Here is a 55,979-nt window from a genome sequence, read left to right on the forward strand (position 1 = left end):
GCAAAAGCCGCCCGGCCGGTGGTCCGGCGGGCGGCTCCTCGCTCACGGCGTGGCGGGCCACGTCATGGCGCGGAGCCGGGAATGCCCGACAGGTGCATGCATTCGGCGCGGTGCGGCATTCCGTGGTTCCTTTCGTGGCTGGACGGCTTTATCATTGCCGCCCCGCGCGCCTGCGTCAACGGAAAATGATCGTCCCGGTTTTCAAGATCCACAATGGACTTAGCGCGGGCGCGCGGAAGGGCTTTGCCGTTTCGGCGGCGTCCGGTACAGCTCGCCGAGCAGGGCCACCGCGGCATGCGTGGCCGGATGCGGGTCGTGCGCGCGCCAGGCGAGCTGGACCGGCACCGGCGGGGCGTCGCGGACCCGGCGGTACACAATGCCGTCGCGGCGATACTGCGTCGCCGTCGAATGCGGGGTGACGCCGACGCAGCGGCCGGTGGTGATGGCGGCGAGCCAGTCGTCGACGTCGTGCGTCAGCTCGACCCGCGGGCGCGACTCCGGCGGCCACAGTTCAGCGGAAGTGGTGCCAGTGCGCGGATCGACCACCAGCAGCCGCGACGCCAGATCGGCGAGCGCGACGGTGCGGCGGCGCACGAGCGCGTCGTCGACGGCCATGGCGCAGTAGCGGTCCTCGTGGCCGACCGTGGCGTGCGCGAACTTGCCCGAGGGCACCTGATGGCGCACCACGGCGAGATCGACCAGCCCTTCCGCCAGCCCGGCAGTCGCGGTGTTGGCGCGCACGAGCAGCAGTTCGACGTCCGGGTATCGCGCGGCCCAGCGGCGCTGGAATTCCGCGGTGTGCTTGCCCATCGCCGACCACGCGTGGCCGATGCGGAGCCGCGTGTGCCCGGTGGTCGCTTCGCGGACGAGATCGTCGGCCTCCGCGAGCAGGTGCCGGGCGCGGGCGAGCACCTGGACGCCCGCCGTCGTCGGCTCGAGGCTCCGGCTGGTGCGATGCAGCAGCTGCACGCCGAGAACCCGTTCCAGCGAAGCCAGATTCCGGGATACGGCCGCCTGTGAGACGCCGAGTTCGAGCGCGGCGTCGGTGAACGTCCCGGCGTCGACGATCGTCACGAGGCAGCGCAGCTGACGCAGCTCCAGATCCATGCGTCCAGCGTATCGCTGATGCGGTCAATGCATTTTGCGCATGGATCCGCCGGACCCATGCTCGACCGCATGGCGACTACGGAACTGGCTCCGCGAACGCGCGGCAACACCCGGGCGGCCGGTGCCGCGATGCTGCTCGGCAGCGCGCTGTCCAACCAGGTCGGCGCGGCGACGGCGGCGCTCGCGTTCCCGGTGCTCGGCCCGCCGGGAGTGGTGGCGGTCCGGCAATGGGTGGCGGCAGTGGTGCTGCTGGCGGTCGGACGGCCCCGCTTGCGGACGTTCACCGCGCGGCAATGGTGGCCGGTGCTCGGCTTGGCCGCTGTGTTCGCCACGATGAATCTGACGCTGTACACGGCGGTCGACCGGATCGGCCTCGGACTGGCCGTGACGCTCGAATTCCTCGGCCCGCTGGCGATCGCGCTGGCCGGCTCCCGGCACCGGACGGACCTCGCGTGCGCGGTGGCCGCCGCGGTCGCGGTCGGGGCGCTGATGCGGCCGCAGCCGACCACCGACTACCTCGGGATCGGGCTCGCGCTGATCGCCGCGTCGTGCTGGGCCTGCTACATCCTGCTGAACCGGACCGTCGGCCGTCGCCTTCCCGGAGCCGAGGGTTCGGCTGCCGCGGCCGGGGTGTCCGGGCTGCTTTACGTGCCTATCGGGGTGTTCGCGATGCTGCACCACCCGCCGACGCCGGGCGCGCTCGCGGCGGCGCTCACCGCCGGGCTGCTGTCGTCGGCGCTGCCGTTTCTCGTCGACCTGGTGGCGCTGCGGCGGGTGCCGGCGCAGTTCTTCGGGGCGTTCATGAGCGTCAACCCGGTGATCGCCGCGCTCGTCGGGCTCGTGCTGCTGGACCAGCGGCTGGACGCCGTCGCGTGGGCCTCGATCGGGGTGATCGTGGCGGTGAACACGGTGGCGGTGCTGCGGCGGGCCGGGTAATTGTCGGTGCGGCGGGCTAACGTAGGCGTCGCCGGCAAGGGAGGTGTGGCGCGGTGCGGATCGCGGATCAGGAGTGGCCGTCGACGGTCGTGCCCGCCGACGCGCGCGAACGCGCCCAGGCGACGGGCGTGCTCGTCCGCCGGATGGGCTGGGTGTCCGAACGGCTGACGCGGGAGGAACGCGACGACGTCGAGCGGCAGCTGGAATTCTGGTACTCCAACGGATACTGCCCGGACGCGCTGCTGATCGCGATGAGCGCGCTGCCGGACGGGACGCGCCAGCGGCCGCGCCGGGGCAGCGAAAAGCCGGGCGACTTCCTGCGCTCGCGGATGAAGGGCTGGTTCGTTGACGAGTCCGCCGCCGCGGACCTGACCGAGGTGCGCGAGCCGCCTCGGCGCGGGCAGACCTTCGAGGCGTGGCTCGCGAACCGGCGCAAGCAGGCCGCGGACGAGGGCACGTACCAACGGCGCTCGCGCCTGACCGACGCGGGGGAGCGGGCTCGGGCGGACGCTCGCGCGATCGCGTCGTCCCGGCGGAAGGATCCGCTCGCGCGCGTGCGCGAGAGCGAACGTCGGCGTGCTGCGGCGTTGGAGAGTCTGCGGGTGGTCGGCGAGGCGGTCGAGGTGCCACCGCCTCCGGCCTCGGCGAGTGCGACGCCGCGAATGGTCGCGTCGTTCGCCGGGCGGCAGTCGTTGGCCGCGCATTCGCCGCAGGTGCTCCGGATCGTCGAGCGGTTGCGGGCGGAGAAGCGGGGGCCGTCGGCGGCGGAGCTGGCGGTGCTGCGGAATGCGGTTCGGGACGCGCACCACAATGCCGGGCTCGGGACGTTGGAGGCGGCCAGCGCGGAGGTCAACGACGTCGAATCGTTGACGCCGGACGGGCAGCGGATCAAGGACTTTCTCGCGCGCGCCGCGGACGATCGGCTGCCGCTGGACGCGACGGTGCGGTTGCTTCACTCGATGCGGTGAGCCTTGCGTGTCGGGTCACCCGTCGCGGGGATGGGGCTTCCAGACTCGCCCGGTGATGAACACGTCGATGGACGATGCCGGGCGCTGTTTGCTTTCGGTGGCGTGGAATATCCGGACTGGCGGGCCGAGGGCGGATCCGCGGGCGGACGAGGTGCGGGAGCGGTTGCGGACTGTGTGCCGGGGGCTGGGGCACGCGGCTTGCCGGTTCGCCGCCGGGGGTGTCGGCGGGGATCCGGTGCCGTTGCTGCGGTTGGCTGATCGGGCTTTCGAGATCGATACGTTGCTGTTGCTGGTGGGGACGGCGTTGATTTCGGATCCTGGGCGGGATGTGCGGCGGTGGGGGGAGATTGAGGGGTTGGTGGCTGAGGTGGACGGGATGGTGGGGGAGGCTTCGGCTGTGCTGGGCGGGGTTTTTGTGTGACGGGGTTCGCGGGTGGCTCGTCGCCTGGCGGCGACATCGGCCCTTGGTTGCGTGGGGCACCCCGAAGTTTGATTGTGCTGACGGTCTGGGGGTGCTTGTCAAGGCGGGAAAGATGCCTTGACAAGCACCCCCAGACCGCAGGGAGGCTTCGTATCGGGGTGCGGGGGGAGGGGCTGGGTGCCTCGAACGTTGGGTGCAGCGGTGCGGTTTGGGGGCTGGGTGCCTCGAGCGTTGGGTGCATCGGCTGCGGTTTGGTGGGTGGGGCTAGCGCCCCAATGTGGCATTGGGTGCGTCAGATGCACCCAATGTGGCGTTCGGTGCGTCGCATGCACCCAATGCCACATTGGGGCGCATCGCGGCCGCGGGCGGGCGGGTCGTGAGGGGAACCCTGAGGGAATCAGAGTCCGTGAGGGGAACCTTCACTGCACGGGGCGCGGCCACGCCATGAAGGGGCGAATTCGCGCTAAGGCGCGGGCCTGTGTAGCGGCTCTTGCGACGCCGGGGTTCCACAGGCTGTGAAGGGGCCCCACGGCACGAGTTGAGGTGAATTCGGCGCGCGGAAATTGGTGTCCGCGGAGGGCATAACGGATCGGTGCCGTCGGTCGTGAGAGGCCATGCTGGGAAACGGAGTCAGGGGCGCTGCCGCACTCCGGCCAGTACTGCGCTCACGCTCGGCAGCCAGCGGTGCCTCGGGTCGGGGGCGGTCAGCCATTCCGGGCCCGTTCCGGGTGCCTGCTGTCCGATCGGCAGGGGCAGGAGCGCGCCGCTGTCCAGGACGGTTACGTCGGCGGGCAGGGTGCCGCGCAGGAGGAGTTCGCCGTCGGTTTCGGCGAGGATTGCCAGGCGCGGGCCGTGTTGGGTGGGGAGGATCAGGGACGGGCTGTCGCAGCCCAGTGCGGACAGGTGAGCGAGCACGGGGGCCGCGGTGAGTTTCGGCAGGGTGACTGCGCACAGGCCGTTTTCCAGGGCCAGAAACAGGCGCGCGCCCTGTCGTCGGACGGACCAGCCGAACACCCCGCCGTAGTACGCGTCCGCTGGGTCCGGGCCGGTGTGGTGGTCGGGCCGCAGTTGCTGGTCGAGTGTCATCGTCGACGCCTTCCGCTCGCATGGGGTGCGCGACCCATGCTAACGGCACTGAGTGCCACTAGCAACCCGGGCTGCTACCGTTCGGGGATGACGGAGACGCCGCGCACCAGGGTCGGGGCCACGCCGGCCGGGCGGCGGCAGTTGCGTCGTGCGCTTGCCACGGCGGCTGTGGATCTCTTCGCGGCCAACGGGTACGAGGCGACGACCATCGACGACATCGCCGCGGCCGCGGGCGTCGGGCGGCGGACCTTTTTCCGGTACTTCGACAGCAAAGACGACGTCCTCTTCGCCAACCACGACGAGATCGTCGCCGAGATGGAGCAGGTCTTCGAGACCGCCGACCCGGCGCGCGATCCGATCGAGGTGGCGACCGCCGCGGTGTCGCTCGTGCTGGAGTCTTACGCGGCGGAACTGGACGTCTCGCTCAAGCGGTTCAGCCTCACCCGCACGGTGCCGTCGTTGCGGGACAAGGAAGTCGCGACGGTCGACCGGTACCAGCGTGTCCTCGCCCGTTACCTTCAGGACCGGTTCGCCGCCGCTGGGGACGAGGCCGCGACTCTCCGCGCGGCGGTGGCCGCGGCGGCGATCGCGGCGGCGAACAACCACGTCTTGCGGCGTTGGCTGCGCAGCGGCGGGCGGGACGACATCGAGGCTGCGGCGACGGAGGCGTTCACCCTGGTCGCGGACGCATTCCGGACGTCCGGCGAGAAGCCGTCGGGCGAGCCGGGGACAGTGGTGGCGGTGCTCAGCACTGCGACGCCGTTGCACGAGGTGGTGACCCGGATCGGCGCCGCGTTGCGCGAGGCCGAGTCTGGATGACGTGCTTGCCGGGCGGCTAGCCAAGTGCACTGAGTGCCATTGAAGGCCGCAGTGTTGCTCAGGGGGCGGGAAGAAGGCGCGCAGGGCGAGCTCCGCGCCTTGGTGTTGCGGCATCCGTGGCTTGCTGTATTGCCCGCCGCTCGGGTCGAACAGCTGGACGCGGCGTACGCGACGGTGGACGTGCTGGACCTGGCGGCGGACAAAAGCCGGCACCGTGCTGACCTTTGTCCGCGGCCGCGTCCTCGATGAATTGGCCGGATAGGAAACGGCGCGCCGGTCCGGAGTGGACATGCCGAAGTGGCTGGCAGTACGGCGAATCGGTCGTCGGTAGCGGAGACTATCCGCGTCTGAGCCGGATCGTGGTCGAAGCGGAAACGCCGCACGCTGAAGGAGTGCTCCGCTCAGGACCACATTCTGACCGGACGGGCCCACAGCGGCCGATAGGCTCAGGCCTTGTCTACCGCGGGCTTGAGGACCTCTTCGCACCACTGCCGGAAAGTCGTCGGGGTCTCGACGGCATGCCGCGGGGTGCGGACGACGCCCTCGTCCAGGTGGTTCAGCTTCGCGGTCATCATGTCCATCATGGACTGTGCCATCGCTTCGGAGTGACCGCTCGCGCGGACCTGCTCGCCCAGCGCCGGGACCGGAACCTGCTGGTACTTAACCGAAATCCCCAACACGTCACTCATGATTTCGGCTTCTTGGTTCAGCGACAGGTCTTCCGGGCCGAGGATCGGGACCTCTTCGCGGCCAGTCCACAAAGGATCGATCAACAGCCGGGACGCGACCGTGGCGATGTCCCGGGTGCAGGCGGTCGGTGCGGCGTAGTCCGGCGGCAGGATGTCGTAGAACGTGCCTTGTTCTTTGATCACCGCGGTTTGGCGCAGCAGATTGTCCATAAAGGTCGGATTCGCCAGCGCGCGGAAGGCGACGCCGGTGTCGGCGATGAGGTCGTCCATGGCCAGGGTGGCGGTCACATGGCCGGCCCGTTCGCCGAAGGCGGTGCCGCGGCCGAGCGCGCTGACCGACACGACGCGGCGGACGCCATGGGTGCGGATCGCCTCGACGGCGGGGCGGGCGAAGCCGGAGTAGGCCTCGTCGACGCCGGCGGCCTGCCGGTCGGGCGGGACGAGCCAGAACACGGTGTCCGTGCCGTCGAAGGCGCGGGCGAGGACCTTCGGATCGCTGTGCGAACCCTGGTGTACTTCGACGCGTTCCCGCAGTTCAGCGGGCAGTTTCGCGGGATCGCGGACGATCGCGCGGACGGGGCGCGAGCCGTCGGCGATCTCGGCGAGGACGCGGCTGCCGATGTTGCCGGTGGGGGCGGTGACGACGATCATGCGGGCACTCCAGGAGACTGTCGAAGAGGCGGAGGAGGAAGTAAACTCCACCGTACCGTTTACTTTTGACGGAGGCAAGATGGCGCGTGAAGGCGGTTCGCAGCTGCGGGGTGCGGAGTTGCGCAGGCACATCCTGCTGGCGGCGAAGAACGTGTTCCTCGAGACCGGGTTCGAGCGCGCGTCGATGGACGCGGTCGCGGCCAGCGCGGGGACCTCCAAGCGGTCGCTGTACGCGCACTTCGAGAGCAAGGACAAGCTGTTCCTCGCGGTGCTCGACCTGGTCCGCGAGCTCTACCTCGGCAAGCTGATGACGCCGGACGTCTACGCGGCCGACCCGGTCGAGGCGGTCGCGCTCTTCTGCGGCCGGTTCCAGCAGCTGCTGACCTGGGAGCCGCAGGCGCGGACGTGCCGTCTTTGCATTTCGGCCGCCGAGCGGTTGCCGGACAGCGCGAAGGCGTATTACGAGGCGATGTTCGCGGTGATGTACGCGCGGCTCGCCGGCTATCTTGCTGCGCAGTACAAAATAGCCAGTCCGGAGGCGGCGGCGCTCGCGGAGGATCTGGTCGGTCGGACGGTGTTGCCGCGGGTGTTTCGGGTCTTGTTGAAGGCCGAGCCGGCGATCGAGGAAATGCCCGGGGCCGAGGCGACGGTGGAAAACGTTGAGCTGGAGCCGATTCGGCGGGTCGTGTCGGCGGCGCTGGGGTCGCGGGCATGAAGATCGCCGAGGTCGACGTCTGGGTCGTGAATCTGCCGTTGACGAATCCGTTCACCAGTTCGTTCGAGACCAAAACCGGCGAAACCCGGACCGTGGTGCGGCTGCGCACGGACACCGGAGCCGAGGGCTGGGGCGAGACGATGTGGGGGCGTCCGGTCGCGGAGCTGATCCGGAAACTGGGCGCGGAAATGATCGGGACGAGCCCGTTCGCGCTCGAAGCGTTTCATCGGCGGCAGCACATGGTGCCGTTTTTCCACGGCTACCTGGGTTACGCGGCGCTGGCCGGGCTGGACGTGGCGTGCTGGGACCTGATCGGACGGGTCGCTGGCCAGTCCGTGACCGATCTGCTCGGCGGGGCGGTGCGGACCGAGGTGCCGATCACCGCGTTGATCACGCGTGCGGACGCGCCCGATGCGGAAGGCGAGGAACTCGCGCAGGGATTGGCCGACCACGCGGCGAGAGTGGTGGCCGAGGGCGGATTCTCGGCGGTGAAGCTGAAAGGCACCCGGGACGTTCGCGGCGATGTCCGGATCATGCGGGCGCTGCGGGACGCGCTGCCGGAGGTCGAGCTGCGGGTCGACCCTAACGCCGCGTGGTCGGTGCCCGATTCGATTCGCGCTGGAATCGCGTTGGAGGAGCTGGATCTCGAGTATCTCGAAGACCCGTGTGCGGGGATCGAGGGCATGAGCCAGGTTCGCGCGAAGGTGCGGATTCCGTTGTGCACCAACATGTGCGTGGTCCGGTTCGAGGAGTTCGCTCCGGCGGTGCGGCTCGGCGCGGTCGACGTGATCCACGGTGACGTCTACAAATGGGGCGGCATCGCGGCGACCAAGGCCCTCGCCGCGCATTGCGAGACGTTCGGGCTTGGGATGAATCTGCACAGCGGCGGCGAACTCGGCATTGCCACCGCCGCGCATCTGGCGGTGGTGGCGAGCACGCCGGTGCTGTCGAGGGCGATCGACAGCATGTATTACCTGCACGCTGACGACATTGTCGCGCCGCTGCGGCTTTCCGGCGGCCGGTTGCAGGTGCCGGCCGGGCCAGGGCTCGGGGTGGAAGTCGACGAGGAGAAGCTGGCCTTTTACGCGGCTAAGAACGAGCGGGAAGGCGATCTCACCGGATGACGGTGCCGCGGTCCGCAAAGGACCGCGGCACGTCTTTGGTTCAGCGCAGGGCGTTTACTGTGATGGTGAGGGTGTCCGGATCGCCCGCTTGCACTGCGCCGCTGAAATCGGGGCCGGGGGAGACGTCGTCGTACGGGAACGCGTAACCCCGATTGTCCGGGAGTTTGCTGTGCACGATTCGCGCGTAGTGGTTGGTTTCCGCGTTCTGGTAGAACTTCGCGGGGTCCTCGCCGGTCGGCTGCTTCGGGTTATCGCGCAGGGTGGTGCGGTTCAACGCCGCCGCTAGCCGCGGGATGATCGCCTTGCGGGCGTCGCTGTCGCCTTGTTTGATGGCGAACGGCCCGCTGTCGCAGCTCCACACGTCCGGCGTGGCGGGTTTGTCGAATCGTTCGCCGTTGTTGAAGGCGAGCACTCCGTCCGCGCCGACCTGGCCGGTGAACGCGCCGAGGCCGGGCACCTGGGTGTCGACGGTGAGCGTCTCGCTGGTGTACTTCTTCCATACCTCGTCGATGTAGCCGTCGAGGTATCCGCCGAATTGATCGGCGCGGTAATGCGCGGACAGGGCGCGCAGCGGTTTGCCGTCGCCGCCGGTTTCGATGAGTGTGCCCCATTTGCCGCCCTGGGCGTTGAGCGCGTCGCAGATCGGGTCGAGCGAGCGCGCCGGAAGCCCGGGCACGGTCTGGTCACCGGAGCCGGTCGTGGTGAGGTGCAGGCCGATCGGGATCGCGACGAAGTCGACGTAGCTGATGTTGGCGAACAGCACGTCGTTGTTGAAGGTGAATTCGCAGAACGACCAGTTCCGGCCGTAATTCGGATCGTCGGAGGCGAGGAAGCTCGGATGCACGAGCGCCGGGCCCTGGTTGACGAAGAAGTCCAGCTTGCTGTCCAGGGCGACATAGATCCGGGCCGCGTACATTTTCGGGACGGTGACCTGGGAAAGCGACTTCAGCGGGATCGCGCAGTCCTCGCCGAGCGGCGTGTGGTCGCTGCCCGGGGACGGCGGATAATAAGGCGTGCCATCGGCTTTCAGGATGACGAGCCGGTTGTCCAGTGTCGTGCCGGTGATATACGCGTAGGCCTCGTTGGCGCCGGATTGGTCGTTGAACGCGACCTTCGCGGTGTCGGGAGTGGTCGCGGAGGCGAACGCGGCGTTCCAGAGTGGAAATGTCGCGGCTGCCGCGGATGCGCCGAGGAATGCCCGCCGGGAAATCAAGGAAAACCGCCTCCTGGAGTCGTGCCCTTTTCCGGTGACCGGCACGCTAGCCACGGCCGGGAGACGGGGTCAACGAATGCGGGGAAACTGGCCGGTTTTGTCATTCCCGGAAAACGCCGCGGACGCGCACTGAGGCACGGGCCGCCGCCACGGCCCGCGCCTCAGTGTCTGTTGTGGACCGTCCGGGTCAGCTGACCTGCAGATCGATGCAGGCGTAGAAGGCGTTCGCGGTGTCCGCGATGTTCCAGACGGCGAGCACCGTCTGCCTTCCGGTGTGCCCCTTGAGGTTCACGTTGTGGGTGACCGTCGCCGGGGGCTGCTGGCCGCCGCCGTCCACCGTCGCGATCTTGTCGTTGCCGATCCAGTATTCGTAGTTGGAGGTGCGGTGCCGGGCGGTGAACTTCCAGGTGAAGGCCACCGAGGAACCGACCGGCGACGCCTTCCAGCCCTTGTTGTTGTCGTTCAGTTCGGCGAACTGGGCGTTGCCGCCGCTGCAGCTGTGCAGCCCTTTCGGCCCTTCGACGCTCTGCGGTTCGTACTTGATCTGGCCGCAGGACACGACTCCCTGCGCGCACTGGGCCTGCCGGCTGGCCGGCGCGTTGACGTACCCGTGCGCGCTGGCGATGCCTGCCGGGCTGATCAGCACGAGCACCGGGGCGATCGCCGTGCCGACCGCGGCGGCGACGAGTTTCCGGTTCGCTTTCATGGACAGCTCCTTCGGGGAATGCTCGTTTCCTTGTGCGGGTACGACAAAGCGACGCACCGGCTTTCCGGGAGCCGGCCCGCGGGAGGTTCGAGCGAAGGGGGTGGGCTTCTTGGTCTAGACCATACGCCCGGGCTGCCAGAAAGGTCAACAGCTGGCAAAGAAAGGCGGAGCGGCCGTTATCCGTCAACGTTGTCAGGCAAGACCACTGTCTCTTGTGGTGCTTGCCGGACGGGTTTTCCGGAGATTGCGCCGGACGGGTGGCGAGAGAGCGGATCGCGGACACCCAGCGTGTTTCCCTCTGTCTATAGTGGACAGTGGGAAACTGCGCGGGCGCACGGAAGACCGCGGATCGGGGCGGTCCGGTGCAGCGATTCTGCCCGGTCTTCGGAATCACCGACTTCCGGAGGGTTGAACAAATTCGACCGGCAATGCTGAACTGGGCGGTTAGGCGTTCGCTCAGGCTGGGGTGGTTTCGTATTCGCGGCCGCGGCATTTCGCGCAGCCGGCAATAGGACGGTCAGCCCCTACCGCCGTGCGCAAGCGATAGGGGCTGCCGCCGGTCAGTGCCGCTCTTCGATGGTCAAGTCGCCCCGCGTCGCCGTGCGGAGGTGGTCGCTGGCGAGCTGGTCGTGCGGGATGCCGAGCCGGATCGCGCTGGCTTCGGCGAGCCGGGCCAGCTGCGGCTCAGCGAACTCGACGGTCAGCGCGGCCAGGTTGTCTTCCAGCTGCTCAGGGGTGCGGGCCCCGATGATCGGCGCGGTCACGGCGGGGTTCCGCAGCGTCCAGGCGAGCCCGGCCTGGGCGGGGGTGCAGCCGATCTCCTTCGCGACGCCGGCCAGGACGTCGGCGATCTCCAGATTGCGTTCGGTGACCGCGCCGACGGCGAGATTGAAGCTCTTGCGGGTGCTCTCGCCCGGGGCCGGGTCGGCGGCGGTCAAGTCGGCGCGGGTGTACTTGCCGGTCAGGACGCCGCCGCCCAGCGGGGAGAACGGAACCACGCCGAGACCCATCTCGCGGGCCATCGGGAGCAGGTCTCGCTCGCCGGTGCGCTCGACGAGGCTGTACTCGACCTGCAACGCGACCAGCGGCGCCCATCCGCGCAGGTCGGCGACCGTTTGCATGCGCGAGACCTGCCAGGCGGGCGCGCTGGACATCGCGACGTAGTGGATTTTGCCCTGGCGGACGAGGTCGTCCATGCCGCGCAGGATTTCCTCGACCGGCGTCGTGAAATCCCAGACGTGCAGGTAGAGCAGGTCGAGGTAGTCCGTGTCCAGCTGCCGCAGGCTGGCCTCCACCGACGCGAACAGGTTCTTGCGGTGCGGTCCGCCGGAGTTCGGGTCGCCGGGGCGGCGCAGGGTGGTGTACTTCGTCGCCAGGACAAGGCGTTCGCGGCGGCCGCGGGCGAACTTGCCGAGCAAGCGCTCGGCGGTGCCGTCGGTGTAGGTCGGCGCGGTGTCGATGAAGTTGCCGCCGAGTTCGACGTAGCGGTCGAACAGCCGGCGCGCGCCCTCCTCGGCGACGCCCCAGCCCCATTCGGTGCCGAAGGTCGCCGTGCCGAGCGCCAGCGGCGAGACCCGCAGCCCCGAACGGCCCAGCAGCCGGTAGGTGTCGAGAGTGAGCGGCATGGGTCCTCCTGTGCTTGTGCTCCAGTGCCGCTGACCAGCCTGTTCTCGTCGCGCGTGCGGGGTAAGGGAGGGATTTGCCTGGGAAGGCGAGTCCTACCCTCGGGTAGAGTCGGCGGCGATGACTCGCGCTGTGGACCGAACTCAAGAGCTGGCCGCGTTCCTGCGGACCCGCCGCGAACGCCTCGACCCGGACGAGTTCGGCCTTCCCGCGCGCCGCCAGGCCCGCCGCACGCCCGGCTTGCGCCGCGAAGAGGTCGCCGAGCTGGCCGGCGTGAGCATCGACTACATCGTGCGGCTGGAACAGGCGCGCGGGCTGCGTCCGTCGGCGGAGGTCGTGGAGGCGCTGGCCGGAGCGTTGCGGCTGAGCCCTGGCGAGCGCGCTTACCTCTACGGGTTGGCTCAGCAGCAGCCTCGGTCAGCGGACAAACCGGTTGCCGTCGCGGCGGAACCGCTGGCGCAGCTGATCGCCGATCTTTCCCCGCTCCCGGCCATGCTGCTGAACCATCGCTACGACATCCTGGCCTGGAACCGCGAGATGACGCGCCTGCTGGTGGACTTCGAGACCCTGCCGCCTGCTCAGCGCAACGCGATGTGGCTGTGCCTGCGTCATCCGGAACTGCAGACGTTCTACACCGACCGGGAAACCGTGGTGCGGCAAGGCATCGCGCACCTGCGGGCGGCCTGGGCGACGCATCCGGACGACGCGGAGTTGAGCGACCTGATCGCGGAGTTCCTTGCCCAGGACGAGGAATTCGCGCGGTGGTGGGCGGAACGAGACGTCGCGATCAACGGCCGGGGGCTCAAGGTGCTGCGGCATCCCGAAGCCGGAGAGCTGACGGTGCGGTTCGAAGTGCTTGCCCCGCTGGAGAATCCGGACCAGCGCGTGCTGATCTACCGCGCGGCGGGCGACGAAAGCCGGACTGCGCTGACTCGATTGTTCGCCGGCTGAAGGCCGCCTCGGTCAGGATTGCCGAGACGGCGTCAGCGGCGGATTTCCCCGTTGCCGCGCTCGATAAGCCGCCGCCTTCATTTTGTTTCCGCAGGTCGCCATCGCGCACCATTCCCGCCTGGACCCGCGCGAATGGTCCAGGTACACCTGCGTGCACTCCGGCCGTCCGCATTCCTTCAGCAGGTCCGCGTCCGGCCCGCCCAGGATCGTCACCGCGGCCCGGGCCACGGTCGACAACGCTTGCCCCGCCGTCGCCCGGACCTGCCGTCCGGTCCGGCTCAGCTGCGGGACCGCGTCCGGCTGCGCGGCCGCCTCGTTGAGCAGCGTCAACGCGCCGGGGTCGTACTCGTGGCCGACGAGCCGGGCCGCGACCAGCGCGTAGATCGCCTCCCGGACCGCGATCGCCCCGGCCAGGTCCGCGGCCGTGCTCGCCGGGTCGGTGCCGGTGACCCCGGACTCGCGGAACCAGGCGTCCAGGCTGCGCGGCGACCCCAGCATCTCGGCCGGCTCCTCGTTGCGACGGGCTCGCAGCGTGCCGACGAAGTCCAGTGCCGGGTTTCCGCAGGGGAAGGCGTGCTCCATGCGCACCAGTCTGACAGGTGACGAATCACGAGGCAAGGACCTCTAACCGGTCTGGGTGGTTATGAGTAGCGGGTCACAGAAATACGTAACCGTCTTGACCGGTGACGAATCTGTGTGCGAAGGTTCTCTCGTCGCCGAGACCGGAGGACAGCGCCCCGGTCGCCTACCGAAAGGCCACGTCCGATGGACCCGATCACCCAGGCGTTCCGCGAAATCCTCGGCGCACTGGCGGCGCTCACCGGCACCGTCCTCGGCGGATTCTGAAAACCCTTGGAAAGGAAAGTCATGTCTGAAACCACTTACACCGCCGTCGTCACCACCACCGGCGAAGGCCGCAACGGGGGGCGCGCGGTTTCGTCCGACGGTGCGCTCGACCTGAAATTCGCCATCCCGAAGGAGTTGGGAGGCAACGGCGGCGCGACGAACCCGGAGCAGTTGCTCGCGGCTGGTTGGTCATCGTGTTTCATGGGCGCGGTGCGGATTGCCGCCGCGCAGCGGAAGGTGAAGCTGGCGGACCTGGCGGTCGTCGCGGATGTGACGCTGCATCACGACGAGGCGAACTTCTGGCTCAGCGCTGCCTTGCACCTGGAGTTGACGGGTGTCGATCAGGAGACCGCCGACGCGCTGGCCGCGGCCGCGCACCAGACCTGCCCGTATTCGAAGGCACTTGGCGGGAGCATCGAGGTCACCGTGGATGCGACGGTGGCCTGATCGGGGCGAAGGGTCGAGGGCGCGGAGCGGTGCCCTCGATCTGGTGGTGCCGGGGTGCGCGATTCCGGGGCCGGGCTGGCTTGCCGGGGCAGCTCGCGGGTGACTTCGTCGGTTCGGCGGTGATCTCAAGGCTGTCCGGCAGCGGAGCAGGTCACGGCCGAGCTGCCGGGGACTGCTGAGCCAGCTCGCGGGCCACTTCCACGGCGACCTCGACCGCCCGCGCCGCGAGCGGGGACTGGTCGCCGCGGCCGGGCGGCCAGTGCAGGTAGATCGCCCGCGCCGGGGCGGGATCGAGTTCGTGGACCTGCAGATCCGGCCATCCCTCCGGTCCGTGGATCGCGCCGCAGTCTCGGCAGACGACCTGGTGGATCGCCAGCCACGGCAGCACGGCCAGCCCCATTCCGGCGCGCACCATCGACAGGATCGTTTCGCTGCCCGCGGACCGGAAGACGATGCGCGGCCGTGCGCCGGCGTCCGAGAGGGACTGTTCCAGTCTGGGCTGGTCGCAGGTCGCGGGCCAGGCCACCATCGCCTTGCCGTCCAGCTTTCGTGCGGACACCGGGCCGGACGGCAAGGCCCCGGGCGGCGCGACGACCAGGTACGGGTCTTCCAGCAGCAGGACGTGTTCCGTGTCGTCGCCGAGAAGCCCGTCGTAGAACAGCAGGTCGAGATCGCCGAGCTGGGGCTCGTCCGGTTCCGAGAGCCGGATTTCGCAGCGGGGGTGTTCTTCCCGGAGCAGGCGCAGCACTGTCGGCAGGATCGCGTGGGAGACGCTTTGCAGGGTGCCGACGTCGATCCTGCCGTCACCGGCCTTGAATCGGTCTATCGCTTGGCTCAACGCATCGGCTTTGGCCAGCACCTCCCGGCCGTGTTCGAGGACCACGGCGCCTAGGGGAGTGATCCGCACCGGACGCGGGCCGCCTGGGCGGTCGAAAACTGCGCCGCCGACGGCTCGCTCCAGGGCGGCGATGTGCTGGCTCACGCTCGATTGCGTGTAGCCGAGCCGGTTCGCGGCTCGGGAGAACGTTCCCTCCTCGGCGATCGCGAGCATCGTCGTCAGTTGCCGCAGGTCCAGGTCGGCCATGCCCCAATGTATCGCAAAACACGATGAATATGATCGTGAACAATCGCTTTTCTTAATCTCCCGGCGCTCCTAGCGTCGATGCCATGACAGTCACAGCGATCACCGCCGAGAGAACCCCCGCGCGTCGGCTGCCGTCGCTTGCGTGGGCGCTCGGTGCGTGTCATCTCGTCGCTCGCGGCGGCTCTTTCGTGCAGCCGATGCTGGTGCTGTACCTGACGCAGGAACACCGGATGACCCCGGCGGCGGCGGGTGCCGTGGTGGCGGCGGTCGGCATCGGAGACTTCGGGTCGCAGCTGCTCGGAGGCTGGCTCGGGAACCGGATCGGACGGCGGAGGACGATGCTCCTCGGGTTCCTCGGGACGGCGATCGCGTTGGCCGCCTTGGGATCCGCCGGGGCGGCACCGGGAATCTGGGCCGCGGCGGCCGGTTACGGCGTCGCTGCCGGGCTCTTTCGTCCGGCGGGGTCGGCTGCGGTAGCGGACCTTCCGCCGGAACAGCGGGTGCGCGCTTACAGCCTTCTCTATTGGGCCGCGAATCTCGGATACGCTGTCGCGGCAACAGTTTCCGGCGTGTTGGCGAGTCGCGGGTACGGTCTGTTGTTCTGGTTGAACGCCGTCGCGATGCTGGCGGCCGCGTTGATTGTGGTGGCCGCGGTGCCGGAGACCCGTTCCACCGCGCAGCGCTCGAGCCGTCGGTTGCTGCCGGCGTTGTCTGCCGATCGTCTGATGATCACCATGACGCTGATCCACGTCGGCTGCTTCACGTTGCTGATGCAGGCCTTCGCGACCTTGCCGTTGCTGATGACTGGGCGGCAGTTCAGCTCCGCGACGTATGGCGCCGTGCTCGCGCTCAACGGGTTCGCCATTATCGTTCTTCAACCGTTGGCCGTCGCGGCGCTGGCGAATCGCGACCGCGGGACGGTGCTCGCGACCGCGATGTTGTTGGTGGGGCTGGGCGGCGGCCTGGCTGCCATGGCACAGAGCATTTCCGGCTACGCCATCGCGGTTCTCCTTCTCAGCCTCGGACAGATCGGCTTGGCGGTCCAGTTCGGCGCGACGTTCGCCGCGCTCGCGCCGCCTGATCTGCGCAGCGGCTACCTGGGCGTCGCGTCGAGTGCGTGGAGTCTCGGCGCGGTCCTCGGCCCGATGATCGGGACGGCGTTGCTGGAGGAATCCGGACGGATGGAGCTGGGTGCGGTGGCTTTCGCCGCCGGGGTCCTGCTTTTCGTGGCACAGCAGGCTGTCGCTGGACGTCTTCGTGCGCGACAGGCTGATCAGTCGACCGAGAAAGGAACACAGCGATGACCACCATGACCGACAGCGAATGGCGCGCCTTCCTCGCGGAGGGAACGAGGCTTGCCCACCTGGCCCTCGCCCGCGCCGACGGACGGCCGCACGTCACGCCGATCTGCTTCGTTCTCGACGGTGACGAACTCGCCTTCGCCCTGTCGCCGGGGAGCGTCAAAGGCAAAAGCCTGGCCGGGGACGGTCGTGTCGCGGTCTGTGTCAGCGATGAGCGACAGCCCTACAGTTTCGTGACGATAGAAGGACAAGCGCGGATCTCCGCCGAGCCGGACCAGATCAAGCGCGTCGCGGTGGGGATCGCTGAGCGGTACTACCCCGATCAGTCCGCAGTGGACCTTGCCGAGTCATTCGTCCACAGTGGATTCACCGCGGTTCGGATCAGCATCGCGAACGTCATCGCTCGATCTGGTCTCGGCTGAGTTTCACCGCAACCGCGCCCCCGCCCGCTCCAGTGCAGCCAGCACTTCGGAGCGGGCGGTGGCGATTTCGCCCGCGGTCAGGGTCGCGGCCTGCGGGCGGAGGGTGATCCGCAGGGTGAGCGACCGGTGGCCGGCCGGAATCCGCGAACCTCGGTATTCGCCGAGGTAGGCCACCCGCCGCACCAAGGCGTTGGCCTGGGTCGCGGTGTCGGCGACCTGGGACCACGGCACCGTGTCGGCGGCGAGGACGGACAGGTCGAAGTCCGACTCCGGCAGGTCGCCGACCGGGGCGTAGCGGTTCTCTCGCGACGGGTGCGTGCGCAGTGCGTCGAGGTCGAGTTCGACGCAGGCGACCGCGCCTCGGTCGATCCCCGCTGCCCGGAGCACCGACGGCCGGACCAGCGCTAACGCACCGCCTGGCTGGATCGCCAGCCGCGCCGAGGGGTCAGCCCAGGTCCTCTCGGGTGTGCCGGCCAGGTCCAGTGCGGTGAGATGGCAGTACCGGCGGATCAGGTCGGCCAGCCCCTTGGCCCGGCGGAACAGGTCGATCCCGTCCGGTCCAGCGAGCAGGATTCCGGCGGAGGTCCGCTCGGTCGCGGCGAAGACGGCGCCGACCTCGAAGATGCTGAACTCGTCGTGATAGCGCAGGTTGGCGGCCGCGGCTTCGAGGAGGTTCGGGACCAGCGACGGACGCAGCCGGCCGCGCTCGGGGGCTGGCGGGTGATCGATCGCGACGGCGGCGTCGAGTCCGCATGCGGTGAGCAGGTGGTCCGCGGACCACGGATAGGTCAGCACCTCCGTCGCCCCGCCGCGTGCGGCGAGCACCTCCCGGACTTGGCGGCTCAAGGGGAGCCGAGAACGCGGGGCGAGCTCCACGACCGGCCGTCGCGCGGGCAGTGCGTCGTAGCCGTGGATCCGGGCCAGTTCCTCGACAATGTCCACGGGCAGCGAAAGGTCGCCGGTGGAGCGCCACGTCGGGGCGACGACCCGCAGCAGGTCACCGGTGATCTCGGCGGTGCAGCCGAGGGCGCGGAGGATGCGGAGGATCTTGTCCGGCGGAAGCCGGAGGCCGATCCGCTGTTCGATCTCCGTCAGGCTTACCTCGATTTCGGCGCGGCGAGTGGGGGCCAGGACGAGGTCTTCCTCGCCGAGCGCCGCGGCCGACGGGTCGGTTTCGGCCAGGAGACGGAGGAACAGGTCGGCGGCTTGGTCGGCGCGTTGCGTGTCCAGGCCTTTCTCTTGCCGCACCGAAGCTTCGGTACGAGCGCCGCGGCGGGCTCGGCTCGGGATCAGCGTGGGTATCTCCAGCACGATTGAGTCGCCGGAAGTGCGGACATCGCTGGGCTGTCCGACGGAGAACATCACGTAGGCGCTCAGGTCGGCACACAAGTCGAGGCTTGGTTCGCCGATTCTCCGGAGCCGGTCGCGTAGCCAAGGCGGGGTCGGAACGGAACTGTCCACTGTGCACTGCAGAGCCAGAATCCGCCGGTGCAGGGCGGGGTCGGCCAGGTTGACGAGGCCGGTGGCGCTCGGCGGTCGGGCGACGCGGGGGACAGGAGCGAGTGGGAGTCCATAAAGGACAGACAGCTCGCGCGCGATTCCGTAGTGTCCCCACAGATCGGGGCGGTTGGTGAGCGATTTGTTGTCGATCTCGAACACGACGTCGCTGTCGACGATCTCGTACCCTTCCACTTCGACGGTCTTCAAAGTCAGATCGTGCGCCAGCTGCTCCGGCGAACAGTCGGGCAGCGGCACGTAGTCGGTCAGCCAGTCCCGGGAAATCTTCACGACGGCGGGCCTTTCAGGAGAATTGGGAGAGGAAGCGGAGGTCGGCGCCGTGCATCAGCCGGACGTCGTCGATGCCGTACCGCATCATCGCGAGCCGGTCCAGGCCGACGTTCAGATAGCAGCCGGACCAGCGCGCCGGGTCGAGTCCGGCGGCGCGCAGTACGTGCGGGTGCGGGCTGCCGCCGGGCATGAGTTCGAGCCAGCCGGTCCGTCCGCAGGTGCGGCAGCCGCGTCCCGCGCACACGCGGCAGGCCATGTCGATCTCGAAACCTGGCTCCACGAACGGGAAGTAGCCGGCGCGCATCCGCGTGCGCACTGGTTCGCCGAACACCGTGCCGAGAATGGTGTCGACGAGGAACCGGGCGGTGGCGAGCGGGACGGCCTCGTCCACCACCAGCACCTCGTACTGGAAAAACGCCCGTTCGTGCCGCGCGTCGGTGCTTTCGTTGCGGTAAACCCGGCCGGGGTAAGCGATCCGGATCGGCGGTTCGTGCGTGCTCAGATACCGGACGCTCGTGCCGGTCAGGTGCGGGCGCAGGCAGCGGCCGTCGGTCAGCCAGTAGGTGTCCATGCTTTCGCGCGCCGGATGGTCGGGCGGGAAGTTCAGCCGGTCGAATTCCACGTCAACGGAGCTGATTTCCGGGCCGTCGACGATCTCGAAGTTGAGTGCGCGAAAGGCGTCGTCGAGGTCGTATCTCAGCTGCGTTACCGGGTGCAGTCCGGCGGTCGGCGGCGGGAGGCCGGGAATGGTGGGGTCGAGCGGGTGCTCCAGCGCCGGTTCGGCGGCTCGCTGATCGTCGAGAGCAGTGGTAATGCGTTGGTGCGCCTCGGAAAGCGCGAGGCCGAGCTGTTTGCGGGACGCCGGGTCGTAACGGCCGAGTTCGCGGCGCACGGCGGCGAGCGGACTGGATTTGCCGAGCACGGAACGGCGCACGGCGGCGACCTCGGCCGGAGTGCTGGCCTGGGCGAGATCGGCGAGTGCGGCCTCGGTCAGCTCAGCGATCCGGAGCAGCGTCGAGGCTGGATCAAAGGTGTCCACGATAAGGGGTTCCTCACTTCGGAGCGTGAAGTTCTGGACTTCACCCCCGGGCAGTGAGGGGAGACGCGGACGTCAGCGGGCGGAACCCGGCGCGCACGTGCAGCCCCCGGGCACTCCCCGGGGGCGAAGAAATCGCTGCGTACGCATGCCGCCATCATGGCACGCCCACCCTGAGCAGGCAAACCCCTTCGCGCGGGACGTGAGGGGAACCCTGAGGGACTCAGAGTCCGTGAAGGTTCCCCTCACGTACCGCGGGTCAGTGTCCGACGGCGGCCCGGACGGATTCCTTGAGCGAGCCGAGCGTCGCGATCACCGCGGTGGGCTCGTAGCCGCAGTGCGCCATGCAGTTGGCGCAGCGCGGGTCCTTGCCGCGGCCGAAGTTCTCCCATTCGGTGGTTTCGATGAGCTCCCGGTAGGTCTTCGCGTAGCCGTCGTCGAGCAGGTAGCACGGGCGCTGCCAGCCGAGCAGGGAATACGACGGGATGCCCCACGGCGTGCATTCCAGGTCGCGTTTGCCCTCGAGGAAATCGAGGAACACCGGCGAATGGTTGAGCCGCCAGCGTTTCCGGTTTCCGCCGCCGAAGGCCTTGGCGAACAGTTCCCGGGTCTGCTGCACGCCGAGCCAGTGGTCCTGGTCCGGGGCCTTTTCGTACGCGTACCCCGGCGAGATCTGCATGTTGTCGACGCCGAGGTCGTTGAGGTAGTCGAGCACGTCGATGACGTCCTGCGGGGTGTCGCCGGTGAAGAACGTCGTGTTCGTCATCACCCGGAAGCCCTTTTCCTTGGCGAGCTTGATCGCGTCGACCGCCGCCTGGAATCCGCCCTCCTTCCGCACCGACGCGTCGTGCCGTTCTTCGAGGCCGTCGATGTGCACCATCCACGCGAAATTGCGGTGCGGCTTGAACTTGTGGATGTGCTTGGGCAGCAGCAGCGCGTTGGTGCACAGGAAAATGATCTTGTTGCGGGCGAGCAGCTGCCGGGTGATCTCGTCGATCTGCGGATGCATCAGCGGTTCGCCGCCCGCGATCGACACCATCGGCGCGCCGCTTTCCTCGATCGCCCCGACCGCCTGCTCCACCGGCATCCGCTGTTTCAGCAGAGTGTGCGGCTGTGCGATCTTGCCGCAGCCGCCGCATTTGAGGTTGCACGCGAACAGCGGTTCCAGCTCGACCAGGAGCGGGAACTTCTCCTTGCGCAGCAGCTTCTGCTTCATCAGATAACCGCCCAGCCGAAGAGACTGGCGCAACGGCATGGCCATCGCTCAGAGCACCTCCCGAGGTAGGGTGAACGTCATTTCTTCCTCCGTCAGCGGGTTTTCCGCGACGCTGACCGGTCCCAGTCCGCGCAAGGCTTCGACCGTTTCGGTGACGAGATGCGGCGGCGCCGACGCACCCGCGGTGAGCCCGATCCGCCCGGCTCCGGCGAGCCGGCGAAGGTCGATGTCGGCGCAGCCGTCCACGAGTACCGCCGGGGTTCCCGCGCGTTCGGAGACTTCCACCAGGCGACGCGAGTTGGACGAATTCCCGGAACCCGCCACCAGGACCAGGTCCACTTCGCGTGCGATCGCGCGCAGGGCTTGTTGCCGGTTGGTGGTGGCGTAACAGATGTCGTCCTTGCGCGGCGCGGAAAGGCCGGGGAATCGCTCGCGCAGCACGGACGCGATCTCCTCGGCTTCGTCGAGCGCAAGGGTGGTCTGCATGGTGTAGGCGGTCCGTGACGGGTCGCGCGCGGTGACCGTCCGCGCGGCCGCGACATCGCCGACCACCACGACGTTGTCCGGCGCTTCTCCAACGGTGCCTTCGACTTCCTCGTGCTCAGCGTGTCCAATGAGGAAGACCGTCTCGCCGCGTCCGGTGTAGCGCCGAACTTCGTTGTGCACCTTGGTCACCAACGGACACGTCGCATCCACAACGGACAGTCCGCGATCGACTGCGGCACGCCGAACCGCCGGGGAGACTCCGTGCGCGGCGAAGACCAGCGTCGAGCCTTCCGGAACTTCCTCCACCTCGTCTACGAACACCGCGCCGCGTCCCTGCAGCTGGTGCACGACGTGGGTGTTGTGCACGATCTGGCGGCGCACGTACACCGGCGCACCGTGCTTCTCCAACGCCCGCTCGACGATCTCGATCGCCCGCTCCACTCCGGCACAGAACGATCGCGGGCTGGCTAGGACAACCGTTCGCGGACCCACCGCGTCAGCCCACGCGGTGAGCGCGGGAGCGGCCCGATGCAGACTTCGCAACCCGGCGAGTCCATTCGCGACCGTCGAGGGATGAAGCAGCGGCGCACCGACAGTGTCCACAATGGCCCGAACAACGGCGAACGGTTCACGGCTGGCAGCAAGCCACGCAGACTCCATATCAACTGCCAGCGCACCGCTAGCCGCTAACGAAGCCCGTTCCCGCTCCCGCACCACCTGAGAACTGCCGACCACCGGTCCGAGATGGACGGTGAGCCCAAGCCGCCGCAACGCGCCCGCCAGCAACGGCGCGGACGGCACCGGCACCGCACCGGAAGGGCCGCGCACCTCCGTGGCGACCACGACATCCCCCGGCCGTACCTCCGGCGCGAGCCCGCCGCCGACCCCCGCCACGATCCGCGGCCCGGACGGGAGCCGGGCCGCAGCGGCGGCGGCCCGGCGAGGCCCGAGTCCGATGTGGACCGTCCGCAGGCCGCGCAACGCGGCCTGCTCGATCCGCAACGGAGTGCAGACGATCGGTGTCATGACCCGTCCCGGACGTACCGGCCGAGCGCGGACAGCGGGAACACCACGCGGTACAGGTGATATGACAGGTAAAAGTCGCCCGGGAACCCGGTTCCGGTGTGCTTGTCCTCGTCCCAGCCGCCGTCCGGACGCTGCCGTTCGCACAGCCATTCGACGCCCCGAGTGACCACTTCGGACTCCCGTTCCCCGGCGGCGAGCAGCGCCAGCAGCGCCCACGCGGTCTGCGACGGCGTCGAATCACCGCGCCCGGCCCATGCCCGATCGTCGTACGACCGCAGATCCTCGCCCCAGCCGCCGTCGGCGTTCTGGTGCTCCGCCAGCCACTTCACCGCGCGCCGGATCCGCGGTGCGGTCCCGGGAATCCCGGCGGCCACCAACGCGGGCACCACCGCACCCGTGCCGTACACGTAATTCGCGCCCCAGCGGCCGAACCACGAGCCGTCGTCCTCCTGGTTGTCCAGCAGCCACCGCACCCCGCGGCGACATTCGCGAGTGTCGGTTTTCCCTTCCGCAGCCAGCATTTCCACCACATGCGCGGTCACGTCGGCCGACGGCGGGTCGATCACCGCGCCGAAATCGCAGAACGGCAGCCGAGTCGTCAGTACCTGCGTGTTGTCCGCGTCGAACGCACCCCACCCGCCGTCGCTCGACTGCATTCCCTCCAGCCAAGCCACGCTCCGGTCGACCGCCTCGCGGATCCGCAGGTGGTCCGGCTTGCCCATCCGGCGCAGCGCCAGCACGACCTCTGCGGTGTCGTCGGTGTCCGGATAGCCGTCGTTGGCGAACTCGAACGCGAACCCGCCCGGCTGCAGCGAAGGCCGCCGCACCGCCCAGTCGCCGGACACCCGGATTTCCTCGCCCAGCATCCAATCCGCGGCGCGGACCAGGGATTCGTCGCCGGGGGAGACACCCGCGTCGAGCAAGGCGGTCATCGCCAACGCGGTGTCCCACACCGGCGACTGGCACGCTTCGAGCCGCCGCACCCAGCCCTGGTCGGTCTTCTCCCGGATGGTGAACCCGTCCAGCCCGGCGATCCCGGCCTTGAGCGCGGGATGGTCGAGCGGGTAGCCGAGCAGGTGCAGCGCGAGGATCGAGTACACCCACGGCGGCTGGATCCCGCCCCACGAACCGTCGGCCTCCTGCCGCGCCAGGATCCACTCCGCCGCTTGCTTCATGGCGAGCTTGCGCACCGGGTTGAGCGGCAGTTTCGCATACGCGTGCAGCGCGGTGTCGAGGTTCTGGAACACGCCGTCCCACGTCCACGGCGCGCGTGTCTTGGGCGGACGCTTGCCGGTGCGCAGCTCGCTCACGTCGAACGGCAGCTTCCGCACCGGGCGCAGCGTGCCGACGATGGTCAGCGGCACGACCGTCTGCCGGGCCCAGCAGGCGAAGTCGTAGACGTTGAGCGGGAACCACGACGGCAGGAAGATCAGTTCCGGCGGCAGGCTCGGCAGGTCGTCCCACGACCACTGGCCGACCATGGCGAGCCAGATCCGGGTGAACACCCGCGTCGCCTCGATGCCGCCGTGATCGCGGATGTACTCCGCGGCCGAAGCCAGCCACGGCGCGTCCGCCGAGTCGCCGGCCAGCCGGAGCGCGACCCACGCCTCGACGGTGGTGGACAGGTCGGCCGGGCCGTCCGGGAAGTTCGCCCAGGTGCCGTCGGCGCGCTGCTGCGAGCGGATCCAGCGGGCCGATTCCTCGGCGATCCGCGGGGTGAGGATGCCGAGAAAATGCCGGAGCAGCAGGTCTTCGGCGTCCATCGTGACGTTGGTGGCGAGTTCGCCCTTCCACCATCCGGCGCGGTCCTGTTCGCGGCGGAGGAACCCGACCGCCGCGTCGACCGTGCCGGGGGCGGTGCGGGCGGCGGGCGCGGACGTCCGGGGAACGGTCTGGGTCATCACGCTTCCCTTCCGGCGATGAAGCGGGCGATGGAGACGAGGTCGGCGCGCGGGCCGGACGGGACGGCGGCCAGTGCTTGCTCGGCGGTGGCGACGTGCCGAGCCGCCTCGGCGGCGGCCCATTCGCGGCCGCCCGCGTCGTCCACTAGCGCGGCGATCCGCGCGAGGGCGGTGTCGTCGTCCCCGGCCAGCCATTCGGCCAGCCGACGGCCCGCCGCGCCGCCGTGCGTGGTCGCGTAGGTGATCGGCAGCGACTTCTTGCGCGCCCGCAGGTCGGAGTACACCGATTTCCCGGTGACCGCCGGGTCGCCCCAGATCCCGAGCACGTCGTCGACGAGCTGGAACGCCAGGCCGATCTCCTCGCCGAACACGGACAGCGCGTCGACCACCTCGGCGGGCGCGCCGGCGAGCACCGCCCCGATCGCGGCGCTGGCGGACAGCAGCGCCCCGGTTTTCCCGGCGGCCATGGTCACGCATTCGGCGAGCGCGACGTCGTCTCGCTGCTCGAACGCGACGTCCAGAAACTGGCCGTGGATGAGCCGTCGCGTGGTTTCGGTGAGCAATCGACCGGCGGGCACCGCGTGCGGGGAACCGCTGTCCAGCACGACTTCCTGGGCGAGCGCGAGCATCGCGTCCCCGGTCAGGATCGCGCTCGCCGCGCCCCACAGCGCCCACACCGTGGGCCGGTGGCGGCGCTCGGTGTCGCCGTCCATCAGGTCGTCGTGGACGAGCGAGAAGTTGTGCACCAGTTCCACCGCGACCGCGCCGGGCACCCCGACCTCCGCCGGCGCGCCCGCGGCCTGCGCGGACACCACGGCGAGCGCCGAACGCACGGCCTTGCCCCCGTTGCCTTGCACCGGCACGCCGTTCGGATCGGTCCAGCCGAGGTGGTAGGCGCTGATCGCGCGGCTGGTGTCGTCCAGCCGGTCGACGGCGGCGCGCAACGCGGGCTGCACGACGTCGCGCGCGCTGCCGAGCACCGGCGGCGCCGCTGTTGTTGTCCTCTCGGTAGAAAATACCTCGGTTGTCATGCTCCGACTCCCTCCCTCTTGCCGTTGTGCTGAAGAAGGGCGGCGGCCGCAGCTGCACCACTGCGCGCGGCTCCCTCCATCGTCGCGGGCCATCCGGTCGCGGTCCACGCGCCCGCCAGGTACAGCCCGGGCAGGGCGGTGCGCGCGGGCGGGCGCAGCGAGGCGGTGCCGGGGCCGGGCCGGAACGTCGCGTGCCGCTCGCGGGTGACGAAGAAGTCGAGCACCCGCGCGCCGCGTGCTTCGGGGAGCAGGGACAGCAGTTCGGGCAGCAATCGCTCGCGCAGTTTCGCGGTGGGCAGGTCGATTTCCGCGTCGGCGGCGGACAACGACATCGCGAGGTACTGCCCGGAGTCCAAACCGGACTGTCGCGTTCGGTCGAACACCCACTGCACCGGCGTGCGCACGCCCGCGACGAACGGTTCGCCGAGCACCTTCCGGTCGAGCACCACGTGCACGTTCACGATCGGCGAGCTGCCGAGTCCGCCGGACCAGCCCGGCGGCAGCCCGATCGCCCCGGCGGGCGCGAGCTGTTCGGTCACCGGCGGGGGAGTGGCCAGGACGACCTGGCTGAACGTTTCCTCGCCGCGGTCGGTGCTCACCTGCCAGCCCTCGCCGACCGCGCGCACCTTCGTGCCGACCCGGACGTCCGCCCCGGCTTCGATCAACCGGTCGCGCGCCGGATCGCCGTGCAGTTCCCGCAACGGCACCAGCGACCAGCCGATGTCGGCGGCGGCCGGATCGGTGAGCAGCCCCTCCTGGAAGACGGTCGCGGCGAGGCTGAGCGACGCGTCGTCGGCCGTCGCGTTCAGCGTTGCCACGCCGACCAGATCCCACAACGCTTCGATTGCCGCCGCGCTCTGCCCGTGGCGGCGCAGCCATTCCCCGAAGGACTGGCGATCCGTGCGGTCGGACTTCGGATCCACCCGGCGCAACGCGAGCGCGGCGAGCGCGAACCGCGCCCGGTCGAGCGGGCGCAGCGGCTCGTACCGCAGCAGCGAACTGGCCAGGTGCAGCGGCGCGGGCAGGTCGTCGCGCCGCAGCCAGGTCGGCTCGGTCGCGCCCGGCAGGCGGATCGGAATCTCCAGCCGCGGCTGCAGCGTCACCCGATCGGCGACGCCGAGCCGGTCGAGCAGCGCGCGATAAGCCGTGCAGCAGCGGAGGAACACGTGCTGTCCATTGTCGACTCGCAGCTCGCCCCGGGTGAACGAATGCGTGAGCCCGCCCAGCTGCGGCCGCGCCTCGAACAGCGTCACCGGCCGTCCGGCGTCGGCGCAGGCGAGCGCGGCGGAGATGCCCGCGAGCCCGCCGCCGACCACCGCGACCGGGGCGGTCATCGGCCGATCCCGGTCAGCGCCCGGAACGCCACCACCGCCTTTTCCCGGCCGGACAACGAAAGCCGCCGGTCGAACACGCGCGCGGGCTGCTCGTCTATCCGGTCCAGCAGGGTGCGGTAGATGCCGGACATCGCGGTGCAGCACGCGGCGCTGCGACCGTCCAAAGAGGGCACGAGCCGAAGACCGCGGGAGTACCAGCCGCGGGCCCGCTCGGCGCTGTCGCGGATCAACGCGGTGAGCCCGCCTTCGGGGTCGGCCAGCTTCCCGTCCGGGCCGACGGACAGCTCGACGCCGAACCGGTCGAGGTCCTCTTTGGGCAGATACACCCGGCCGTTGAGCAGGTCCTCGCGGATGTCGCGGAGGATATTGGTCTGCTGCAAGGCAATCCCCAGCTCGTCGGCGTACACCGGAGCGTTCGGCTCCGGACGGCTGCCGAACACGCCGAGACACAGCCGCCCGACCGAGCCCGCCACGCACCGGCAGTACTCGACCAGTTCCTCGAACCGCACGTACTCGCGCCCGGTCACGTCCATCTCGACGCCGTCGAGCAGTTCCTCGAACGCGCCCAGCGGAATCGGGTACCGGCGTGCCGCGTCGGCGACCGCGACGTACACCGGATCGGCGGTCGCGGACAGGTCGCCGAGCGATTTCCGCACCCCGGCGAGGCCCTGCAGCTTCGTCTCGGCGGACGCGGCGGTGTCGTCGCCGATGTCGTCGATGATCCGGGCCAGCGCGTACACCGCGCACAGCGCCGCGCGTTTGTCCGGCGGCAGCAACCGGATTCCGTAGTAGAAGTTGCGCGCCTGTTCTTTGGTGACCGTCGCGCAGTGCGCGTAGGCCTCGTCCACTGTGCCCGTCGCCGTCATCCGGACCGCCTCCTCGTGCCGACTTGCAGCCACCCCAGCCAACTCAGCAGTCCGGCCCGGCTCGGCCGGACCGGTGCGGACAGCACGTCGCCGCCGCTCGCGTGCAGCGCGTCGACCGTCGCGAGCCCGCCGGCCAGGAAGCCGCTCACCGCGAACCGCCCCCAGCCGGACAGGCGCCCCAGCAAATCCGCGCCGCCGCCCAGCAGGGCGGCGGCGCGGCCGGTTTCCCACCGCATCAGCGCTTTCATCTCCGGCGACGCGTGCGCGGCGCCCAGTTCTTCCTCGGCCACGCCGAACTCGGCGAGATCTTCCTGCGGCAGGTAGACCCTCCCGTTGCGGTAGTCCTCGCCGACGTCCTGCCAGTGCTCCACGAGCTGGAGCCCGGTGCAGATCCGGTCGGACAGCACCGCCGCCTCCGGATCGTCCACTCCGAGCAGGTCGAGCACGATGCGCCCGACCGGGTCCGCGGAAAGCCGGCAGTACGCCAGCAAGTCCGCGAACACCGGATAACGGCGCACTCGCTGGTCCTGGATGTTCGCCTGGACGAGCCGCTGGAACGGTTCCTCGGTCAGCCGTCCGGCCCGGATCGCCGGGAGAAGTCCACGGACAGCGGGATCTTCCGGTTCCCCGTTGCCGAAAGCCGCGGACAGGTCCGCCGAGAAAACTTTGAGCTGCGCGACCCGGTCGCCCTCGGCCTCGTCGCCCAGATCGTCCACAGTGCGCGCGACGGAATAGACCGTGACAAGGTCGGCGCGCAGCTTTTCCGGCAGCACCCACAGGGCCACCGGGAAGTTTTCCGCGCGCCGTTTCGCTCGCAGGCCGTTTGTGTCCGGAGTGTTACGGACAGCCGAGGTCGATCTCATCCTCGTCAGTGTCGCGCCCCCGGACGGGCGGCTTCTGCCGCCGGAAAGCGAATTTCGCTGGCTTCGACTTGGCACGAGAGGCCAAAGTGGGGACAGGATGTCCCGAGGCGACCCGAGGACCGCTGCCTGCGACGGAAGGACTCCCGGACACATGGGACCAGATCAGGTGACCCGGCTTGACGAACTGGAGACGGTGGTGACCCGCCGGCTGCCCGCCATGCTCAACGAGGTCCGCGACCAGCTCGCGGACGAGCATCCCGACTACGCGGAGTTCCTGACCGAAGAACTGGCCGACCTCGTCGCCGCCAGCGCGGGGTTCGTCCGGCGGCTGATCGACATGGCGGCCGAACCGGAGAAGCGGCTGCCGGAGCTGGGGTCCGGCGTCGAACAGGCGGTGTTCGAGGAAATCGGGCGCACGCAGTATCAGCAGGGAAGGCGCGTCACGAGCCTGTTGTCCGCCTATCGGGTGGGCGCGCGCGTGGCGTGGCGGCACGTTTCGGAAGCGGCGCTCGATCTCGACGTGCCCGCCGAATTGTTCGCCTCGCTCGCCACCACCGTGTTCGCTCTGGTGGACCAGCTTTCGGAATCGTCGCTGCGCGGGTATCTGCAGGAACAATCAGACGCCGTGCGCGCGCGGGAGCGGCTGCGCGACGAACTGACCGCGCTGCTGCTGTCCGATCGCGCGGATAAGGCCGCGGTGCGCGCCGCGGCGTTGCGCGCGGAGTGGCGGCTGCCGAAGCACGCGGCGGTCGTGCTGGTGGAGGACGACAACGAGCTGGGCCGGGAATTGGTGTTCCGCCTGGAAGACAGCTGCCTGCGGCTGCGCCGTCCTGGCGTGGTCGTGGCGATCGTGCCGGACCCCGGCGGTCCCGGCAGGCGGGCGTGGCTGGCTCGCGCGCTGCGCGGCGGGGGCGCGGTGGTCGGCGCGACGGTGCCGCTCGACCGGCTCCCGGCCAGCCTGCGCATCGCCGAGGTGACCGCGCGATTGCGCCGCGACCACCTGCTCAGCGACGATCCGGTGTTCGCCGACGAGCATCTCGACGCGATCATCGTGCACCGCGACGACCGGCTGCTCGACGTGCTGCGAAGACAAGCCCTTGCCCCGCTTGACGAGCTGAACGAATCCGCGCGGGAACGCCTGTCCACCACGCTCACGTCCTGGTTGCTGCATCTGGGCGACCGCAAGGCCGTCGCGGAGGATCTGCACATCCACCCGCAGACGGTGTCCTACCGGCTCGGCCGCCTGCACGACCTGTTCGGGCCCTCGCTGGACGACCCGGCCGTGCGCGCGACGCTCGTGCTCGCGCTGGCCTGGGGGCCGCCTGGGGAAGTGGACGAGAATGCTTGATGGGGGAGATTCCCTGATGCGGCAGGGCAGGGGACGTGCTTGGGTCTCGTGAGTGGCGACACCGGTTAGAACCGGCATCGCCGCTCACGAGGTACGCGGGGGAGGAGGTGTGCGTGTCAGCTTTCGGCGCCGAAGCGTGCCGCGAGCGTGCGGTACAGGCCGGGCGCCGCGCCGCGCAGCGCGACGGGGATGCGCAGCCAGCGCGGCACGTAGTAGTCACCCGGATGCTCGGCGGCGCGGACGACGGCGGCGGCCACGCGTTCGGCGCTCACCGGACGGGGCGTGCTGCGGGTGTACGGACGGCCGCGCCGCTCGAAGAATTCTGTGCGCACCACACCGGGAACTACGATTCCGACCGTTACTCCGGTGCCGTGCAACTCGAATCGGAGACTGTCGGCGAAAGCGTCCACACCGGACTTCGCCGCGGCGTACACCGCTTCTCCGGCGACACCGGTGCGTCCGGCGATCGACGAGACGAAAACGATCTGCCCGCGGTCGCGTTCCAGCATCGCGGGCAGCAGCGCGCGGGTCAGGTCGAGCGGCGCGGTCAGGTTCACCGCGACCAGGTGCCGCAGCCGTTCCGCGGACAGGTCCGGCAGGGGACCGGCCCAGCCGAGGCCCGCGTTGTTGACGAGCAGATCCACCGATCCGGTGATCGCCAGCGCGCGTTCGGCGAGTTCCGCCGCGGCGCCAGGGTTCGCGAGGTCGGCGGCGAGCGCGGTGCCGCCGGTTTCCTTGGCGAGGGCGGCCAGCCGCTCCTCGTTCCGGCCGTGCAGCAGCACGTGGACGCCGGAGCGGGCGAGCTGCCGGGCGGTGGCGGTGCCGATGCCGGACGACGCGCCGGTGACGAGTGCGGTGCGGGCCATCAGGCGGCAGGCAGCGCGGCCGGCCGGTGGCCCATGCGCAGCGTGATGCCCGCCGAGCGCAGCGAACGGCGGAACCACCACAGCGAACCGGCGATGGCCAGCCCGATGAGCGAGTACGAGCCCGCGGTGCTTGCCATGAGGAAGCTGCCGACGGTTTCCCGCGCGAGCATCAGCAGCGTCACGCCGCCGTTCACCGCGAACACGAGCCCCCACAGCACCGAGACGCGCTGGAAGAACCTTCGCATTCCAGGGTGTCCGGACAGCGTTTCGGGGAATGCGCAGAAATCGCCGGCCAGCCGCGCGAGAAGCGGTTTGTTGAACGGCGCGGAGATCAGGAACAGGCCGGCGACGAGGAAATTCTGTAGAGTCGGCTGGAGGAAGTACAGGAAAGCGCTGCCGGTGACCAGGCCCAGCACAGTGCGCGCGACCAGCAGAGCCGTGGTCAGCAGCAGCACGGCGGGAATCTTCTTGCGCAGCGCCAGCCGGGCGCCGATCACGGCGACCGACCAGCAGAGCGCGGCGATGACCCCGCTGTCGAAGCTCACCAGCGTCAGCAGGAGATAGAACAGGCCGGCCGGGACCAGCGTCGACTCGAGCAGGTGCCGGCCCCCGCCCACGACGAGGTTGCGGAACGAGGGGAGGTCGATCGTATGGGGGTGTCGCATGCGGGTTCTGCTGCCTCCGGTGCCAACCGGGCGACTCGGCCTCGGACAAGGCTTGAGCATAAGCACGGCGGATGGGGACGGTGTGAGGTGAAGAGTCCGTGACAGTTACGGGGATGTCGCTGGTCGTGGCTGTCCCCGCCGCCGTCGCCGGCGCGGCGTGCATGGGACTCGCGAGCGCAGCGCAGGCCAGGGCGACCAAAGAAGTGGAAACCGGCAAACCGCTCGACCTGACGCTCTTCAAGCGGCTCGTCGGACGCCCATTGTGGCTCATCGGGATCGCCGCGACCATCCTGGGTCTCGTCCTGCAGCTCGTCGCGCTCGCTTTCGGGCCGTTGCTGCTGGTCCAGCCGCTGCTCGTGACGTCGCTCATGTTCGCCGGGCTCGCGTCCGCGCGGCTGGAACGCCGCCGCCCGGACCGCACGATGAGTGTCGGCGGCTTGCTGTGCGTGGCCGGGCTTGCCGCGTTCCTCGTCGTCGCCCGGCCCAGCGGCAACAGCGAGACGCTCGTGAGCGGGGGCGCGCTGCTGCCGCTCGGCATCGCGCTCGCGGCGGTGACGCTGGTCTCGCTTGTTGTTGCCGCGTCAACGAATTCCGGATCTTGGCGGGTGCCCGGGCTCGCGGTCGCCACCGGCGTGCTGTACGGCCTCACCGCCGGATTGATGAAGGTGGTCGCGGGCCAGTTCCGCGCCGGGATCGACGAACCGTTCCGGCACTGGACGCTGTATCTGGTGTGCGTGGTGGGGCCGCTGGGATTCCTGTTGAGCCAGAACACGTTCCAGCAGGGCCGGTTCCTGACGCCGGCGCTCGCCGTGATCACCGCGCTGGATCCGCTGGTCGGCGTCGCGATCGGGCTGTCGTGGATGGGCGAATCGGCCGACGGGAGGCCGCTCGCGCTGTTCGGCGAGGCGCTGGCCGGGCTGGTGATCGTGGTCGGGATCGCGCTGCTGTCCACGCGCGCGTCGCATTTGTCGGCGGAATCGGAAATGCCGCCCGCCGAAGGGGAAACCGCGCCGGACGAGCCCGGCGAACGGCCTGATTCGGACCCGGACGACGGGTACGGCCTCGCCGGGACCGCCTGCTAGCGAAAAGGGGGAAGCGCTGGTGCGCGTGCTGATCGTGTCCGCGAACATGGGGCAGGGGCACAACGCCACGGGACGCGCGCTCGAGGACGCGGTGCGCGAGCGCTGGCCGGACGCGACCGTTTCGTGGCTCAACGCCCTCGAACGGCTCGGCCCCGGTTTCGAGGGGCTTTTCCAGCGGATTTACGTCGCCAATGTGGAGAGCGTCCCGTGGCTTTACGAATTCTTTTACGGCGCGATCTGGCGGATTCCGTGGTTCGCCGCCGCGTCCCGGTGGTTCACCGCTTCCTGGTGCGGGGCGCGGCTCGCGAAACCGGTCGCCGAATTCGCGCCGGACCTGGTGCTCTCGACGTATCCGATGGGCACCGCGGGCCTGGCGTGGCTGCGCCGCAAGGGAAAGCTCTCCGTGCCGATCGGTGCGTGGGTTTCGGACTTCGCGCCGCATCCGTTCTGGGTTTACGGCGCGGCCGATCTCACCATGGTGATGCACGACGTCGCGGTCGCCCCCGCGCTGCGCTCGTCGCCCTCGGCGCACGTCGGGGTGTCCGCGCCGCCGGTGCGCGCGGTGTTCCGCCCCGGCGACCAGACAGCGGCGCGTCACGAACTGGAGCTGCCGCCGGACGCGTTCGTCCCGCTCGTTTCGTGCGGGTCGCTGGGTTTCGGCGAAATCGAGACGACGGTGCGGGAATTGCTCGCCGCGGACCCGGCGGTCGTGCCGATCGCGATCTGCGGACGCAACGACGCGGCAGCCGCCCGGCTGCGAGCGCTGGCCGAACCGCGGCTGCGCGTGGTCGGCTGGACGGACCAGCCGGAGCTGGACACGCTGGCGGCGGACGTCGTGGTGACCAACGCGGGCGGCGCGACGTCGCTGGAAGCGCTCGCCTGCGGACGTCCGGTGCTGATGCATCGCCCGATCGCCGCGCACGGCAAGGCGAACGCCCGCTTGATGGCCGCGGCCGGGCTCGCTCTGGTGTCCACAAAGGACGGTGAGCTGGCGGAGACCGTGCGGGGTCTCTTGGCTGAACCGGAACGCCTCAAGGAGATGGCGGAAGCTGTCGCCCGGCATTGCGAGACGGCTACTCCGTTGGAGACCGCGCTGGAATCGCTGGCTTCCGCGCCGCTGAACCCGCCGACGCAGCGGTTGCGGCCGGAGGACGCGCTGTTCGTGCACGTGGCCACTCCGGATGTGCCGCAGCAGGTCGGCGCGGTGCTGCTGTTCGACCCCAAGGCGGACGGCACGCCGGTCACACACGCGGACGCTGAGCATCTGCTGGCGGCGACCCCCGGCTTGCGGACGCGATTGCTGCCCGGCAGCGGGCTGTGGCGGGCGCGCTGGCAGGAGGACCCGGGCCGGACGTCTTCGGACGTGCTGACGTCGGTGCGGGTCGGGCCGGAGGAGCCGTTGGACGCGGCTTTGACGCGGGAGATGGACGCGTTCTTCTCGGAACCGGTGTCACCGGAGCGTCCGGTCCGGGCGCGGCTGGTGACGGGGATCGAGGGGGAGCAGGGGACGTTGCTGATCGCGCTGCACCATGCGGCGAGTGACGGGATCGCGGTGATCAGCGCGCTGGTGGGGCAAGCGCGGGGGAAGGAACCGCTGGCGCCGGTGGCGGTGCCGCGGTCTCGGCGGAGGGGGTGGTGGAGCCGCCCCAATGTGGCATTGGGTGCGTCTCGCGCACCGAACGCCACATTGGGTGCGTCTCGCGCACCGAACGCCACATTGGGTGCATTGAGGGAGTCAGCGGCGGGCAGCGCCTTCGTTGAGGGTGGTGGCGGGGGCATGGATGGAGCACCCACTGCCACATTGGGGCGCACCAGGTCTCAACCCGGGCGGAGTGCGGTGCGGGCGCGGCTTGCCGGGCTGGCGGCACCAGTGCGCGAGGTGTTCGCCCGCGTGGCGAGCCCGGTGTGGCACGGACTTGATCGGCCAGCGGGATCGGCCGGGGGTTCCGGCATCGCCGAGCCCGCGCGCCCGAAACCCCGCTCAAGCAGCAAAACTCGCAACCAAGCCGCCGATCTCACTCGCGGTATCTGGGCCCTCGCCCGAGCCGGCGCCGCGCCCCGGGTCGGCTGGGACAAGCGGGTCGACAGTCCCCAGCGGCATTTCGCTCGGGCGCACCTCTCCGCCCCCGAGGTCCGGAAGGCCGCGCGGCGGGCGGCGGTGCCGACGACCAACCTCGTCCTCGCGCTCGTCGCCGAGGCCTTGCATCGCGAGCTGGGCGGGACCGCTCCGGAGCAGCTTCGGGTGCTGATCCCGATGTCGGTCCGCGACACCGGGACGTTCCGTCAGCTCGGCAACCACACCGGCGCGGCGTCGGTCGACCTGCCGACCGGCGCGATGTCGCTCTCCGAACGGGTGCGGGTGACGGACCGGATGCTGGCCGACCAGGTCGGTCGCGGCGCGCCCCGTGCGGGCAACGCGGTCGTGCGCGTCCTCGGGATTCTGCCGCCGGCGCTGCACCGCCGGGCGGCGAAGCTCGTCTACCGCGGCACGTGGTTCAGCGTGATCGCTTCGGTGCTTCCCGGCGCGAGGTCGCCGGTGGTGCTCAACGGTGCGCTCGTCCGCACGGTGTACCCGGTCTTGTCGCTGGCGCCGGACGTTCCGGTGGCAGTCGGCATCATGACGTGGGCGGACCGGTTCACCGTCTGTGTCACGGTGCCTGCCGGACAGCAGCAGCGCGGCGACCGGCTGGCGGCCGCGGTCGTGGAGGCGTTCGGCCGGTTGTAGTCACTGCGAGAAGTGCGTGCGCGGGCGGGGGAGAAGTTCGCCGTCTACTTCGATGTCCACCATCTCGTTGTAGAACGCCACCAGTCCGGCGATCGGCTGGACTGCCGCGGCCGGGTAGGCGTACGTCCAGGCGAGGTGCTCGTGCAGGATGTCGCCGGCGCGGACGGACCAGTAGCCGGACGTCTCGCCCTTGTACGGGCAGGCGGTGACCATGTCCGGCTCGGCGACGAGATGCGTGAAATCGACTTCGGTGCGGTTGAAGTAATACCGCGTCGGGAGACCGGTTTCGAACAGCAGCACCGGTGACGACGATTCCGCCAAAGTCACGCCATTGAGCGCTACCCGGACGTGCCGGGTCGAGCGCAAAGCGTCCACCCGCGTGTACGGGTTGCGCGGGTGGACGAAAACCTGTTCGTCTTCTTCGAACCAGGCATCCAAAGCGTCCCAGGCGAACCGGATGTGTCCGGGCAGGACAGAATCGTTTACCCAAGCGGCAGCAGGCTTTTCGACCTCGCCGACGCGGGCCGAGTACCGCCGGGCCGGGCCGTCGGCCTCGTCCTCGGGTGCGAGCGCGCCGGAGAGAATGTCGTCGATCGGGAAGTAGAACTGCGGATAGTACGGCCATTCCCAGACGTATTTCGCCCGTGTGCTGTCCACAATGGTCTTCCCGGCGAGCACTCCGCGCACTCGCCGGGGGACCGGTTCCACGTGTCCGGTTTCGACTGCTGCCGCTGGATAGTCGGTCATGGTCAGCCGCGCTTCGGGAGTTTCCAGCCAGGACGCGGGAAGTGGCAGGTGTAGCCGTGCGGGTAGCGCTGGAGGTAGTCCTGGTGCTCCGGTTCGGCTTCCCAGAAGTCGCCGGCGGGGGTGACTTCGGTGACGACTTTGCCGGGCCAGAGGCCGGAGGCGTCGACGTCGGCGATGGTGTCTTCGGCGATTTGTTTTTGCTCGTCGGTGGTGTAGAAGATGGCGGAGCGGTAGCTGGCGCCGATGTCGTTGCCTTGGCGGTTTGTGGTGCTGGGGTCGTGGACCTGGAAGAAGAACTCCAGCAGGGCGCGGAAGTCGGTGCGGGCGGGGTCGTAGGTGACTTCGATGGTTTCGGCGTGGGTGCCGTGGTTGCGGTAGGTGGCGTTCGGGACGTCGCCGCCGCTGTACCCGACGCGGGTCGCGGTCACGCCGGGCTGGTGGCGGAACAGCTCCTCCATGCCCCAGAAACACCCGCCGGCCAGGATCGCTTTTTCCGTCATTTCCTTCTCTCCCGTCGACAACTTCGTGTACAGGATGACGCTGCGGCGCCGGTCGCTATTCCGGCCGCCCGGGGCCTGGTCAGAACTCCGTAATATCTCCCTCCGCAGCAGCCGCGACGAACAGTTCCAGCAGCGTCCGCAGGGCCTGCGACGGCGGGCGCTTCGCGGAGACGACGACAGTAAGCGGCCAGGTCAGCGAGGTCTCAGCGAGCGGGATCGACACGACGCCCGGCATGGTCAGCCGGGCGGTGCCGGGCAGAACCGCCACGCCGAGCCCGGCGGCGACGTACCGCGGGACGGTCCGCAGATCGGCGACCTCGGCGGTCACCCGGCGCGAAAGCCCGAGCGCGGCGAATTCCCGGTCGACCGCCAGCCGGTTCCCGAAGCCGCGCGGACAGTCGACGAACAGTTCTCCGTCCAGTTCCGGCAGCGTGACCGACTCGCGCTCGGCGAGCGGATGGCTGTCCGGCAGCACGGCGTAATACGGCACGCTGGCCAGCTGCGTCGCGTCCAGGCCGCCGAGTTCCGCCCGGGAAAGGCCGAGCAGCGCGACGTCGAGCCGGCTGTGGCGGACGTCGTCGGCGAGGCCGGACGAGCCGGTGAGCGACACCGTCAGATGCAGGTCGACCAGCGGATGCCTGCGGTGGAACGCGCCGAGCAGCACTGGCAGGTCGAACGCGTTCATGCTGGTCAGCGTGCCGATCCGGAGGCTTCCGCGCAGCCCGGCGGACGCCTGCTGCACCACCTCGCGAGCCCGCTCCACCGATTCCAGCGCCGCTTTCGCCTCGGGCAGGAAGAGCTCGCCCGCGGTTGACAGCGCGACCCGGCGGGTAGACCGGTCGAAGAGCGTCGCGCCGAGGTCGGTCTCCAGCGCGCGGATCGTCGCCGAGACCGTGGACTGGGTGGCGAACAGCCGCTGCGCCGCCCGCGTGAAGCTCAGCTCCTCGGCGACCGCGATGAAGAACTCGAGCTGGCGCGTCTCCATGGCTTCAATTATCGCCGATCCAGATAACTATGACCAACACTTTTCGTTGGACTTGATGAGTGCGGCAGGGGATCGTTTCAGACGTAGGTTCCCGCTTGGAAGGTCGACATGGTCACCACAGCTTCGCCCGCTTTCTCCGCCCCGGCCGGCTGGCGCGTCAGCCACGGCTGGGGGTTCCGGGTCATCGCGTTCGCGTTCGCCGCGTGCCTCGCGTTCTCCACCGTGCCCACCCCGCTGTACGCGATTTACCAGCAGCGGGACGGATTTCCGACGTTCCTGGTCACCGTCATTTTCGCGGCCTACGCGGTCGGCGTGATGGCCAGCCTCTACCTCGCCGGGCACGTCAGCGACTGGCTTGGCCGCCGCCGCGTGATCCTCGCGTCGACGCTCGCCGAGGCGCTGTCCGCGGTCCTGTTCCTGCTCTGGCCTGAGGTCCCGGGCCTGCTGATCGCGCGGTTCGTGTGCGGCGTGGGCATCGGCGCGCTGACGGCCACCGCCACCGCGCACCTGTCGGAGCTGCGTGCGGTGACCCGCCCGGACCAGGATCTCGGCCGCTCCGGTCTGATCGCCACCGTGGTGAACATGGGCGGCCTCGGGCTCGGGCCGATCGTCGGCGGTGTTTTCGCGCAGTACATCGACGGCCCGCTGACCAGCACGTTCATTGTGTTCCTGGTGGTGCTGCTGGTCGCGGCGTTCGCGGTGTGCCTGGTGCCGGAGACCGTCGAGCGGCGCGAGGAGCGTCCGGCGTACCGGCCGCAGCGGGTGTCGCTGCCCGCCGGGGCGCGGCCGGCGTTCGTCGGCGCGGCGATCGGGGTGTTCGCCGCGTTCGCGATCACCGGGCTGTTCATGTCGCTCGCGCCGACGCTGCTCGCCGAAGGGCTGCACCAGCACAACCGGATGCTCGCCGGCGTCACCGCGGGCTCGATGCTGGGCGCGGCGGCGGTGTCGCAGGTGGTCTTCGCGTCGATGGCGTCGCGGGCGCAGCTGCGGCTGGGGTTCGTGCTGATGCCGGTCGGGCTGGCGGTGCTGTCGGCGGCTGCGTTGCTGCCTTCGCTGGCTCTGTTCTTCGCCGGATCGGTGATCGCCGGGAGCGGGATGGGGCTCGGGTTCCGCGCCTCGGTCGGGACGGTGGCCGCGCTGGCCGATCCGATGTCCCGGGGCGAGGTGCTGGCGGGGATCTTCCTGGCGGCTTACGCCGGGCTGGTGGTGCCGGTGCTGCTGGTCGGCATGACGCTGCTGTGGGTGCCGAGCCCGCTCGCGCTGGTCGGGTTTTCGGCGGCGGAGCTGGTGCTGCTGGGGTTCTCCGCGTGGCGGGTGCTGCGGACGGCCTGAGCCGGGCGGTCTGCCGGTCCATGGCCGCGGGAAGTCCGTGAAGGGCTCCTTGAGGGAATCAGATTCCCTCAAGGAGCCCTTCACGGACCTCCGAGGGTCGTGAGGGGAACCCTGAGGGACTCAGAGTCCGTGAAGGTTCCCTTCACGGACAGCAGGCGGTGGCTGGGGTCAGGCGACTTCGGTGGACCGGGTGCGGGCGGCGCGGGCGCTCCACCGCCCGTCGTGCCGGTCCACGCGGATCGGGTGGCCGAACGCCCGGCTGATGCTGGCCGTGGTCACCGCCTGCTCGATCGGCCCGGACGACACCACCGAACCGTCCGCGATCAGCAGCGCGTGCGTCGTCGTTTCCGGCAGCTCCTCCAGGTGATGGGTGACCACGATGGAGGCGAGCCGGGGGTGGGTCCGGGTGAGCAGGTCGATTGTTTCGAGCAGCTGTTCGCGAGCCGCGACGTCCAGGCCGGTGGACGGTTCGTCGAGCAGCAGCAGCCGGGGGTCGCTGATCAGCGCGCGGGCGATCAGGGCGCGGCCGCGTTCGCCTTGGGACAGGGTCGGCCAGCGTTCGCTCGCCTTGCCGTCCAAGCCGAGCAGGCCGATGAGCTCGTCGGCCTGGGCGACCTGCGCCGCGGTGGGCTGCCAGCGCGGGGGAGTGTCGATGCTTCCGGTGACGCCGGTCAGCACGACCTCCCGGATGGTGAGCGGCGAACGCAGCGGATGCCGCGGGTCGACGTGCCCGATGCTGCGGCGCAGCGCCTGCAACTCGACGCGGCCGAGCCGTCCGCCGAGGACGTCGACGGTGCCGGTGGTCGGATGCGTGACCGCACCGCAGAAACCGAGGATGGTGCTCTTCCCCGCGCCGTTCGGGCCGAGCAGCGCCCAGTGTTCGCCCGCCCGCACGGTCAGGTTCACGCCGTGCAGGATTTCCTTGCCCTGCCTGCGGAACACGACGTCGGTCAGGCGCAGCACGACCTCGCTCACGAAAGTGCCTCCTTCAAGGCGGTCAGGTGCGCCCGGCTCAGTTCCGCGGCGGCGGACGCGTCTTTGTCCGCGATCGCGTCGACGAGCGCGAGATGCGCGGCTTGGTCTTCTTCGGGCGCGGTGATCGGCCGGGCGCGCAGCATGTCCGTCATCGCGCGGTGGACGCGCGGCACGAAGCTGTCGAACAGTTCGATCAGCACGTCGTTGTGCGCGGCGACGAGCACCGTGCGGTGGAACGCGGTGTCGGTGTCCACCAGAAATTCGACGTCCGGGTCGCCGAGCGCGCGGGCGGCGAGCGCGCGGCGGATCGCGCGCAGGTCGGTCGGCGTCCGGCGGTGCGCGGCGAGGGCGGCGGCTTCCGCCTCGATGGCGATGCGCGCCTCGATCACCGCCCCGACGGTGGCGCGGCCCAGTACGGCGTCCCAATCCTCGGCGACGTCCAGCGCGGTCACGAAAACTCCGGCGCCTTGCCGGGAATCGAGCACGCCTTTGCCCGCCAATTCGCGGATCGCCTCGCGCATCGTCGAACGGCCGACGCCCAGTTGCGCGGCCAGTGTCGTTTCCCCGGGCAATTTGTGACCCAGCGCCCATTCTCCGGCGCGAATGCGTGCCAGAAGGATTTCCGCGGCCTGTGCGGCGAGCGGGTGCCGGTGCACGAGAGGGGGCATCAGGAGGGCCTTCTGGTCGGGCGAAGCCACGGGAGCGAGGCTACTGCGGGACATTCTTCCGGCGGGGTGTCGAGTGTGGAGCGTCACTAGTCTACTTGTCTGAGGAGCGCGGTATTTTCTGACCCGTTCGGGTGGGTTACGGTGTTTCGACTGCCGGATTTCGCCCGTTCCGGGTAAGGATCGGCCGCATGCGTGCCAGGAAAATGGCCGTCGTCGGCGGAGCTCTCGCCGCGGCGGTGTGTGCAGTGGCGTTCGTGGCCGGTCCGGGCGCGAGCGCCGCTCAGCTGCCCGGGGGCTTGGGCCCGTGCGTCGGCGACGCCTGCCCGGGCAAGTACCCGCCGGTCAACAACGGGCCGTTCGCGGGACGGGACAACGGCATCAACGTCTTCGCCGGCGGAGATTTCCTCGTGCGCGAGGGCGCGGCCGAGGCCGAGGGCCGGGTCGTGGTGCTCGGCGGCTTCGACATGAACAAGCGGGCGGGCGGGTCCGCGATCTACAACGTCGGCATCGCGGGCGTCGGCTCGCGCGTGCCCCCGCCGGACGGCGGCGATTTCCTGACCACCGGCAAGAACGTCACGGTCGCGCCGAACCAGCGGCTGCTCGCGGACGACGGCGTCGTGCGGTACGGCGGCACCGTCACCGGGACCGTGACCGGCACGCTGAAGCAGGACCCGAACGCGGCGGACCCGTACAAGCAGCTCCGGCCGCAGCTGCAGGAAGCCAGCACCTGCTACGGCAAATCCGCGGCGACCGGGACGGCCAAGAACGAGGGCTACCGCACGCTGTTCACCGGCGACGGGAAGTCCGCGCTGCAGGTGTTCAACGTCGACTTCGACCTCACCGGTCCCGGCGGCGGCATGCAGGGCCTCGAGTTCGCCGGCATCCCGGCGGGCGCGACCGTGCTGGTGAACCTCGTCGGCGGCAACCGGGTGATCAACACCTACACCGGCGACCTCGCCGACCAGGACCCGATCAACCACCTGCGCGAGAAGCTGTTGTGGAACTTCCCGGACGCGTCGAAGGTGAAGATCGCCGGGCAGGCGCAGTTCCAGGGCAGCGTGCTGGTCGGCAACCCGTCCAGCGACACGACGGTCACCGCGTCGGGCACCAACGGCCGGTTCTTCACCGCGGGCAATCTGCTGCACACCTCCGAGGGCGCGGCGGGCGGGCAGGAGTTCCACGCCTATCCGTTCAACGGCGACCTGCCGGATTGCGCGACTCCGACGACGACGCCTACGACGCCGACCAGCACGACGTCCACGTCGACCAGCTCCAGCACGACGACGTCGACCAGCACTACGACGTCGAGCACGGAGCCGACCAGCTCGACCACCACCAGCACGTCGAGCACGGAGCCGACGTCGAGCACCACGTCGAGTTCCTCCACGACGTCGACCACGACGACTGAGCCGACGAGCACCACCTCGTCCAGCACGACCTCGTCGAGCGCCACCTCGTCGACGAGTTCGACGACCTCCAGCTCCACGGCGCCGACCGGCCCGTCGGAGACGGAGTCCTCGACCGCGCCGACGTCGTCCTCGTCCAGCGCGACGTCCTCGAGCTCGCAGCCGACGTCCTCGGCCAGCAGCACGAGCCCGACAACTCCCAGTTCGTCCTCGTCCAGTTCGGCTAGTTCGTCTTCGGAGGCCCCGGCCCCGATCACGACCACGAGCGACAACTCCGGCGGTGTGGCCCCCGGAACCGGCCCGTCGGACCAGGGCCCGCTCGCGTCGACCGGCGCGGACATCCGCGGCTACCTGATCGGCGGCGGTGCGTTGCTGCTCATCGGCGGCGCGCTGGTGGCGGCAGTGGCGGTTCGCCGCAAGCGCTCCTGACCAAAGCCGTGAAGGGCTCCTTGAGGGAATCAGATTCCCTCAAGGAGCCCTTCACGGCATTCGGCTAGCGGGCGGCGGGCGTGGGGGCGGCGCGGTATTCGGCGGCTCGGGCCTCGTAGGCGCGGAGTTCCGCTTCCCGGTCCGGCACGTCGTGCGGGGCGCCGTCCGATTGGTCGGCGAAGAAGCCCCGCAGCGCCGCGTTCGCGTCGGCGGCCAGGTGTCCGGTGCGGGCGAACATCGTCGTTTCGTAGCGGGTCAACGCGGCTTCGACGGTCGGCTCTTCGTGCAGCGCGTGCGCCAATTCGGCACCGTCGAGCAGGGCCAGGTTCGCGCCGTGCCCGCCGAACGGGGCCATCGCGTGCGCGGCGTCTCCGAGCACGGTGATGCCCGGCACCCGTTCCCACGTCAGGGGAGCGGGCAGCGCGGTGAACGCGCGCGCTACGTAGTCGCCGTCGTTGTCGGTCAGCAGCGGACGCACTGTCGGGCCCCAGTCGCGGAACTCGCGGAGCAGGAATTCCCGCACCGAGGCGCGGTCAGCGAGGTCGACGCCTTCTCGCTCGGCCCAGTCCTCTTCGGCGCGGAACGCGACGTAGCCGCGGATCACTCCGTTGCTGTTGCGCTGCACGATCACCGCCCGGCCCGCGCCGTCGGTGGTGAAGAGCTGGCCGTTGCCGACCAGGGCCGCGATACCGGGGTGCCGGGTTTCGACGTCGTCGAACCGGACGTCCAAAAAGGACACGCCGAGGTAGTCCGGCATCGCGTCGGTGAGCCGTCGGCGCACCTTCGACCAGGTGCCGTCCGCACCGATCACGACGTCGGCGTCCACTGTGGATCCGTTGGCGAACTTCAAGCGGTGGACGCCGTTTTCGGTCGTCAGGCCGGTGAGTTTGTGTCCCCAGTGGACGGTTCCGGGGGCGAGCTGTTCGTGCAGCATGACGCGCAGTTGGCCGCGGTCGATTTCCGGGGCGGCGGTGTCGTCGTCGGCGGGCGTGAATTCCTTCAGCAGGGTGCCGTGGTGGTCGCGTCTGGTCATGGCTTGGCCTTCGACGCGGGCCAGTGCGTGGAAGGCGGGCAGAAGCCCGGCGTCCTCCAGGGCGATTTGCCCGCTGTCGGCGTGCAGATCGAGCGTGCCGCCGGGATCGCGTGAATCCACGGCGGTGTCGGCGTCGAACACAGTCGCGGCGAGGCCGTGCCCGTGCAGGACGTGCGCGGCGAGCAGTCCGCCCGGGCCGCCGCCGACGATCGCGATGCGCGGTGTCTCTTTCATGGTCTTCCCCTCTCGTGCCGGTGTGGTCTGCCGCCCAGCATAAGTGGAACCATGCAGAAAGTGCAACAGTACAACTTAGTGAGTCATTGCACCTTACTGTGGCCGCTTGGCCGCCAGTCCGGCGAGCACGATCCCGAGGGCGTATTCGAAGCTGTCCCCGACGGTGCTCCCGGCTGCCTGGCGTTCCCGCATTCCCTGTGCCATCAGCGGAAACGGGATGCTCTCGATGGTCGCGTCGAGGTCGTCCGGCCAGGTCTGGTCTTCGACGGCGCGGCCGAGGACGAAGTGCACGTACACCCCGGCGCACCGGGTCGCGTCGGCGAGCGGGAACCCGGCGCGGTGCAGCACGTCCACCGCTCGCTCGGCGAATTCGCCCAGTGAACGGGCGGTCCGGAGGTCTGCGCCGATCGCGATGCGGGCACCGTCCCGGTGGCCGAGGAGGGCGGCGTGCAAGGCGGTGCCTGCTCGTTCCAGCCAAGACAGCCAAGGGGTGTCCAGTGGCGGGAGATCGTCCAGGACGGGAGTGACGAGAGCGTCGGCGAGGTGGTCGAGCAGGGCCCGTTTGCTGCTGAAGTGCCAGTACAGGGCGGGTGCCTTGACGCCGAGTTCGGTGGCGAGGCGGCGCACAGTCAGCTTGTCGAGGCCGTCGGCGGCGACAAGGGCGAGTGCGGTCCGGACCGCGGCGGGGATCTCGATCGGCAAGGCGATTGCCTCCTTAACTAGTTCAGGGCAGTCTAGTCTTTAACAAGTTAAGGAGAGTCATGGACGCAGACGTGGTGATCGTCGGGGCCGGTCCGGTCGGACTGTTCCTCGCCGCAGAACTCTTGCTCGGCGGCCTCCAGCCGCTGGTGGTGGAGCAGCTCGCGCAGCCCGCGACGGAACGGAAGGCGCGCGGTATCGGCGTGCTCGCGACGGAGGCGCTGACCCGGCGCGGTCTCGGACCGCAGCTGGCGGCGGCGCACGAGGAGGGGATACGCGATTTCGCCCGCGACCACGGCAGCACGCTCGGCCACTTCGCGAACATCCACAAACTCCTGCCGGACGAGGACCGCCCGCGTACGCACATCTGGCAGCCGGAGCTGGAGCGGCTGCTTGCCGGACACGCGGTCGGCGTCCCGATGCGGAGGGCGCATCGGGTGACGGCGATCGAGTCTGATGTAGACGGTGTGACGGCGATTGTCGAGACGCCGCAAGGAGAACGGCGGATTACTGCCGCTTACCTCGTGGGTTGCGACGGCGGCCGAGGGAAGGTTCGAAGCCTCGCCGGGTTCGGATTTCCGGGCACGCCGCCGTTGTTGCGGACGCTCGCGGGCCAGGTTCGGTTCGAGGGGGCAGTGCCGCCTGCCGGACGTTACGCCGCCGGGTCGTTCATGCACGGCGGAAGCATGGCCGGCGTCACCGAGTTCGCCCGCGACGGCGAGTCCGACGGGCCGGTCACTCCGGCGGAGCTGGCGGCGGCGATTCGGCGGGTGACCGGCGAGGACGTCACCGTGACGGAGGTGCGCGATTCCCGCCGGTTCGCCGACCAAGCCCGCCAGGCCGACGACTACCGGCGCGGCCGGATTCTGCTCGCGGGCGATGCCGCGCACGTGCACTCGCCGAGCGGCGGGCAAGGGCTCAACCTCGGCCTGCTGGACGCGGCGAACCTCGGCTGGAAGCTGGCCGCGGTCGTGCGCGGGGAAATGCCGGAGACGTTGCTGGACAGCTACTTCCGCGAACGCGGCCCGGCCGGCGCGGCGGTGCTGCGCAATACGCGCGCGCAGTCGGCGTTGCTCGCGCCGGGACCGCATGTCGACGCGCTGCGGGAGATCGTCGCGGAGCTGATGGATCTTCCGGAGGCGAACCGGTACTTCTCGGATCTGCTGTCCGGAGTGAAAGAGCGGTACGAATTCCCTTACCCCGCGGAGGAACCGGTCGGTCTGCACAGTCCGGACAGGTCCCTTGTGGACGATGAAGGCCGGGTCACGCTGCTGTCCGACCACACTCGCACGGGACGGGGTGTGCTGGTGCTCGATCCGGAGAGCCGCGATCTCGCCGCGCTGGCAACGAAGCGGATCGAGGTGGTCCCGGCGACGAACACCGAGTCGTTCCTGCTGCGCCCGGACGGAGTCATCGCCTGGGCTGGGGGAGAAGCCGAACTGAAGGTCGCGCTGGACACCTGGTTCGCCTAGGCGTTCGCGCGGCTCCGCCACAGCAGCCAGCCGAAGTACGGTGCGCCGATCAGTGCGGTCACCAGGCCTGCCGCGATCTGGGTCGGTGCGAGGACCGTGCGTCCCAAGGTGTCCGCGACGCACACCAGCACCGCTCCCAACGCAGCGGCCACCGGCAGCGAGCGCGAGTGGCGGGAACCCACCAAAGCGCGCGCGGCGTGCGGGGCGACGAGGCCCACGAAACCCAGTGCGCCCACGGCACACGCGGCAGCGGCGGTGAGCACCGCGGCGAGCGCGGCGAAGGCGAGGCGAGACCGGTCCAGCGGGACGCCGAGCACGCGCGGCACATCCTCGTCGAGTGAGACCAGATCGAGCGTCCGCGCGCTGGACAGCGCGAGCGGCAGCGCGATGACCAGGCACAACAGCACCGGCAGGACCTGGCCGAACTCGCGGCCGTAGGTCGATCCGGCGAGCCAGGTGAGCGCGAGGTGCGCGTTCCACGGCGAGGTGAGCACCACGACGAGAGTCGTGATCGCCTGCGCGCCCGCGCTGACGCCGATGCCGACCAGCACGAGCCGGTCCGACGACAGCCCCCGGCCGCCCGAACCGCGGCCGGCGGCGAGCCAGTGCACGAGGGCGAACGTCGCGAACGCGGCGACGGTCGCCGCGCCCATCATCGGCCAGATTCCGATGCCGGGCACCAAAAGCACGACGCTGATCGCGCCGACGCTCGCGCCGGGCGTCACGCCGAGCAGGCTCGGTTCGGCCAGCGGGTTGCGGCAGATCGCCTGCACCAGCGCGCCCGCGACGGCCAGCGCCGCCCCGCCGAGCAGTGCGGCGAGCATCCGCGGCCAGCGCAGGTCGAGCGCGAACGACACCTCGGTGCCGGACACCCCGCGCAGCCAGTTCAGGACGTCGCCGAGCAGCACGATCCGGTCGCCGAGCAGGAGCGCCGCGATTACCGCGCCGAAGAGCGCGACCGCCAGCACGACGCCGGTGCCAGCCACCCAACGACGCGACCGGACCGTGCCGTGCGTTCCGCGGGCGGACGGTGTTCCGGAGGGTTGCCGACGGGCCAACCAGACCAGCACGGTCGCGCCGGCGAGGGTCGTCACGACGCCGGTCGGCACCGAAACCGCTTTGTCGGCCGGAACGAGGGCGCGCAGCAGGACGTCGGCGGCCACGACGACCAGCGCCCCGGTCAGCCCGGCGAGCGGCAGCAACACCGGATGTTTGCCGAGCCCGGGCACCCGGTTGGCCAGCAGCCGAGCGATGACCGGCGCGCACAAGCCGACGAATCCGATCGGCCCGGCGACGGTTACCGCGACCGCCGAAAGCAGCACCGCCACGACGACGGCGAAAGTGCGCGTGCGACGGACGTCGATGCCCAGCACTCGCGCGTGGTCGTCGCCGAGGCTGAGCACGTCGAGCCGGTGCGCGAGCAGGAGCGTGGCCACGATGCCGATCGCGATTACCGGTGCGGCAAGGGAAACCTGGCGCAGTCCGGATTGGACAGTCGTGCCGCTGCCCCAGCCGTACAGGCCCGCGGTGCGCTCCTGGAACAACATCAGCAGCACCGACGTCAGCGCGGTCAGCGCCAGCGCGATCGCGGACCCGGCGAGCACGAGCCGGGCCGCTCCGCCGCTGCTGCTGCGAGCGACGAGCAACACCAGCCCGGCCGCCGCGAGACCGCCGACGAACGCGACGATTCCGTTGACGTAGAAGGGAAGCGAGATCCCAAACGCCGCGACGCCGACCACCGAGACATACGCACCGGCGTTGACCGCGAGCGTGTCCGGCGAGGTGAGCGGGTTCCGCGCCACCGACTGCAGCACACAGCCCGCGAATCCGAGCGCCAGCCCCACGAGCAGTGCCGCGGCCAGCCGGGGGAGCCGGCTGGCCACGAGCACGGCCACCGCCTGGCTGCGCGCGTCGTCGTCCGTGCCGGGGAAAACGGCGCGCAGGAGTTCGCCGAGCCCGACGTGCGACGTGCCTTGCAGCAGATGCACGGCGGACAGGACGAGCAGCGCGACAATTCCGCTGAGGAAGACGACGGACGCCGTCAGCCTCGGTTTCCGCGAGACGAGCGGCGGCCGGGCGGGTGCGGGGGCTGGTGCGGTCATCGGATCAGCGCGTCAGGGCGCCGGTGAGCGCGTCCACATAGGCGATCGCCGACTTCGGGCCGCCGAACATCCAGATGCCGTCCGGAATCCGGTGCAGCTTCCCGGCCTTGACGAACGGCAGCTGCTTCCACACCGCGTTGCCCGCGAGTTCCTGGGTGAAGACGTCGGATTCGGCGGCGTTGGCGGCGTAGACGAAGGACGTGGCCGGATCGGTGATCTTGGTCAGGCCTTCGACGTCGGTCGGGGCGAGGCCGTAGACCTTGTCGCCCTCGCCGGTCCACTGGTTCGCGACGCCGAGCTGGTCGGCGATGCTGCCCAGGAAGGAGCCCTTCGTGTACATCCGGACAGTGACCGTGCCGGAGGTCGAGTAGCCGTCGGTCATGACGAACTTGGCGCCGGTTTTGCCCGCGTCGGCCAGCTTCTTCTTGCCCTCGGCGACCTTGGTGTCGAATTCGGCGAGCAGCTTGCGGCCCTGCTCCTGCGTTCCGGTCGCCTCGGACAGCGTGGTCACGGTCTTGCGCAGGTAGCCGATCGGGTCGGCCGAATCCGACCCGCGCAGCGTGAGCACCTTCGTCTGCTTCGAGAGCTGCGCGATCACGTTCTCCGGCAGGTCCGTGGTGGTGACCACGAGATCCGGGTGCAGCGCCGCGATCGCGTCGAGACTCGGCTCGCCGCGGGTGCCGACGTCCGGAGTGGACGCGGCGAGCGGCATCACCTTGTCGTAAGTGTTGTAGCCCTTGACGTCCGCCGCGCCGATCGGCTTCACGCCCAGCGCCAGCAGGTTCTCGGTGAGGCCCCATTCCAGCGACACGACCTTGGCGGCCGGCGCGGGCAGGTCGAGCTTGCCGCGCTCGTCGGTCAGGTGGACCGGGCCGGACGGCTTCGCGGAGGCGGCCTGGCTCTGGTCCGCGGGGGCCTCGGTGGTGCCGCACGCGGCGAGCGCGAACGTGGCGAGCAGCGCCGCGGCGGTCTTCAGGAACGGCCTGCGGGCAGGTTTGGGCACACTGGACACGGGGGTTTTCCTTTGAACTCGGGGATGGGTCAGGCTGAGCGGACCGGCCGCGGCCGGGAGGTGTGCCGTCCGACCGGGCGCGTGCGGACGTGCCCCTCGTCGTCGACATGGACGTCGATGCGCAGGCCGTAGACGTCGCTGAGCGCCTCGGCGGTCAGCACGTCGGCCGGGCGGCCGGTCGCGTGGACGGCGCCGCGGCACAGCAGCACCACCTCGTCGGCGACGGCGGCGGCCTGGTCGAGGTCGTGCAGCACGACGCCGACCGCGACACCGTGCTCGTCGGCGAGGTCGCGCACGAGATCCAGCGTTTCGATCTGGTAGCGCAGGTCGAGGAAGGTCGTCGGCTCGTCGAGCAGGACGACACCGGTGTCCTGGGCGAAGCAGGTCGCCAGCCAGACGCGCTGGAGTTCGCCGCCGGACAGCTCGTCCACCGGGCGCTCGGCCATCCCGTCGACGCCGGTGTGCCGCATGGCCCGCTCGACCAGCTCCGGTCCCTCGGGATCGCCGGAGCCGAAGCGGCCGCGGTACGGGTGGCGGCCGTAGGACACGACGTCGCGCACGCGCACGCCGCCGGGCGTGGGGCGCGACTGGGTCAGCAGCGTGACCTGGCGGGCGAACTCCTTGGGGGACAAGGCGAGCGCGTCTTGCCCGGCCAGGGCGACGTCGCCCGCGGTCAGCGGGTGCAGCCGGGCGAGCGAGCGCAGCAGCGTCGACTTGCCGGAGCCGTTGGGCCCGACCAGGACGGTGACCGCGCCCGCGCGCAGGACGATCTCGGCGTCCTGGACCACCGGCTTTCCGCCGTAGCCGAGCGCGAGCCCGGTGCCGGCGAGCGCCGGTGCTTCCGGCCAGGAGTGACTCATGAAGGTTAGCCTAACCTGATCGAGTGAAATTCCGAAAGCGGACACCGCGGCGGTGTCGGACGTCACGGGCGTTTTGTACCGGGCGGGCCCGCCAGGATGTGAAACGCCTTTGCCGCGTGCCGTTGCCGCTCTAGCTTCTGATCGGGTCAGAGGTTTTCGGATTTCCGGGTGACGAGGGGAGCCGGTGCGTGGCCACGGGCGAACTCGCGACGACGACGCTGCCGGTCGGGGCAGGCTGGCTCGGGTCCCGCATCGGCGAGCGCACCGCGCGGGGCGTGGCCGGGACGGTGTCCGGCCTGATCCGCGACGGGGAGGTGCCGCCCGGCACGCGGCTGCCCACCGTGCGGGCGCTGGCCGCCGAGCTTTCGGTGAGCCCCACGACGATCGCCGAGGCGTGGTCGCAGCTGCGGGCGGCCGGATTGATCGGCACGGGCCGGCGGCGCGGCACGATAGTGCTGGAACCGCCGTCGAGCCCGCCGCCGGAGCGCGCGTTTTCCGGCTGGCAGACGGTCGATCTGGAACACGGCTTGCCGGATCCGGGATTGCTGCCGCCGCTGGAGGACGCCGTCGCCGCGGGTGTCCACACGGAACGGTTCGGCGGCCTGGTCAAGAACTCGATCACGCCGCAATTGCGCGCCGCGGTGAAGCCGACGTGGCCGTTCGCCGCCGAATCGTGGACGGTCGCGGCCGGCGGGCAGGACGGGATGCTGCTGGCCTGCCAGGCGGTCGCGCGGCCGGGCGACGTGATCGCGCTCGAAGCGCCGACCGCGCCGTGGCTGCGCGAATTGCTGCGGCGGTCGCGGATCCACGTGGTGCCGGTGCGGTGCGACGAGGACGGGCCGCTGCCGTCCTCGCTCGCGGCGGCGCTGGAACACCGGCCGGTCGCCTTTGTTTATCAGCCGCGCGCACAGTCGCCGCTCGGGCATTCGGTTCCGGCGGACCGGCTCGCGGAACTCGCCGCCGTACTGTCCGAAGAGGACCTCACGGTGATCGAGGACGACGATTTCGGGCCGTTGGCTTCGTCCCCGTCGCTGAGCCTCGGCACGCGCTTGCCCGGCCGGGTGTTGCTGGTGCGGTCGTATTGCACGGCGTTCGGGCTTGAATTGCGCAGCTGCGTGATCGGCGGGTCGGCGGCGCTGGTGGAGCGGGTGCGGCAGCAGCGCGGGCCTGGATCGGTGTGGTCGAGCCGGATTCTTCAGGACGCGCAGGCGTTTCTGCTGACCGATCCCGGCAGCGCGGAACTGCTGAACCGGGCTCGGCATCGGTACGCGCAACGGCGGACGGCGTTGACGGAAGCGTTGCGGGAGCACGGGATTTCGGTGCGAGCGCGGGACGGTTTGACGTTGTGGGTGCCGGTTCCGGAGGAGTCGCGGACGTTGATGACCTTGGCGGCCAACGGGGTTTCGGCCGGGTCGGGTACTCGTGCGGGCAATCCGGGGACGCCGCATATCCGGATAGCGACGGGACAGCTGCCGGACGATCCGGCTTTGGTGGCGGACCTGGCCCGGATGATCGCCCGGGCCGCGCGGCGGGCTTGATGTCTGTTTTGGACAATGCCGCGTGGGCTTCGCTGACTGGCCCGCATGCCGGTTTCGCGGAGCGGGTCGGACAGGCCGTGCGCTATCCAACCGATGTTTCGGTCTTCTCGGCCGTGCCCGACAAGCCGACTGCCGGCGTGTGGGACGACGTCGCCGCGCTCGCCGGTCCCGGGGCGGTGGTGCCGGTCTTCGCGCAGGCTGGGTCGCCTCCTCCGGATTGGGAGCTGCTGGAGGAGATGGCCGGGGTCCAACTGGTGGACGCCGGGGTCGACGCCGCGCCCGACCCGGAGGCTGTCCGGTTGACGGTGGCCGATGTGCCGGAGATGCTGGATCTGGTCGCTCGGACGAAACCTGGTCCGTTTTTGCCGCGGACTGTGCTGCTCGGGACGTATCTCGGCATCCGGCACCACGGCGCGCTGGTCGCGATGGCGGGGGAGCGGCTGCACCCGCCGGGGTGGACGGAGATCAGCGCGGTGTGCACGGACCCGGCTTATCGCGACCGCGGTCTCGCCGGGCGGTTGGTGCGCGCGGTGGCCGCGGGGATCCGCGACCGGGGCGAGACGCCGTTCATGCACGCGGTGGCGACGAATGTGAACGCGATCCGGCGTTATGAGGGAATGGGGTTTCGGTTGCGGCGCACTAATACGTTCGGGCGGGTGCGCATTCCGGACGACTGGCGAGCGGCGGCTTGAATCAGCTCCCGGTTCGGTAATGCTCTCCTTGCCGGGGAAGGGCGAGACAGAACGGATGCCCGGCGGGGTCGGTGTAGACGCGGAACAGGGGCGCGCTGTCCACTAGCCGCGCTCCCAGCGCCAGGACCCGGCGTTCGGCCTCGTCGAGATCGGCGACCTCGACATCGAGGTGCATCTGCTGCGGATCGCGCGGGTCCGGCCAGGCCGGCGGGCGGTAATCGGAGACCTGCTGGAAGCCGAGGCGCGGTTCGCTTCCGGACGTCGCGGCGATCGACACCCAGGCTTCCTCGTCTTCGACCCGGTGCATGCCCAGCAAGGCCTCGTAGAACGCGGCCAGTTTCCGCGGTTCCGGGCAATCGACGACCAGGGCGAGCCAGTGTCCGATCATCTGCCCAGTCTGGCAGGCCTCCGGCGGGCCGGAGACCTGCCAGGCGGTCAGGAATCGCTCAACGGCAGGCCCGGCGGGTTCACGTCGGCCTTCTTCACCGCTTCGTTCTCCAACCCGTACGCCGCAAGCCATTTCGCGTACTGGCCATGCTGAATCAGATAGTCGATCGCCGCCGCGACCGGCTTCACCAGGCCGTTGTCCTTTTTGGTCGTAGCGGCGATCAGCCCCTGCAGCGTGGCCCCGGCGCCGGAGTACTTGCCCGCGCTGCGGGTCGGGTTCGGGGTCTTCGCGGTCTGCGTCGCGTGGTAGGCGATGCCCGGATTCGGCGCGAAGTACGCGTCGATCCGGCCGGACGCCAGCGCCAGGTACGTGCTGTTCTTGTCCGCGAAATTGCGCACGTCGAGCTTCTTGCCCTCGGCGGTCAGCTTCCGCTGCCATTCCTTGAGGATTTTCTCCTGGTTGGTACCGCTGTCGACGGCGACGGTCTTTCCGGCCAGCACTTCGTAATTGCCGTCGAAGTTCCATGTGTTCGCGCGGTTCGTCTCGAAGCCGAGGTTGTCCTCGCGGTAGGCGGCGAAGTCGAAACCTTGCTGTTTGCGCTGTTCGGTCACCGTGATGTTCGAGAATCCGGCGTCGAACTGGCCGCTTTGCAGGCGTACGAACAGGTTTTGCCAGGAAGCGTTCTGGACGTCCGGCTCCAGTCCGAGCACCGCGGCGACGAGACGGCCGAGGTCGGGTTCGGCTCCGGTGAGGGTGCGTTGATCGGTGCCGACGTAGGCCAGCGGCGGGAAGCCGGACGGCAGCGCGCCGACGCCGATCGTCAGCTTGCCCTTGTCGAGAAACTTCTTCGGCAGTTGCGCGCGGATCTCCGCGACGACGGGCACGGTCAGCGAAACCGGGTGCGCGTCGGCGGTGTTCGCGGCGACGGAAACGGTCTGCGAGCCGTTTGCGCTGGTCGACGCCTGGGTGCTGCCGCCGCACGCGCCGGCGAGCAGCGCGACTGCGGCGAGGACGGGCAGGATCGTGCGGGTTTTCATGCGTGCTCCGGGATTTCGAGGCGAGCGACCTTCCCGAGGAAGGCTCGGGTCCGGTCGTGGCGAGGGTGGTCGAGGACGGCTGACGGCGGTCCTTCTTCGATGACGCGGCCTTCGTCGAGGAATACGACGTGGTCGGCGATCTCACGGGCGAATCCGATTTCGTGTGTCACCACGATCATCGTCGTGCCGGAGCGCGCCAGCTCGCGGATCACGGCCAGCACTTCGCCGACCAATTCCGGGTCGAGTGCGGACGTCGGTTCGTCCAGCAGGATCAGCTGCGGTTCGAGTGCGAGCGCCCTCGCGATGGCGACCCGTTGCTGCTGCCCGCCGGACAGTTGCCGCGGGTACGCCCTTTCCTTGTCCTCCAGACCCACGCGGGCAAGCAATTCCTTCGCCCGCGCTTCCGCGTCGGTGCGGGCCAGCCGTTGTGTGACGATCGGCGCTTCCACGATGTTGTCGAGGATGGTGAGATGCGGGAAGAGATTGAAATTCTGGAACACAAAGCCGATCCGGGACCGTTGGCGCAGAATCGCGCGCTCGCTCAGTTCCTTGAACCGGTCGCCGTGCACGCGCACGCCGACGAGTTCGTCGTCGATGCTTACGTAGCCGCTGTCAAGGCGTTCCAGATGGTTGATCGTCCGCAACAAAGTCGATTTCCCGGAACCGGACGGTCCCAGGACCACGGTCACTTGCCCGCCGGGCGCGGTGAGGTCGATCCCGTCGAGCACCCGGATTCCGTCGTACGTCTTGACCGCGCTCCGAACGCGGACTTCGGCGCTCATCGGGCCACCCCCAGCGCGCGCAGCCGGGCGCGGAACCGCTGGAACGGCGTCGGCGGAACAGTGCGCAGCGCGCCACGGGAAAAGAAGCGCTCGACGTAATACTGGATCACTGACAGGACGCTGGTGAGAATGATGTACCAGACCGTGCCGACGAGCAGCAGCGGAATGATCTGCCCGCTGTTGGTGCTGGCCTGGGTTTCGACCACGCCGAACAATTCCAGCAGCGACGTGATGTAGACGACCGAAGTGCCTTTGAGCAGGCCGATCAGCTGGTTGGCGTAGGCGGGCACGATCGCGCGAGTCGCCTGCGGCAGGATGATTCGCCGGTATTGCCGGAATCGCGGAAGCCCCAGCGCGGCCGCCGCTTCGAGCTGGCCCTGGTCCACCGAAAGCACGCCGGCACGAACGATTTCCGCCGCGTACGCGGCTTCGTTCAAGCTCAGGCCCAGCACGGCGACGACGAAGAAACTCAGCACGTCGGTGGCGCTGAAGCTGAAAAACGACGGGCCGAACGGGATGCCGAGGCTCAGCGTGCTGTACAGCGCGGTCACGTTGGCGAGGAACAGCAGCAGCACGATCAGCGGAATCGAGCGGAAGATCCACACGTAGGCCCACGAAACCGCTTGGAGCAGCGGGTTTTTCGACAGCCGCAGCAACGCGAGCACGATGCCGCCGACGAGCCCGAACACCGCGGCGAGGCCGGTCAGTTCGAGGGTGAGCACCAGCCCGTCGAGGATCACCGGACGGAAGAACCAATAGCCGAAGACGTTCCACTGGAACACCGGATTGGTGATCAGCGCGTGCGCCAATTGGGCTAGCAGCACGAGTACGACCGCAGCAGCGACCCAGCGTCCAGGACGGCGCAACGGGGCGACTTTCTTCGCGGCCAGCTCGCGCAACCGCGCTTCACCGGGCGGTTCGGGACCCGCTGACGGCACCGGCACGGCGCGCAGCGTCGGAGGAGAACTCACAGTGGCTCCTGGGGATCGCGGAGAGGGCGATCGCCACTGTGACCCGCGGGGTTCCCGGCTGTCGAGTGTCCTCTTGGGACTCCCACATGGTGAGCGCGGTGGTACGGAGGGAGGTTTTGTACCGGCTTTGTTACTGACTATCCACTGTGGACTAACGGGGCAAGTGCCGGTCCAGGAAAGGATTCCGGAACTTCCCGGCCGGGTCCAGCTCCGCCGCCAACTTGCGGAACTGTCGCACCCCCTGGTGGTCAAGATCCAAAGCCGCGCCGTGGAACAGCTTCCCCCAATGTGCCCGAACGCCAAACGGAGCGAGCTTCTCTTCGATCAGCGGCAGCACCGCTTCCACCTCCGGCTGGCGCTGCTGCCAGGTGAAATGCACCGCCACCCGATCACCGCCATACGCTGGGCTCAGCCAGAGTTCGTCACCGGCGACAGTGCGGATCTCCGACACCACCAGCAACGGCGCGATGAGGTCGCCGATGCTGCGCAACGCCTCGAACGCGGCAGCCGCATGCGTGCGCGGCACGAAGTACTCGCTCTGCAATTCCGCCCCGACGCTTGGCGCGAATTCCAGCCGGAAATGCGGCAGCCGGGCGTACCACGGTCCGGGAACGCCGCCTTGCACCGTGGTGTTTTCCGCCGAAATGCGCGCTGCGTGGGCGGGGTGGCGCGGACCGTCGGCGGGAACGGCGCCGAACAGAGAGCCGGGGATCTCGGCCGGTACCCGGTTCTTCAGCAGGACTTGGTCGACGACGTCGCGTGCCCAGTTCGTGAA

At 69.7% G+C, this 55,979-nt stretch carries 52 protein-coding genes (1 of these 52 only partly in view); 18 read left to right on the forward strand and 34 right to left on the reverse strand.

Annotation, left to right across the window (positions count from 1 at the left end; all coding sequences use genetic code 11):
* Positions 1–219: 219 nt before the first annotated feature.
* Positions 220–1,107, reverse strand: coding sequence for a LysR family transcriptional regulator (locus ABD156_RS26415; RefSeq protein ID WP_344279161.1), 888 nt, complete (start codon positions 1,105–1,107; stop codon positions 220–222).
* 69 nt (positions 1,108–1,176) lie between these two features.
* On the opposite strand from ABD156_RS26415, the gene ABD156_RS26420 reads away from it, so the two are divergent.
* Genes ABD156_RS26420 through ABD156_RS26430 form a run of 3 tightly spaced genes read left to right on the forward strand, consistent with a single transcriptional unit; the run spans position 1,177 to position 3,432 of the window.
* On the forward strand, positions 1,177–2,043 hold the full coding sequence (locus ABD156_RS26420; RefSeq protein ID WP_344279164.1) for an EamA family transporter: 867 nt from the start codon (positions 1,177–1,179) through the stop codon (positions 2,041–2,043).
* 53 nt (positions 2,044–2,096) lie between these two features.
* Positions 2,097–3,011 carry a hypothetical protein gene (locus tag ABD156_RS26425; RefSeq protein WP_344279167.1) on the forward strand — a complete coding sequence of 305 codons (915 nt, stop codon included), beginning with the start codon at positions 2,097–2,099 and terminating at the stop codon, positions 3,009–3,011.
* 55 nt (positions 3,012–3,066) lie between these two features.
* Positions 3,067–3,432 (forward strand): hypothetical protein, encoded by a 366-nt coding sequence (locus tag ABD156_RS26430; protein ID WP_344279170.1) that lies wholly within the window; start codon positions 3,067–3,069, stop codon positions 3,430–3,432.
* 630 nt (positions 3,433–4,062) lie between these two features.
* Here the strand turns inward: ABD156_RS26430 and ABD156_RS26435 are convergent.
* Entirely contained in the window at positions 4,063–4,518 is a 456-nt protein-coding gene (locus ABD156_RS26435; RefSeq protein WP_344279173.1) for a hypothetical protein, read from the reverse strand.
* An 87-nt stretch (positions 4,519–4,605) separates the two neighbouring features.
* Between ABD156_RS26435 and ABD156_RS26440 the strand changes: the two genes are divergently transcribed.
* A complete protein-coding gene (locus ABD156_RS26440; RefSeq protein WP_344279176.1) occupies positions 4,606–5,337 on the forward strand; it encodes a TetR family transcriptional regulator in 732 nt (243 codons plus the stop codon).
* Between the two features lie 446 nt (positions 5,338–5,783).
* On the opposite strand, the gene ABD156_RS26445 is transcribed toward ABD156_RS26440, so the two are convergent.
* The gene (locus tag ABD156_RS26445; protein ID WP_344279179.1) at positions 5,784–6,677 is read right to left on the reverse strand and encodes an NAD(P)H-binding protein; all 894 of its coding nucleotides are present in this window, start codon (positions 6,675–6,677) and stop codon (positions 5,784–5,786) included.
* Between the two features lie 79 nt (positions 6,678–6,756).
* On the opposite strand from ABD156_RS26445, the gene ABD156_RS26450 reads away from it, so the two are divergent.
* A complete protein-coding gene (locus tag ABD156_RS26450) occupies positions 6,757–7,392 on the forward strand; it encodes a TetR/AcrR family transcriptional regulator (protein WP_344279182.1) in 636 nt (211 codons plus the stop codon).
* Positions 7,389–8,516, forward strand: a complete 1,128-nt coding sequence (locus ABD156_RS26455; protein ID WP_344279184.1) for a mandelate racemase/muconate lactonizing enzyme family protein — start codon at positions 7,389–7,391, stop codon at positions 8,514–8,516. Before ABD156_RS26450 ends, ABD156_RS26455 begins: the two co-directional genes overlap by 4 nt.
* 40 nt (positions 8,517–8,556) lie before the next feature.
* On the opposite strand, the gene ABD156_RS26460 is transcribed toward ABD156_RS26455, so the two are convergent.
* The 3 genes from ABD156_RS26460 to ABD156_RS26470 form a co-directional block, all read right to left on the reverse strand.
* Entirely contained in the window at positions 8,557–9,729 is a 1,173-nt protein-coding gene (locus ABD156_RS26460) for a glycoside hydrolase family 64 protein (RefSeq protein ID WP_344279187.1), read from the reverse strand.
* Positions 9,730–9,916: 187 nt separating this feature from the next.
* The gene (locus ABD156_RS26465; RefSeq protein WP_116205932.1) at positions 9,917–10,435 is read right to left on the reverse strand and encodes a lytic polysaccharide monooxygenase auxiliary activity family 9 protein; all 519 of its coding nucleotides are present in this window, start codon (positions 10,433–10,435) and stop codon (positions 9,917–9,919) included.
* Between the two features lie 560 nt (positions 10,436–10,995).
* Positions 10,996–12,060 carry an aldo/keto reductase gene (locus tag ABD156_RS26470; protein ID WP_344279191.1) on the reverse strand — a complete coding sequence of 355 codons (1,065 nt, stop codon included), beginning with the start codon at positions 12,058–12,060 and terminating at the stop codon, positions 10,996–10,998.
* Positions 12,061–12,178: 118 nt separating this feature from the next.
* On the opposite strand from ABD156_RS26470, the gene ABD156_RS26475 reads away from it, so the two are divergent.
* Positions 12,179–13,009 (forward strand): helix-turn-helix transcriptional regulator, encoded by an 831-nt coding sequence (locus ABD156_RS26475; RefSeq protein ID WP_344279194.1) that lies wholly within the window; start codon positions 12,179–12,181, stop codon positions 13,007–13,009.
* Between the two features lie 12 nt (positions 13,010–13,021).
* On the opposite strand, the gene ABD156_RS26480 is transcribed toward ABD156_RS26475, so the two are convergent.
* The gene (locus ABD156_RS26480) at positions 13,022–13,591 is read right to left on the reverse strand and encodes a CGNR zinc finger domain-containing protein (RefSeq protein ID WP_344279197.1); all 570 of its coding nucleotides are present in this window, start codon (positions 13,589–13,591) and stop codon (positions 13,022–13,024) included.
* Between the two features lie 285 nt (positions 13,592–13,876).
* Here ABD156_RS26480 and ABD156_RS26485 point away from each other — a divergent pair, with 285 nt between their 5' ends.
* A complete protein-coding gene (locus ABD156_RS26485) occupies positions 13,877–14,302 on the forward strand; it encodes an Ohr family peroxiredoxin (RefSeq protein WP_344279200.1) in 426 nt (141 codons plus the stop codon).
* Positions 14,303–14,453: 151 nt separating this feature from the next.
* On the opposite strand, the gene ABD156_RS26490 is transcribed toward ABD156_RS26485, so the two are convergent.
* Positions 14,454–15,386: a LysR family transcriptional regulator gene (locus tag ABD156_RS26490; protein WP_344279203.1), complete on the reverse strand. Its 933-nt coding sequence runs from the start codon at positions 15,384–15,386 to the stop codon at positions 14,454–14,456.
* 83 nt (positions 15,387–15,469) lie between these two features.
* Here ABD156_RS26490 and ABD156_RS26495 point away from each other — a divergent pair, with 83 nt between their 5' ends.
* Both ABD156_RS26495 and ABD156_RS26500 read left to right on the forward strand, forming a co-directional pair.
* Positions 15,470–16,690, forward strand: coding sequence for an MFS transporter (locus tag ABD156_RS26495; RefSeq protein ID WP_344279207.1), 1,221 nt, complete (start codon positions 15,470–15,472; stop codon positions 16,688–16,690).
* A complete protein-coding gene (locus ABD156_RS26500) occupies positions 16,687–17,109 on the forward strand; it encodes a PPOX class F420-dependent oxidoreductase (protein WP_344279210.1) in 423 nt (140 codons plus the stop codon). The genes ABD156_RS26495 and ABD156_RS26500 overlap by 4 nt, the downstream gene beginning before the upstream one ends.
* Positions 17,110–17,112: 3 nt before the next feature.
* Here the strand turns inward: ABD156_RS26500 and ABD156_RS26505 are convergent, their stop codons facing one another.
* From ABD156_RS26505 to hpnC, 9 genes are all read right to left on the reverse strand, one after another.
* Positions 17,113–18,897: a phenylalanine--tRNA ligase subunit beta-related protein gene (locus ABD156_RS26505; protein ID WP_344279213.1), complete on the reverse strand. Its 1,785-nt coding sequence runs from the start codon at positions 18,895–18,897 to the stop codon at positions 17,113–17,115.
* Between the two features lie 13 nt (positions 18,898–18,910).
* A complete protein-coding gene (locus tag ABD156_RS26510) occupies positions 18,911–19,936 on the reverse strand; it encodes a phenylalanine--tRNA ligase subunit alpha (protein ID WP_344279216.1) in 1,026 nt (341 codons plus the stop codon).
* 256 nt (positions 19,937–20,192) lie between these two features.
* Entirely contained in the window at positions 20,193–21,194 is a 1,002-nt protein-coding gene (gene hpnH, locus ABD156_RS26515) for an adenosyl-hopene transferase HpnH (RefSeq protein ID WP_344279219.1), read from the reverse strand.
* Positions 21,195–21,197: 3 nt separating this feature from the next.
* Positions 21,198–22,661 (reverse strand): 4-hydroxy-3-methylbut-2-enyl diphosphate reductase, encoded by a 1,464-nt coding sequence (gene ispH / locus ABD156_RS26520; protein WP_344279222.1) that lies wholly within the window; start codon positions 22,659–22,661, stop codon positions 21,198–21,200.
* A complete protein-coding gene (gene shc, locus ABD156_RS26525) occupies positions 22,658–24,562 on the reverse strand; it encodes a squalene--hopene cyclase (protein ID WP_344279225.1) in 1,905 nt (634 codons plus the stop codon). The genes ispH and shc overlap by 4 nt, the downstream gene beginning before the upstream one ends.
* Entirely contained in the window at positions 24,562–25,593 is a 1,032-nt protein-coding gene (locus tag ABD156_RS26530) for a polyprenyl synthetase family protein (RefSeq protein ID WP_344279228.1), read from the reverse strand. Before ABD156_RS26530 ends, shc begins: the two co-directional genes overlap by 1 nt.
* The gene (gene hpnE, locus ABD156_RS26535; protein WP_344279231.1) at positions 25,590–26,927 is read right to left on the reverse strand and encodes a hydroxysqualene dehydroxylase HpnE; all 1,338 of its coding nucleotides are present in this window, start codon (positions 26,925–26,927) and stop codon (positions 25,590–25,592) included. Before hpnE ends, ABD156_RS26530 begins: the two co-directional genes overlap by 4 nt.
* On the reverse strand, positions 26,924–27,793 hold the full coding sequence (hpnD, locus tag ABD156_RS26540) for a presqualene diphosphate synthase HpnD (RefSeq protein ID WP_344279234.1): 870 nt from the start codon (positions 27,791–27,793) through the stop codon (positions 26,924–26,926). The genes hpnE and hpnD overlap by 4 nt, the downstream gene beginning before the upstream one ends.
* Positions 27,790–28,656 carry a squalene synthase HpnC gene (hpnC, locus tag ABD156_RS26545; protein WP_344279236.1) on the reverse strand — a complete coding sequence of 289 codons (867 nt, stop codon included), beginning with the start codon at positions 28,654–28,656 and terminating at the stop codon, positions 27,790–27,792. The genes hpnD and hpnC overlap by 4 nt, the downstream gene beginning before the upstream one ends.
* A 151-nt stretch (positions 28,657–28,807) precedes the next feature.
* Between hpnC and ABD156_RS26550 the strand changes: the two genes are divergently transcribed.
* Entirely contained in the window at positions 28,808–30,004 is a 1,197-nt protein-coding gene (locus ABD156_RS26550; RefSeq protein WP_344279238.1) for a PucR family transcriptional regulator, read from the forward strand.
* Between the two features lie 116 nt (positions 30,005–30,120).
* On the opposite strand, the gene ABD156_RS26555 is transcribed toward ABD156_RS26550, so the two are convergent.
* Positions 30,121–30,870, reverse strand: coding sequence for an SDR family NAD(P)-dependent oxidoreductase (locus ABD156_RS26555; protein WP_344279241.1), 750 nt, complete (start codon positions 30,868–30,870; stop codon positions 30,121–30,123).
* On the reverse strand, positions 30,870–31,535 hold the full coding sequence (locus ABD156_RS26560) for a VC0807 family protein (RefSeq protein ID WP_344279244.1): 666 nt from the start codon (positions 31,533–31,535) through the stop codon (positions 30,870–30,872). The genes ABD156_RS26555 and ABD156_RS26560 overlap by 1 nt, the downstream gene beginning before the upstream one ends.
* A gap of 98 nt (positions 31,536–31,633) precedes the next feature.
* On the opposite strand from ABD156_RS26560, the gene ABD156_RS26565 reads away from it, so the two are divergent.
* Complete coding sequence (locus ABD156_RS26565) at positions 31,634–32,617, forward strand: DMT family transporter (RefSeq protein ID WP_344279247.1); 984 nt, start codon at positions 31,634–31,636, stop codon at positions 32,615–32,617.
* 19 nt (positions 32,618–32,636) lie between these two features.
* Positions 32,637–35,342 carry an MGDG synthase family glycosyltransferase gene (locus ABD156_RS26570; RefSeq protein ID WP_344279250.1) on the forward strand — a complete coding sequence of 902 codons (2,706 nt, stop codon included), beginning with the start codon at positions 32,637–32,639 and terminating at the stop codon, positions 35,340–35,342.
* On the opposite strand, the gene ABD156_RS26575 is transcribed toward ABD156_RS26570, so the two are convergent.
* The 3 genes from ABD156_RS26575 to ABD156_RS26585 form a co-directional block, all read right to left on the reverse strand.
* Positions 35,343–36,089 carry a DUF427 domain-containing protein gene (locus ABD156_RS26575; RefSeq protein ID WP_344279252.1) on the reverse strand — a complete coding sequence of 249 codons (747 nt, stop codon included), beginning with the start codon at positions 36,087–36,089 and terminating at the stop codon, positions 35,343–35,345. It abuts the gene before it with no gap.
* 2 nt (positions 36,090–36,091) lie between these two features.
* A complete protein-coding gene (gene msrA / locus ABD156_RS26580) occupies positions 36,092–36,589 on the reverse strand; it encodes a peptide-methionine (S)-S-oxide reductase MsrA (RefSeq protein ID WP_344279255.1) in 498 nt (165 codons plus the stop codon).
* Between the two features lie 79 nt (positions 36,590–36,668).
* Positions 36,669–37,574 (reverse strand): LysR family transcriptional regulator, encoded by a 906-nt coding sequence (locus ABD156_RS26585; protein ID WP_344279258.1) that lies wholly within the window; start codon positions 37,572–37,574, stop codon positions 36,669–36,671.
* Between the two features lie 108 nt (positions 37,575–37,682).
* On the opposite strand from ABD156_RS26585, the gene ABD156_RS26590 reads away from it, so the two are divergent.
* The gene (locus ABD156_RS26590) at positions 37,683–38,906 is read left to right on the forward strand and encodes an MFS transporter (RefSeq protein ID WP_344279261.1); all 1,224 of its coding nucleotides are present in this window, start codon (positions 37,683–37,685) and stop codon (positions 38,904–38,906) included.
* A 168-nt stretch (positions 38,907–39,074) separates the two neighbouring features.
* Here the strand turns inward: ABD156_RS26590 and ABD156_RS26595 are convergent, their stop codons facing one another.
* Positions 39,075–39,881 (reverse strand): ABC transporter ATP-binding protein, encoded by an 807-nt coding sequence (locus ABD156_RS26595; RefSeq protein WP_344279264.1) that lies wholly within the window; start codon positions 39,879–39,881, stop codon positions 39,075–39,077.
* Positions 39,878–40,579: a FadR/GntR family transcriptional regulator gene (locus tag ABD156_RS26600; RefSeq protein ID WP_344279267.1), complete on the reverse strand. Its 702-nt coding sequence runs from the start codon at positions 40,577–40,579 to the stop codon at positions 39,878–39,880. Before ABD156_RS26600 ends, ABD156_RS26595 begins: the two co-directional genes overlap by 4 nt.
* 158 nt (positions 40,580–40,737) lie before the next feature.
* Between ABD156_RS26600 and ABD156_RS26605 the strand changes: the two genes are divergently transcribed.
* On the forward strand, positions 40,738–42,384 hold the full coding sequence (locus ABD156_RS26605) for a choice-of-anchor A family protein (protein ID WP_344279270.1): 1,647 nt from the start codon (positions 40,738–40,740) through the stop codon (positions 42,382–42,384).
* Positions 42,385–42,448: 64 nt separating this feature from the next.
* On the opposite strand, the gene ABD156_RS26610 is transcribed toward ABD156_RS26605, so the two are convergent.
* Both ABD156_RS26610 and ABD156_RS26615 read right to left on the reverse strand, forming a co-directional pair.
* On the reverse strand, positions 42,449–43,651 hold the full coding sequence (locus ABD156_RS26610; RefSeq protein WP_344279272.1) for an FAD-dependent oxidoreductase: 1,203 nt from the start codon (positions 43,649–43,651) through the stop codon (positions 42,449–42,451).
* Between the two features lie 93 nt (positions 43,652–43,744).
* Positions 43,745–44,353 (reverse strand): TetR/AcrR family transcriptional regulator C-terminal domain-containing protein, encoded by a 609-nt coding sequence (locus ABD156_RS26615; protein ID WP_344279275.1) that lies wholly within the window; start codon positions 44,351–44,353, stop codon positions 43,745–43,747.
* Between the two features lie 59 nt (positions 44,354–44,412).
* Here ABD156_RS26615 and ABD156_RS26620 point away from each other — a divergent pair, with 59 nt between their 5' ends.
* On the forward strand, positions 44,413–45,822 hold the full coding sequence (locus ABD156_RS26620) for an FAD-dependent monooxygenase (RefSeq protein ID WP_344279278.1): 1,410 nt from the start codon (positions 44,413–44,415) through the stop codon (positions 45,820–45,822).
* Here the strand turns inward: ABD156_RS26620 and ABD156_RS26625 are convergent.
* The 3 genes from ABD156_RS26625 to ABD156_RS26635 are packed head-to-tail and all read right to left on the reverse strand — an operon-like array spanning position 45,819 to position 49,796.
* On the reverse strand, positions 45,819–47,924 hold the full coding sequence (locus ABD156_RS26625) for an iron ABC transporter permease (protein WP_344279281.1): 2,106 nt from the start codon (positions 47,922–47,924) through the stop codon (positions 45,819–45,821). The genes ABD156_RS26620 and ABD156_RS26625 overlap by 4 nt on opposite strands.
* Positions 47,925–47,928: 4 nt before the next feature.
* Positions 47,929–48,936 (reverse strand): ABC transporter substrate-binding protein, encoded by a 1,008-nt coding sequence (locus ABD156_RS26630; RefSeq protein ID WP_344279283.1) that lies wholly within the window; start codon positions 48,934–48,936, stop codon positions 47,929–47,931.
* Positions 48,937–48,965: 29 nt separating this feature from the next.
* Positions 48,966–49,796: an ABC transporter ATP-binding protein gene (locus tag ABD156_RS26635; protein ID WP_344279286.1), complete on the reverse strand. Its 831-nt coding sequence runs from the start codon at positions 49,794–49,796 to the stop codon at positions 48,966–48,968.
* Between the two features lie 188 nt (positions 49,797–49,984).
* Here ABD156_RS26635 and ABD156_RS26640 point away from each other — a divergent pair, with 188 nt between their 5' ends.
* A complete protein-coding gene (locus ABD156_RS26640; RefSeq protein WP_344279289.1) occupies positions 49,985–51,334 on the forward strand; it encodes an aminotransferase class I/II-fold pyridoxal phosphate-dependent enzyme in 1,350 nt (449 codons plus the stop codon).
* Positions 51,331–52,026, forward strand: coding sequence for a GNAT family N-acetyltransferase (locus ABD156_RS26645; RefSeq protein ID WP_425546113.1), 696 nt, complete (start codon positions 51,331–51,333; stop codon positions 52,024–52,026). The genes ABD156_RS26640 and ABD156_RS26645 overlap by 4 nt, the downstream gene beginning before the upstream one ends.
* Before the next feature lies 1 nt (position 52,027).
* On the opposite strand, the gene ABD156_RS26650 is transcribed toward ABD156_RS26645, so the two are convergent.
* The 5 genes from ABD156_RS26650 to ABD156_RS26670 all read right to left on the reverse strand — a co-directional run.
* A complete protein-coding gene (locus tag ABD156_RS26650; protein WP_344279295.1) occupies positions 52,028–52,414 on the reverse strand; it encodes a VOC family protein in 387 nt (128 codons plus the stop codon).
* A 47-nt stretch (positions 52,415–52,461) separates the two neighbouring features.
* Positions 52,462–53,451, reverse strand: a complete 990-nt coding sequence (locus ABD156_RS26655) for a transporter substrate-binding domain-containing protein (RefSeq protein ID WP_344279298.1) — start codon at positions 53,449–53,451, stop codon at positions 52,462–52,464.
* The gene (locus ABD156_RS26660; protein WP_344279301.1) at positions 53,448–54,233 is read right to left on the reverse strand and encodes an amino acid ABC transporter ATP-binding protein; all 786 of its coding nucleotides are present in this window, start codon (positions 54,231–54,233) and stop codon (positions 53,448–53,450) included. Before ABD156_RS26660 ends, ABD156_RS26655 begins: the two co-directional genes overlap by 4 nt.
* Positions 54,230–55,204, reverse strand: coding sequence for an amino acid ABC transporter permease (locus ABD156_RS26665; protein WP_344279304.1), 975 nt, complete (start codon positions 55,202–55,204; stop codon positions 54,230–54,232). The genes ABD156_RS26660 and ABD156_RS26665 overlap by 4 nt, the downstream gene beginning before the upstream one ends.
* Positions 55,205–55,355: 151 nt before the next feature.
* Positions 55,356–55,979, reverse strand: partial view of an FAD-binding protein gene (locus tag ABD156_RS26670; protein ID WP_344279307.1) — the 3' portion only. Its footprint extends 612 nt past the window's final position; only the last 624 of its 1,236 coding nucleotides appear in the window; the start codon falls outside the window, past its right edge; the stop codon is at positions 55,356–55,358.

This window comes from Amycolatopsis albidoflavus, assembly GCF_039525725.1.
Lineage (GTDB): Bacteria > Actinomycetota > Actinomycetes > Mycobacteriales > Pseudonocardiaceae > Amycolatopsis > Amycolatopsis albidoflava.

Coding starts and splice junctions, on each gene's coding strand:
- ABD156_RS26415 (WP_344279161.1), bottom strand. CDS start 1,107: ATGGATCTGGAGCTGCGTCAGCTGCGCTGCCTCGTGACGATCGTCGAC.
- ABD156_RS26420 (WP_344279164.1), top strand. CDS start 1,177: ATGGCGACTACGGAACTGGCTCCGCGAACGCGCGGCAACACCCGGGCG.
- ABD156_RS26430 (WP_344279170.1), top strand. CDS start 3,067: ATGAACACGTCGATGGACGATGCCGGGCGCTGTTTGCTTTCGGTGGCG.
- ABD156_RS26435 (WP_344279173.1), bottom strand. CDS start 4,518: ATGACACTCGACCAGCAACTGCGGCCCGACCACCACACCGGCCCGGAC.
- ABD156_RS26440 (WP_344279176.1), top strand. CDS start 4,606: ATGACGGAGACGCCGCGCACCAGGGTCGGGGCCACGCCGGCCGGGCGG.
- ABD156_RS26445 (WP_344279179.1), bottom strand. CDS start 6,677: ATGATCGTCGTCACCGCCCCCACCGGCAACATCGGCAGCCGCGTCCTC.
- ABD156_RS26450 (WP_344279182.1), top strand. CDS start 6,757: ATGGCGCGTGAAGGCGGTTCGCAGCTGCGGGGTGCGGAGTTGCGCAGG.
- ABD156_RS26455 (WP_344279184.1), top strand. CDS start 7,389: ATGAAGATCGCCGAGGTCGACGTCTGGGTCGTGAATCTGCCGTTGACG.
- ABD156_RS26465 (WP_116205932.1), bottom strand. CDS start 10,435: ATGAAAGCGAACCGGAAACTCGTCGCCGCCGCGGTCGGCACGGCGATC.
- ABD156_RS26470 (WP_344279191.1), bottom strand. CDS start 12,060: ATGCCGCTCACTCTCGACACCTACCGGCTGCTGGGCCGTTCGGGGCTG.
- ABD156_RS26475 (WP_344279194.1), top strand. CDS start 12,179: ATGACTCGCGCTGTGGACCGAACTCAAGAGCTGGCCGCGTTCCTGCGG.
- ABD156_RS26480 (WP_344279197.1), bottom strand. CDS start 13,591: ATGGAGCACGCCTTCCCCTGCGGAAACCCGGCACTGGACTTCGTCGGC.
- ABD156_RS26485 (WP_344279200.1), top strand. CDS start 13,877: ATGTCTGAAACCACTTACACCGCCGTCGTCACCACCACCGGCGAAGGC.
- ABD156_RS26490 (WP_344279203.1), bottom strand. CDS start 15,386: ATGGCCGACCTGGACCTGCGGCAACTGACGACGATGCTCGCGATCGCC.
- ABD156_RS26495 (WP_344279207.1), top strand. CDS start 15,470: ATGACAGTCACAGCGATCACCGCCGAGAGAACCCCCGCGCGTCGGCTG.
- ABD156_RS26500 (WP_344279210.1), top strand. CDS start 16,687: ATGACCACCATGACCGACAGCGAATGGCGCGCCTTCCTCGCGGAGGGA.
- hpnH (WP_344279219.1), bottom strand. CDS start 21,194: ATGGCCATGCCGTTGCGCCAGTCTCTTCGGCTGGGCGGTTATCTGATG.
- ispH (WP_344279222.1), bottom strand. CDS start 22,661: ATGACACCGATCGTCTGCACTCCGTTGCGGATCGAGCAGGCCGCGTTG.
- shc (WP_344279225.1), bottom strand. CDS start 24,562: ATGACCCAGACCGTTCCCCGGACGTCCGCGCCCGCCGCCCGCACCGCC.
- ABD156_RS26530 (WP_344279228.1), bottom strand. CDS start 25,593: ATGACAACCGAGGTATTTTCTACCGAGAGGACAACAACAGCGGCGCCG.
- hpnE (WP_344279231.1), bottom strand. CDS start 26,927: ATGACCGCCCCGGTCGCGGTGGTCGGCGGCGGGCTCGCGGGCATCTCC.
- hpnD (WP_344279234.1), bottom strand. CDS start 27,793: ATGACGGCGACGGGCACAGTGGACGAGGCCTACGCGCACTGCGCGACG.
- hpnC (WP_344279236.1), bottom strand. CDS start 28,656: ATGAGATCGACCTCGGCTGTCCGTAACACTCCGGACACAAACGGCCTG.
- ABD156_RS26550 (WP_344279238.1), top strand. CDS start 28,808: ATGGGACCAGATCAGGTGACCCGGCTTGACGAACTGGAGACGGTGGTG.
- ABD156_RS26555 (WP_344279241.1), bottom strand. CDS start 30,870: ATGGCCCGCACCGCACTCGTCACCGGCGCGTCGTCCGGCATCGGCACC.
- ABD156_RS26560 (WP_344279244.1), bottom strand. CDS start 31,535: ATGCGACACCCCCATACGATCGACCTCCCCTCGTTCCGCAACCTCGTC.
- ABD156_RS26575 (WP_344279252.1), bottom strand. CDS start 36,089: ATGACCGACTATCCAGCGGCAGCAGTCGAAACCGGACACGTGGAACCG.
- msrA (WP_344279255.1), bottom strand. CDS start 36,589: ATGACGGAAAAAGCGATCCTGGCCGGCGGGTGTTTCTGGGGCATGGAG.
- ABD156_RS26585 (WP_344279258.1), bottom strand. CDS start 37,574: ATGGAGACGCGCCAGCTCGAGTTCTTCATCGCGGTCGCCGAGGAGCTG.
- ABD156_RS26590 (WP_344279261.1), top strand. CDS start 37,683: ATGGTCACCACAGCTTCGCCCGCTTTCTCCGCCCCGGCCGGCTGGCGC.
- ABD156_RS26605 (WP_344279270.1), top strand. CDS start 40,738: ATGCGTGCCAGGAAAATGGCCGTCGTCGGCGGAGCTCTCGCCGCGGCG.
- ABD156_RS26610 (WP_344279272.1), bottom strand. CDS start 43,651: ATGAAAGAGACACCGCGCATCGCGATCGTCGGCGGCGGCCCGGGCGGA.
- ABD156_RS26620 (WP_344279278.1), top strand. CDS start 44,413: ATGGACGCAGACGTGGTGATCGTCGGGGCCGGTCCGGTCGGACTGTTC.
- ABD156_RS26625 (WP_344279281.1), bottom strand. CDS start 47,924: ATGACCGCACCAGCCCCCGCACCCGCCCGGCCGCCGCTCGTCTCGCGG.
- ABD156_RS26635 (WP_344279286.1), bottom strand. CDS start 49,796: ATGAGTCACTCCTGGCCGGAAGCACCGGCGCTCGCCGGCACCGGGCTC.
- ABD156_RS26650 (WP_344279295.1), bottom strand. CDS start 52,414: ATGATCGGACACTGGCTCGCCCTGGTCGTCGATTGCCCGGAACCGCGG.
- ABD156_RS26655 (WP_344279298.1), bottom strand. CDS start 53,451: ATGAAAACCCGCACGATCCTGCCCGTCCTCGCCGCAGTCGCGCTGCTC.
- ABD156_RS26660 (WP_344279301.1), bottom strand. CDS start 54,233: ATGAGCGCCGAAGTCCGCGTTCGGAGCGCGGTCAAGACGTACGACGGA.